This is a genomic window from Stackebrandtia sp. (genome assembly GCF_035643755.1).
Taxonomy (GTDB): Bacteria; Actinomycetota; Actinomycetes; order Mycobacteriales; family Micromonosporaceae; genus Stackebrandtia.
This window is the reverse complement of record NZ_DASQPW010000223.1, coordinates 1-56466: the sequence shown is the minus strand read 5'-3', so window position 1 is coordinate 56466 and position 56466 is coordinate 1. Positions and strand designations below refer to the sequence as shown.

Here is a 56466-nt window from a genome sequence, read left to right as displayed (position 1 = left end):
CGGGTCGATGCCGCGCATCGCCGCCCACGCCTGGCGGTAGGCCGCCAGCTGCACCGCCGCCGAGCGCGCCGCCGCGCCGCGCGGGGGGCGGCCGGTCTTCCAGTCCACCACCTCGAAGCCGTCGTCGGTGCCGAAGACCGCGTCCATCCGGCCGCGGATCACCACGCCATTGAGGACGGTGACGAAGGGGACCTCGATCGCCACGGGGGCCCGCTGAGCCCACGCGGAGGCGGCGAACGCCTCCTGGAGCTCGGCGAGGCGCTCGTCGGTTTCGGGGGTGTCGGCCGATCCGGGCAGCTCGTCCAGGTCGAACAGGGTGGCGCCGCCGAGCCGGTTTTCCACCCAGGCGTGGAACGCCGTGCCGCGGCGGGTGTGCGGCGCGGGGGCCTGCGGGACGGGTCGGCGCAGGCCGCGGGCGAACTCCTGGGCGTCGGCGTGCCAGGCCACCAGCTGCGACACCGACAGCTGGTTCGGCACGGGCACCGTGATGTCGGGGCGCTCGCGCTCGGCGCGCTCGGCCAGCAGCAGCTCGGCCTCCTCGGCCCAGCGTTTCGCCTCGTCGAAGTCGGCGAGCGCGCCGTCGCTGGCCCGCACCGCGCCGGCGGCCGCGGCGACCGTCATCTGGTTGGGGCCCAGGGGATCGGCGTCGGGCCAGCGGGCGGTCAGGTCGGTCTCCAACAACGGGTTGGACTCGCCGGGCTCGTCGCACCATCCATCCACATAGGCCCCGGCGGCGGTGGCCTCCTCGAGGAACACCGAGGGCCCACGCGGCTGCTCGGCCTCGTCCCACCAGTAGCCCGCGATCAGCAGTTGATGGCGGGCGCGGGTGAGAGCCACATAGGCCAGCCGGCGCTCCTCGATCTCGTGGTGCCGCTGGACGTCCTTTTTGAACTCGCCCTCGGCGGCGCTCAGCTCGGCCGCCTTGGTGACCCCGCGGATGTCGAGGCCGGGCAGCTGGTCGGCGTCGCCGCGCAGCGGATAGGGGAGCTTGCCGGTGTCGCTGAGCCAGGTGCCGCCCCGGGTCTTGCCGGGCAGCACCCCCTTGCACAGCCCCGGCACGGCGACCACGTCCCACTCCAGCCCCTTGGAGGCGTGGATGGTGAGGATCTGGACGGCGCCGTGCTGCTCGGTGGCCCCGGCGATGTCGAGGCCGCGCTCCCGCTCCGCGGCGGCATCCAGATAGGACAGGAAGCCGTCGAGGCCGGGCAGCGCCGCCGTGGCGGTGTAGCGGGCCGCCTCGTCGGCGAAGGCGTCCAGCATCTCGCTGTCACCCTTGTGGACCAGCACCTCCACCTCGAGCCCCGAGACCCGGCACACCTCGGCCACCAGGTCGCTGACGGGCTGGTCGATGCGGGTGCGCAGGATCGCCAGCTCCTGGCGCAGCGCGTCGAAGCGGTCGTGGCCCTCGGGGCTGTAGCGCTCGGCGGGCCCGAGGTCGTCCAGCGCCTCGGCGAGGGTGGCCTCCGACAGGCCCTCGGCCGACGGCTCGAAGCCGCGCCGCTCGGGGGCCAGCTGGCGGGCGCGGGCGTGCAGGGCGGCGAGGTCGCGCGGGCCGATCCGCCAGCGCGGCCCCGTCAGCAGCCGCAGCAGCGCGGGGCCCGACGACGGGCGGGCCAGGACGGTGAGGGTGGCGTGCAGCTCGCGCACCTCGGGGGTCTCCAGCAGTCCGCCCATGCCGATCACCTCGACGGGAAGCCCCTTGGCGCGCAGGGCCTCCTCGAGGCGGGTGATCTGCGAGCGGCGCCGCACCAGCACGGCGGTGGACGGCGGGGTGCGGTCGGGCTCGTAGGTGACGGCGTCGCGCGACCAGCCCGCGTCGGTCCACAGCGCCTCGACGCGGTCGGCGACCCAGGCCGCCTGGTCGTCGGCGGTCTCGGTCAGGCAGGCCACCACCTTGCCGGGCTCGTCGAAGCCCGACTCCAGTTCGGGCACTCGCAAACCGCTGGCGCGCAAGGGTTCGGAGATGGCGTTGGCTACCGACAGGATCTCGGGGCGGTTGCGCCACGACACGGTCAGCTCGTCGTGGCGGGCGTCGGCGCCCTCGGACGAGAGGAACTCGGTGCCGAAGCGCGCCAGGGTTCCCGTGCTGGCGCCGCGCCACGCGTAGATCGACTGGCAGGGGTCGCCCACGGCGGTGACGGGGTGCCCGCCGCCGTACAGCGCCTTGAGCAGCTCGATCTGCGCGTGCGAGGTGTCCTGGTACTCGTCCAGCAGCACCACCTTGTAGCGCTCGCGCTCGATGCGCCCCACCTCGGGCGCGGCGGACGCCACCGCCGCGGCGCCCGCCAGCTGGTCGGCGAAGTCGACCGCGCCGTCGAGGCGCTTGCGGCGCCGATACTCGTCCACCAGGGGCAGCAGCTGGAGGCGGCCCGCCAGGTCGGTGAGGATGCGCTCGGTCTTCTGGGTGCCGCGCCCCACCCGCTGCCGGATCTCCTCGCCGAGCTGCTGGGTGAACTCGCGGACGTCGTCGCCGTCGCGCAGATGCTCGGACATCTCGTCCGACAGCGACAACACCCGCCGCACCACCGACTCCACGGTGAGGCTGACGGCGTTCATCTCCCCGTCGTAGCCGCGCACCGCCGCGTACGCCAGCTGCCAGGCCCCTGCCGCCGACAGCACCTTGCCCCCGGGCTCCAGTCCCGCCCGCGGCCCGTGCTCGCCGACGATGTTGGACGCGTACGCGTGGTACGTCGACACCGTGGGCTCCCCGACGGGCGGCTCGATGTCGTCCACACCCGACAGCCGCGCCAGCTGGGTGCGGATCCGCGAGGCCAGCTCGGCGGCCGCCTTGCGGGTGAAGGTCAGCCCGAGCACCTCGCTCGGCATCACGAAACCGTTGGCGATCAACCACACCACGCGCGCGGCCATGGTCGCGGTCTTGCCCGAGCCCGCCCCGGCCACGACCAGCCCCGGCGCCAGCGGCGCCTCGATCGCGGCGGCCTGCTGCGCGGTCGGCGGGTGCGGGTCCCCCAGCAACGCCGACAGGTGCTTCGCCGAAAACCTCACCGTTGGCTCCTCCAGCTGGCGCTCGGGTGGTCGGTTCCGGGCGGCCGCGACCGCCCCGGCCGCGGGGAAGCCAACCGTTGGCTCCTCCGTCTGGCGCTCGGGCGGTCGGGTTCCAGCGGCCGGGACTCCCTCGGCCGCGGCGAAACCAAGGGGCGGTGGCGAAAGCCGAAGCGCGCCGTCATCGCGTCACCGACCTTCCCTGGCTGCTGATCGGGCAGCACTGCTTCACCGCGCAGGTGTCGCACTTCTTGGTGTGTACGGCGTCGAATGTGGACGAGGCCATGGTCTCGGCCACCGTCAGCACCTGCCTGCGGGCCCAGCCGGGGTCGTCGGCGTCGGGCAGGGCGGGTTGTTCGCGGACCGGCGCGGACTTGGAGGTGGTGCCCGGGTAGACCAGGGACGCGCCCGCCGGCGTGGTGCCGTGCTCGGCGAAGGCGCCCGATTCCACCGCGACCTGGTAGGAGGCCAGCTGGGGATGCTCCTGGGCGTCGGCGGCCGACACCGCGTTCTTTCCCGTCTTGATGTCCACGATGTGCAGCCCGCCGTTGAGGTCCCGCTCCAGGCGGTCGACCGCGCCGACCAGGTCGGTGGTGACCGCCCGGGGCCCGTCGGGGAGGGTGACGCTGAAGCGCTGCTCGGCCGCCAGCAGCTCGCGGGTGTTGGACTCCAGCCAGTCGGCGAGCTTGTTGACCATGGAGCCGACGCGCTCGGAATCCTGGCGGGCCTTCCACGGCGCCTCCGAGGGCAACCGGGTGAGGTGCTCGGATATGAAGCGCCGCATGGCCTCGCGCGGGTCGGGCTGGTAGGCGGCCTCCTCGGCGGCGGCGTGCACCAGGTTGCCGATCTCCTGGGAGATGCCCGAGGGTTCGGTGCCGCCGTGGCGTTCCAGCATCCAGCGCAGGCCGCACTGCTCGGCCAGCTCCACCGTGGACGGCGTGACGCGGACGCGCTCGCCGGGCAGCGCCAGCGGGCGGTCGTCGGACAGTGGACGCAGCCCCCACCACTCGGCGGGGTCGGCGCCGGGCACCCCCGCGGCGGCCAGCCGCGACAGCTGGGCGATCGCGGCGTCCTTGCGGCGCCCGCTGGGGCCGCAGGCGACGCGGCGCAGATCGGCCACCAGCCAGGGAAGCGTCAAGGGTCTGTCCAATTTGCCCGGTCGAGCCAGGGGGATGTCGAGATCCTCGATGAAGCGGCTGGGCTGGTTGTCCTCGGCGTCGGCCACGGCGGTGACGATCAGGCGGTCGGCCGCGCGGGTCAGCGCCACGTAGAACAGCCGCCGCTCCTCGTCCAGCAGCACGCTCATGGTGTCCAGATCGGACGCCACTCCGTTGCGCACCGCCTCCACCAGGTCCTCGGAGCCCATCAGGGAACCGCGCGGCCGCAGGTTGGGCCAGCGTCCCTCCTGGACGCCCGCCACCACGACCAGGTCCCACTGGCGCCCCTTCGCCGAGTGCGCGGTCAGCAGTCGGACCACCTCGCCGCGGCGGGCGTGGGCGGCGCGGGTGTCGGCGGGCAGCACCTGCTCCAGGACGTGGGCGGCGAAGGCGTCGGCGCCCGAGCCGGGCAGCCGGTCGGTGAAGTCGGCGGCCCACTCGAACAGCGTCATCATGGCGTCGAGGTCGGTGTCGGCGCCCGCCGCCCGCGAGTCGCGCGACACCGCGCGCCGCGCCAGGTGCCCCGACAGCCCCGACCTCTCCCACACCGCCCACACCACGTCCTCGACGGTGCCCTTGGCGTCGCGGGCGCACTCCATCAGCTCGGCGATGCGGCGCGGGGGATCGGCCCAGGGCGCCTCGGGCAGGGCCGTCAACTCGGCGGGGTCGCGCAGCGCCTCCACCAGGAGCTCGCCGGCGGGGCGGAACACGTCGGCGGCCACCGCCTGGGCCCGCAGTTCCTGGCGCAGCTTGCGTTCGGTGAGCGCGTCGGCGCCGCCGTAGGCCGACTGGAGCAGCGTCACCGCCGTCTCCTCGTCGAGCAGCTTCGGGTTCAGGCCGCATTGGATGATGGCGAGGAGATTGCGTACCACCGGTTGCGTCGACAGCGGCTGGTCGACCGCGTCGATGTGTACCGGTACGCCCGAGTGCCGCAGGGCGCGCTCGATGACGGGCAGCTGCTCGCCCGCCGACTTCACGATCACCGCCATGCGCGACCACGGGACCTCGTCGCGCACGTGCGCCGCCCGCAGCTGCCGGGCGATGTACGCCGCCTGCTGGGTGACCGAGCGCAGGATGGTCGCCTCCACGGCGCCCGCGCCCACCTCGGGTCGCGCGCCGCGGCGGCGGTGGCGGTCGGTGCCGCGCAGCCGCTTGGCCACCCGCGCGGCCACCTCCAGGGGCTCGCGGGCGCTGCGGTGACACACGTCCAGGTCGACGACGGGCGCGGTGTCGCCGGTGGCGGTGGCGAAGCGGTCGGCGAACTCCCGCATCACCGTCGCGTCGCCGCCGCGGAAGCCGAAGGTCGCCGAGTCGGCGTCGCCGAGGGCCACCAGGTTGGCGCCGTGGCCCGCCACCAGCGACAGCAGCTCGATGTGGGCGGGATCGGTGTCCTGCAGCTCGTCCACATAGACATATGTCGGACGGTCGATCAGTTCGGGGTCGTCCCTCAGCTCGCTGGCGGCCGCCCGCACGATCTCGGCGGAGTCGTAGGTGGCGCCGCCCGTCAGCGACCGCAGTGCCAGCACGTCCACGTACTTCGCCATGAAGTCGGCCGCCGAGATCCACTCGGGACGGTCGTGCATGCGGCCCAGCGCCGCCAGGCGCGGCGCCGAGATCCCGCGCTCGGTGGCGCGCAGCAGCAGGTCCCGCAGCTGCGCGGCGAACGCGTGGGTGCCCAGGGCGGGACGCACGGTCTCGGGCCACGCCACGGTGTCGGCGCCCAACAGCTCGCGGATGATGACGTCCTGCTCGGGGCCCTTCAACAGCTGCGGCGGCGGCTCGCCGCGGCGCGCGGCGGCCGCGCGCAGGACCGCGAACGCGTACGCGGGGAAGCTGAACACCGGCACCTCGGCGCCGGTGATCTCCAGCCGCGCCGTGATCCGCCGTCGCAGGGTCGCCGCGCCGCGGCGGCCGAAGGCCAGCACCAGCACATCGGACGGTGCCGCGCCCTCGGCCACCCGCGCCGCGATCGACTCGATGAGGACGGTGGTCTTGCCGGTCCCGGGGCCGCCGTGCACCAGCAGCGGCCCGCGGCGATGCCCGATCACCCGCGCCTGCGCGGCGTCGGGCACGAAGCCGCGCCCGCCCGGCTCCTCATACCCCGGACGTGCCACGAACCGATAGCCAGGCGCAGTCACGTCGGCCATCAAACCACGGAGGTGCGACGCGGCCGAGGGTCGGTCAGAAGACGGGCAGCACCGATCCGTCCTTGAAGTGGGACTTGATGTACGCGCGCACCTTGTCGGACGTCAGCAGCCTCTCCAGCTTCTTGACCTGCGCGTCCTTGGCGTGCTTCTTCGGCACCACCAGGTCGTTGGAGTACGGGTTGTGCCTGGCCTTCTCGATGGCCAGCGCCTTGGACGGCTTCAGCCCCGCCTCCACGGCGTAGTTGCCGTTGATGATGGCCAGCTCGCTGTCGTCGAGGGTCCGCGGGAGGTTGGCCGCGTCGGCGGGGTTGAACTTCAGGTGCCTCGGGTTGGAGGTGATGTCGTCCTCCGTGGGCAGGTCGCCGGCGTTCTTCGACAGCGCGATGATTCCGTTGGCGTCCAACAGTTCCAGCGCGCGGGCCTCGTTGGCGGCGTCGTTGGGCAGGCTCACCTGGGCTCCCGAGGGCACGTCGTCGAGCGAGGCGACCTTCTTGGAGTACACGGCCATCGGTTCGACGTGGACGGACGCCACGGAGACCAGGTCGCCGTGGTTCTTGGCGTTGAAGTCCTTGAGGTACTGCGGGGTCTGGAAGTAGTTGGCGTCCAGGTCGCCCGACTCGGTGGCGGGGTTGACCTGGGTGTATTCGGTGAACTCCTTCACCTCCAGCTTCAGCCCGGCGTCGTCGGCCAGATTGTCCTGGATGTACTCCAGGATCTTGGCGTGTGGCTCGGGCGTGGCGCCGACGACCAGGGTGTCGTCGTCGGAGGCGCAGGCGCTCAGGGTGGTGGCGGCGAGCACGGCGGCGGCGCCGGTGGTGGCGAGCAGGGCCTTGCGGTTCATTGTCGCTCCAATGTGATGAGAGTGTTACGGCGAGTGATTACAGTGGACATAGCGGTGGCGGTGTGCGGCGCGAAGCGCCCTCAGCGGTGGTCGAGGCGGCGGGCGGCGAGGTCTCCCGCGAACTGGAAGATCTGGACGATGACGAGCAGCAGCACGACGGTGGCGACCATGTACGCCGCGTCGTAGCGCTGGTAGCCGTAGCGGATCGCCAGGTCGCCCAGGCCGCCGCCCGCGATCGCGCCCGCCATGGCCGAGTACCCGGTGATCGCCACGATCGTGACGGTCAGCGCGCGCACCAGGCCGGGCAGCGACTCGGGGATCAGCACCCGCGCTACGATCCCGGTTCGCTTGGCGCCCATGGCCTGTGCGGCCTCGATGACACCGGGGTCGACCTCGATGAGCGCCGACTCCACGAGGCGGGCGAAGAACGGGATCGCCGCGACCGCCAGCGGCACCACCGAGGCGGTCGAGCCGATCGTGGTGCCCGCGACCACCCGCGTGAACGGGATGATCGCGACCATCAGGATCACGAACGGGACGCTGCGTCCGATGTTGACGATGACGCCGAGGACGCGGTTGAGTGGCGCGTTCGGGGAGACGCCGCGCTTGGCGGTGGCGTACAACAGGACGCCCAGCGGCCCGCCGAACACCACCGTCCACAGTGCGGACAGCCCCACCATCTGGAGGGTTTCGAGCGACGCGGTGACGAGCTTGTCGGTCATGCGCGCCCGACCCCGAGCACCTGCTGGCTGACGCGCCGCGCGCGCTGGGCCAGGATCGAATCGGGGTCGCCCAGGAGCGCGTCGACGGGGCCCTGCTCGACGATGCGCCCCTCCTCCATGATGGACGCGGAGTCGCAGATGCGGGTGACGACGTCCAGCTCGTGGGTGATGAGCAGGATCGTCAGCCCGAGCGTGTCGCGCAGGCGCACCAACAGCTCCAGGATCTCTCCCGTGGTGTCGGAGTCGAGCGCGCTGGTGGCCTCGTCGGACAGCAGCACCTCGGGGCGCGGCGCCAAGGCGCGGGCGATGGCCACCCGCTGCCGCTGGCCGCCCGACAGCTGGGACGGGTGCTTGGCGGCGTGGTCGCTCAGGCCCACCAGTTCGAGCAGCTCGGCGACGCGGGCGTCGCGCTCGGCGGCGGGCACGCCGTGCAGCCTCAGCGGCAGCGCCACGTTGGCCGCCACCGTGCGGTTGTGCAGCAGATGGAAGTGCTGGAACACCATGCCGATGCGGGTGCGCGCGGCGCGCAGCTCGGCGGCGCTGAGCGCGCCGAGGTCGCGGCCGCCCACCGACACCGACCCCGAATCGGGGCGCTCCAACAGGTTCACGGTGCGCAGCAGCGTGGACTTGCCCGCGCCCGAGCGGCCCAGCACGCCGTGGATGTGACCGTCGGGAACGTCCAGAGTGACGTTGTCGACGGCCACAGTGGAATCGAATATTTTCGATACTTCAGACAGGGTTATCACGATTGATCCCGTTCAACGCGGGTAGGACAGACTGCCGCTTCGGGGCGCGGCGGGGGATGGAAGGTCGGTGGCCCTCAGCTGGCACACATTCGCCGACACCCGCGCATGCCGAGCATCGCGACGCGCTGGGCGTCGCGGCGGCAGTCGTTGCGCGGATGGGCGTTCACGTCGGCCAACATAACGGCCCGCCCCGCTCGGCGGCAACGAACTGTGAGCAATGCCGCTGCGACACGCCGACGGGCGTCCGCTGAGCACGGATTCGAATTCGGACACGTCGAAGGCTTGGGGCGCAAGGAGTGTCGCGTTCGTTCCCGGTTTCGGTCTTTCGCGTGGTTGGATTACCACGTGACTGATTCGCCGAGGTGGGCCGCGGACACGCCTGCTCCCGCGCAGTTGCCCGACGACGTTGGTGGCTTCGTCGGACGAAACGCGGAGCTGGCGGAGCTCGACGCGCTGGGTGACACGGGCGCCGTCGTGGTGTGGGGAGACGACGGGGTGGGCAAGACCGCGCTGGCCCTGCACTGGGCGCGCGGCATCGCCGCGCGCTTCGAAGCGGGCCAACTCTTCGTCGACCTGCGCGGCGACTCGGCCCATCCCCGCGAGCCGTCGCGCGTCCTGGATCGGATGCTGCGCGCCCTCGGGGTCTCGCCCGACGACATCCCCGCCCCGCTCGAGGACCGCACCGCGCTGTTTCGCTCGCTGGCCAGCCAGTGCCATCTACTGGTGGTGCTCGACAACGCCGCCGACTCCTCACAGGTGCGCCCCCTGTTGCCGCCCAAGGAAACGGGCCTGACCGTCGTGACCAGCCGCGGTCGCCTGGACGACCTGATGCCCGACGCGCAGGAGCTGCGGCTGGGCCCGCTGTCGCTGGCCGACTCCCGCGCCCTGCTGGCCGCCGACCCCCGCACCAACCGCGCCGCCACCGAGATCTCCGACGAGGTGGTCGCGGCCTGCGGCGGGCGCCCGCTGGCGCTGCGGCTGGCCGCGGGGTACGTGGGACATCGGCGCCGCAACCACGACCTGATCAAGCACCTGCGCCGCATCGACACCGCCGCGCTCGGCCCACCCGCCGACGTCAGCCCGCGCCCGCGCCGCGGCGGGGCAGATCGGCCCGTGGCGGTGGAGGCGCCCGCCGCCCGCGACGCGGAGACGGCGGAGCAGGTCAGGCCCCGGGCCTACCGCGGCCGCGGCGACCATGCGGCGACCGACGACGACCTCGACCCGCCCGCCGACGGCGGCGAGCCGATCGCCGTCAAGCGCGTCAAGCCCCGCCCGTACCCGTCCCGCCGCGGCCAACCGCCCGCCGATGGGGCGACGCGAAACCCCGACCCGCCAGTGGTTCCCGACGGGGCTGAGCCGACGGGGTCGCCCGTCGACGCGGAGCGGGTCGGGCTCCGCCCGTACGCGTCTCGCCGCGATCGGGCGGCTGATGACGGCGCGGGGTGGGGCCCCGACGCGTCAGCGCGGAACCCTGACCCGCCAGTGGTTCCCGACGGGGCTGAGCCGACGGGGTCGCCCGTCGATGCGGAGCGGGTCGGGCTTCGTCCGTACGCGTCTCGCCGTGATCGGGCGGTCGATGACGGCGCGGGGTGGGCATCTGACGCGTCGTCGGGTGCCGATGCCCGTTCACGCCGCCGCGGGTCGAAGGCCGCTGCCGACGCCGACGGCCAGTCCGCGAGGGTGGGGGCGGCGGTGCTGGAGACGCTGTTCGCCGTGGCCCACCACCACCTGCCGCGGCGGGCCCGAAAACTGTTGTGGCTCATCGGACTTCACCCGTCCTGCGATCCCGAGACCCCGAGCCTGGCCGCCATGGCCGACCTGCCGCTGGATCGGACCGTCGAGGCGCTGGACCAGCTGACCGCCGCGCGGCTCATCGACCCCTCGCCCAGCGGCGGGTGGCTCGTCCACGACCTGGTGCGCGCCCAGGCCGCCGCGCTCGACCCGCCCGAGGACCCCGACGCGGCGTTCTCCCGCCTGCTGGAGTGGTACCTGGCGGCGACCGTGCGCGCCACCGAGGCCGCGTACGGCACCCATCCCGACACCACCGAGGTCGGCACCTCCACCCCGCTGCCGAGCTTCGACGACGGCGACGCCGCGATCGGCTGGCTGGAGACCCGCCAGGACTGCCTGTACGAGGCGGTGTTGTGCGCGCCCGAGCACGGCGCCCAGCGGCCCGCCGCCTACCTGGCCGCGGCGCTGTTTCGCTACTTCTCGGTGCGCGGCCACCTCGACGAGTGGACCGACATCTCCATCGTGGCGGTGGACGCCGCCCGCCTGGCCGAGGACCGCCGCGTCGAGGGGCGGCTGTGGCTCAACCTGGGCTACGCGTACTCCGACTCCTCGCGACACGCCGAGGCCGAGGACTGTTTCCAGAATTCGCTGACCATCTCGCAGGGGCTGCTCGACAAGCGGGCCCAGGCTACCGTCCTCAATGTCCTGGCGGGCTCCAACATGATCGCGGGACGCTTCCGACAGTCCTATGAGTACGCCAGCGTGGCGCTGCCGATGAGCCGCGAGATCGGCGACCCCGTCGGCGAGGCCATCGCCCTGGAACACCTGGGAATCGTCGACACGCTGCGCGGCGAGTACTCCCAGGCGATCTGGCTCATCGAGCGTTCGCTGGCCATCTACAACGAGCACGACGTCCACGCCATCATCCCCGACGCCCACTGTGAACTCGCGTTGCCGCACATGCGACAGTCCGAATACGACGTCGCCGAGCGCCACCTGGACGAGGCCCTGGACGGCTTCTCCTCGCTCGGCGACCACAGCGCCGCGGGCTGGTCGCGCAGCCGCCTCGGCCTGGTCAAGAGCCTGCGCGGCGAACACTCCGAGGCGATGGAGGAACAGCAGCGCGCGCTGCACGAGATGCGGCGCTCGCCCAAGCACAACTATCGGGCCGAGGCGCTCAACAACGCGGGCGTGACCTACCGCCTGGCGGGCCGCCCCGCCAAGGCGCTGGACCACCATCGCCTGGCCGCCGAGTCCGCCGAGCGCGCCGAATGTCCATACGAGAGCGCCCGCGCCGTGCAGGGCATGGGTCTGGTGCATCGCGACTCGGGCTCCGACCACCTGGCCGACCGCTACCTGTCGGACGCCCGCACCCGTTTCATGATGCTGGGGGCCGCCGAGGCGCACCCGCCGATGGCGACGTGACTCACCGCGCACCATGCGATTACGTCCAACGAGATATCGTTCCACCCGTGACTTCTCCCCAGCAGGTGGATATCCGCGCGACCACGTATCCCATAGAGCAGTATCGGCTGCCCAACGGTCTGCGGGTGGTGTTGAGTCCCGACACCGGCGTCCCGGTGGTGGCCGTCGCCGTCGTCTACGACGTGGGGATTCGCCTGGAACCCCAGGGCCGCACGGGTTTCGCGCACCTCTTCGAGCACCTGATGTTCCAGGGCTCGGCGAACGTCGCCAAGATGGAGCACATGAGCTACGTCCAGGGCTCGGGCGGGACCCTCAACGGCTCCACCCACCTGGACTACACCGACTACTTCGAGATGCTGCCGTCCAACGCCCTGGAGCGCGCGCTGTTCCTCGAGGCCGATCGGATGCGCGGCCCCGCGCTCACCGAGGAGAACCTGGCCAACCAGGTGGACGTGGTCAAGGAGGAGATCCGCGTCAACGTCCTCAACCGCCCCTACGGCGGTTTCCCGTGGCTGAAGCTGCCGCCGGTGATGTTCGATACCTTCCCCAACGCGCACGACGGGTACGGCTCCTTCGCCGACCTCGAGGCCGCCACCGTCGCCGACTGCCAGTCCTTCTTCGACACCTATTACTCGGCGGGCAACGCGGTGCTGACCGTGGCGGGCGACTTCGACCTTCAGACCGCCGCCGCCCTGGTGGATCGGCACTTCTCGGACGTGCCCGCGCGCCCCGCGCCGCCGCACCCGAGCATCGCCGAGCCCGACCTCACCGCCGAGCGCCGCTCGTCCTACACCGACCCGCGCGCGCCGCTGCCCGCGGTGGCCGCCGCGTGGCGGGTGCCCGATCCCGTGGCCGACCTCACGGGGTACCTCCCCTATGTGGTGCTGGCCGAGATCCTCACCGACGGCGACGCGTCCCGTCTCGTGGAGCGGCTGATCCAAAAGGACCGCACCGCCACGAGCCTGGGCGGGTACGTCGGCTTCATGGGCGAGCCCTTCGCGGTGCGCGAGCCCACGGCCATGCTGTTGCAGGCGCACCTACCGCCCGGCGGCGACTGCGACGCCGTCCTGAACACGGTGGACGAGGAGCTGCGGCGCATCGCCGAGGGCGGCCTGGCGCCGGGCGAGCTGGAGCGGGTCAAGGCCCGCATCGCCACTCACGTGTTGCGCGAGGACGACTCGGTGATGAACCGGGTGCTGCGCATGGGCACCGCGGCGGTGTTTCACGGCGACGCCGATGTGGCGCGGCAACTGCCGCGCCAGCTCGGCGAGGTGAGCGCCGACCAGATCATCACCGCCGCTTCGCTGCTGACACCGCAGCGCCGCGCCGTCGTCGAAGTCATTCCAGGAGGGGCTCAGTGACCACCCAGACCGCCCGCCGGGTCCCCGACCTGGCTCCGTCCACCGAATTCACCCTTCCCGCCTGCGACGAGCGAAAGCTCGACAACGGACTGACGATCCTGGCGATCCAGCGCTCGTCCGTTCCGCTGGTGGAGGTGCGGCTGCGCATCCCGTTCGTCGACGCGCCGGTGGCCGACTCCTCGGTGCTGGCCCAGACCCTGCTGTCCGGGACCGCGGAAAAGTCCATCGTGGACATCGCGGCGGAGCTGCAGTCCGTCGGCGGCGCCCTGGGCGCCTCCGTCGACCCCGACCGCCTCCTGGTGTCGGGCAACGCCCTGGTGGACGGCCTTCCCCGCCTGCTGGGCACCCTGTCGGAGGTGCTGCACGGCGCCGCCTACCCGACCGACCAGGTCACCGTGGAGCGCGAGCGGCTCGCCGACCACATCAACGTGGCGCGCCAGCAGCCAGGCCACCTCGTGCAGGTGGCGCTGCTGCGCCGCATGTACGGCACCCACCCGTACTCGATCCAGACCCCCGACCCCGAGGAGGTCGGCGCGGTCACCCCCGAGCAGCTGCTGACGCTGCACGGCGGGCGCATCCACCCCTCGGGCGCCACCCTGGTGATCGTCGGCGACCTGCCGACCGAGCGGGCCCTGGACTTCGGGGAGCGGGCGCTGGCGGACTGGAACGGCCACACCCCGCCCCGCGAGCCGGAGCCGGTGCCGCCGCTGCGCCCCGGGCCGGTGACCCTCGTGGACCGCCCCGAATCGGTGCAGTCCTCGCTGCGGATCGCGCTGACCGGGGTGTCGCGCACCCACCCCGACAACGCCGCGCAGCAGCTGGCCAACCTGATCTACGGCGGGTACTTCTCCTCGCGCATGGTGGCCAACGTCCGGGAGAACAAGGGCTACAGCTATTCCCCGCGCTCCGGCGTGGACCATGCACTGGCGGGCACCGCGGTCGTGATCTCCGCCGACGTCGCCACCGAGGTGACCGCGCCCGCGCTGTGGGAGATGTGGTACGACCTGGGGCGCATCGCCTCCACGGCGCCCACACAGGACGAACTCGACCAGGCCCGCCGCTACGCCCTGGGCACCCTGCGTCTGGGCACCGCCACCCAGTCCGGCCTGGCGTCGCTCACCTCGTCGTTCGCGGGCTGGGGCCTGCGCCCCGACTGGCTGCTGGGCCACGCCAACCGGCTCGCCACGGTCTCCATAGAGGACGTTCAGCGGGTGGCGGCGGAGATCTTCGCGCCCACCAAGGCGATCACCGTGGTCCTCGGCGACTCCACGCACGTCAAGGCACCCCTGGAAGCACTCACCACAGTGGACGGAGAGGAATGAGACCCCAACTGTCGCGGTCCGTCCTGGATCGCGCCGCGCACCACCGATCGGACCCGACCTGGCTGGAGGCCGCCTGGCAGCGCGCGCACGTGATCGTCGTCGATCCCGCCAGCGGAAACACCCCCGTGGACGGCGACCCCCCGCACCTGGCCTACCTCGACGCGGCCCACGCCCCCGACGGCGACCGGCTGTACCTCGGCGGCGAGGACGAGCCGTACTTCGCCGTGGCCGCACCGGTTTCGGGCGGCGGCGGCCTGCGGGAGCTCGGCCCCCGGCTGTCCGACTTCGACGCCGGGGTGTTCACCGAGGCGGTCGCCCTCATCCACTGGCACGCTGACCACCAGTACGACCCCCGCAACGGCCACCGCACCCAGATCGCCGAGGCCGGCTGGGAACGCCGCGACGGCGACCGCCCGTCCTGGCCGCGCACCGACCCCGCCATCATGGTGATCATCACCGACGGCGCCGACCAGGTCCTGCTGGCCCGCGGCGTCAACTGGGGACAGAACCGCTACTCCTGCATCGCGGGCTTCGTGGAACCCGGCGAGTCCGCCGAGGCCGCGTGCCACCGCGAGGTCGGCGAGGAGGTCGGCGTCCCCATCGCCGAGCTGTCCTACATCGCCAGCCAGCCCTGGCCCTACCCGCGTTCTCTGATGCTGGGCTACGAGGCCGTCGCCGACCCCGACCACCCCCTCACCCTGCAGGCCGACGAGATCGCCGCCGCCCGCTGGTTCACCCGCGACCACCTGAAGTCCGCCCTGGCGGGGGAGGAGGGGCCGCTGGTGCTGCCCCCGTCCATCTCGATCGCCCGGTATCTGATGGAGCGCTGGACGGGCTGAGCGGCGCGCGAATCCTTTCGCCGCCCGGGCGCCTCTTATATCCGTACCGCTCGACATCGCTACGGAACCTTGGAGGTCGTCATGCTCGTAGGAATCGGCATCGCCGTCGCACTGGTGCTGGTGTGCACCTGCCTGTACGTCCTGAAGCGCAAGCGAGACGCCCGTGACTGAGTCGGTGTGGCCGAGCGCGGGCGTGATCGTCGCCGCCCAGGGAGGCGACGCCGACTCGATCGCCGCGCTGGTGTCGGACTCCCATCCCAACGTGCGGCGCTTCGCCCGCTCGCTGTGCCCCACCCCGGAGGACGCCGAGGACGCGGCGCAGGAGGCCCTGATCATCCTGTACCGCAGGATCGGGATGCTGCGCGCCACGGGCGCCCTGGCGTCGTGGATGTTTCGCATCGTGCGCAACGAATGCCTGCGCCGCGCCCGCGCCGTGCTCCCCGGGCGCCCGGCGCTTCTGGACTCCGCGGTCGACTCCGCCGAGGACGAGGCCCTGCGCCGCCTCGACGCCGACGCCGTGGCGGCGGCCATCGCGGCCCTGCCGTCGGACCAGCGCCGCGTCCTCATCATGCGCGACCTTCAAGGACACAGTGGACGATCCGTGGCCACCCGCCTCGGACTCACCACCGCCGCCATGAAGTCCCGCCTCCACCGCGCCCGCGCCACGCTGCGCGAAACGCTGCGCGCCACCGACACCCTCGCACTGGGAGCCCGCCATGACCGCCACGAATGACGCACCCGACTTCTCCAGCCCCACCCTGACCCGCCACCTGGCGCGCGGCGCCCTCGGCCTCGGCGGCCTGATCGGCTCCGTCGCCCTGATTCCCCTGGCCGGCTACTACAGCCTGGCGCTGCTGCCGCTCGGCCTGCTCGCGCTGCGGGGCTGCCCGACGTGCTGGACGGTCGGGCTGATCCAGACCCTGTCGCGCGGCCGCCTGCGTCGCTCCTGTGAGGACGGACGCTGCGGACTGAGGGTCACCGACGACCCCCCGCCGCGCTAGTCGGCGGGCCGCTCGTACTCGTAGCGGACGAACCCCCGATACCGCCCCACCCTGTCGTACAGCGCGCGGGCGGTGGCGTTGTCCTCCTTGGTCGTCCAATACATCCGCTCGACGCCGCGCTCGCGCGCGACCTCGCCGACGCGATGGATCAGCGCCCGCGCCGCGCCCCGCCCCCGCGCGTTCGGATCGACGAACAGGTCCTGCAGGTAGCAGGTGTCGGCGCCCCACACGGTGACGTGATACAGGTAGTGCGCGATGCCGACCAACCGCCCGTCCGCGTACGCGCCGATCCCGTGCACATCGGTGCCGCGCGACAGCCGCCGCCAGGTCGCCTCGTACTGTTCGTCCGAAGTGGGCGTCTTGTAGAACTCCTTGTAGCCGCGCGCCAGGATCTCCCAGGCGTCGCGGTCTTCGGGCCTCAGCGAGTCAACGACGATCATGGGCCCCGATGCTGCCACGACACCCCCCGGTGCGAAACCGCACCAGGGGGTGTAATATGACACCGCCATGGGAGGTCACGAGAGGAAGAGTGATGCCGTCACAGACCATGAAGAACCACATGTTCACCGTCGTGCTGGATCACGAGCCCAACGATGAAGAGTTTGATGCTCTTTTCGAAGCTGGTTGCGATGACGGCGGTGTCGGAAGCGAATACAACCTCCCGACCATCCAGTTCGATCGCAAAGCCCACAGCATGTCGGCCGCGATCGCGTCAGCGATAAGGGACATCGAGTCCACGGGGATGCTGGTGTTGAACGTCCTGTCCGAGGACCTGTTTACCTTGCAGGACATAGCGGACAAGGTAGACACCAGCCGCGAGGCGGTTCGTCGGTACAGCACGGGTGACCGCGGTCCTGGAGGGTTTCCTCCACCGATCAACCCTGGTCGGGACGGCACCAAGTTCTACCGCTGGAACCAGGTCGCACCCTGGCTGAGGGAGCACATCGGTCTCGATGCCCCCGATATAGATGCTGACGTCGTGGTCGCCGACCTGATGTTGCAGGTGAGGAACCAACACCCCTCACCCGCCACCGTCAGGAACCTGTGTGAGGTCCTGAAGTTCTGACCTCGCCCACGCTGGCGAAGATCCACTCCAGATAGTCGCTGCTGCCGCCGACGATCTCGGTGGCGATGACCTCGGGGACGTCGTAGGGGTGGTGGGCGGTGACGTGCGCGGTGACGCGGTCGATCAGTGCGGAGCTGGTCTTGATGTCGAGGCGCCACTCGGGGTCGGTCGCCACCGCGCCCTCCCAGCGGTAGACGGACGTGAGAGGCCCGCTGGCCTGCGCGCAGGCGGCCAGGCGGGCCTCCACGAGTCCCCGCGCCAGCGATTCGGCGATGTCGAGGCTGGGGGCGGTGACGGTGATCTGGACGGGCTTGCTCACGACGGGTCCTCTCGACGCGGTAGGGGGAGATTTCTACCGCATGGAGGTGACGCGCGTCGGCGCGGGCGCCGTCGGTCAGGGGAGCTGTTTCAGGTGGGGCGCCACGGTGTTGGCGAAGCCGTAGCCGTTGGTGCCGTCCCAGTTGATCGACCAGGTCATGGCGCCGCGGATGTCGGGGTAGGTCTGGGAGGGTTTGAACGATCCGCAGTTGGCGCCCGTGGCCAGGCAGTCGAGGGCGTTGTTGACGACGCCGGGGTCGACGTGGCCGCCGCCCGCCGCCGATGGGGTGGCGGGGAGGCCGAGGCCGACCTGGGACGGGGACAGGCCCGCCTCCAGCTGGATGCAGGCCAGGCCGGTGAGGAAGTCGACCGTCCCTTGTGAGTAGACCTTGCCGTCGCAGCCGTTCATGGAGCCCGAGTTGTAGTACTGGGTGTTGACGACGGTGAGGATGTCCTTGATGCCCAGGGCTAGCTTGAAGTACCCCGAGGACGTGGACTGCATGTCCAGGGTCTGCGGCGCCATCGTGATCGTGAGCTTTCCGCCCGCCTGGTCCGACAGCGAGCGCAGCGCGGATTCCATATTGGTGGCGTCAATGCCGTTCTCCAGATCGATGTCGACCCCGTCGAAACCGAACTTGTCCATCATGGCGTGGACGCTGTCGGCGAAGTTGGCCGCCGCCGTGGGGTCGCCGACCGAGACGCTGCCCTTCTCACCGCCGACGGACAGCACGACCTGCTTTCCCTTGGCGTGCAGGGCGTCGACGTCCTTCTTGAAGTCGTCGTCGGTGTAGCCGCCGAGCTTGTTGGCCAGGTCGGGGTCGACGGCGAAGTTGACCGCGCCCGGCTTGGAGCCGTCGGCGTCGGCGAAGGCGACCGCCACGATGTCGTAGGTGTCGGGGACATCGGACAGCCGGATCGCGGTGGAGCCGTTGTCGAAGTTTTGCCAGTATCCGGTGAGCGCGTGCTTGGGCAGGTCGGAGGTGTGAGTGTCGGCCTGCGCCACCATGGTGAAGGAAATCGTCGCCAGGGCGGCGGCGGCGAGCGCGATTGCCGCTCGCCACACGCTTTTCCGTCGCATCGATTGCATAGGGGGCTGCCTCTATTCGAATATATAAGTAACTTTCCTGTGGCAGAGGCTAGCCACCCGCGATGCCTAAGTCAACACCCACAAGAGACGGACGCGGCTCCTCGGCCGCCACCCGGCGCCGGGACACCGCGATCACCGCCGCCAACCCCGCGGCCGTGACCAGCGTGACCGCGCCCAGACCCGCCCAGGTCGCGGCGTCGGGATGGATCAGCGACTGGCCGCGCACGGCCTGCCAGGTGATCACCGAGAGGAAACCCGCGTAGCCGACCGCGGCGACCGCCACGATCCACACGCGGGTACCCGTGTGGCGCAACCATTCCCGGCGCCGACCCAGCAGCGTCACCAGCAGCACGACGCCCAGCATGACGTGAATCCCATGCAGCCCAAAGAAATGCGGCACCCGAAGATCGCCGCCCACCGCGCTCCAGTGCGCCAGAGGAATGCCGTGCCCGTCCGGGCCGCCGATGGTGTGTCCCGCGAACAGCTCGACGCGATGCCCGTACGCGTCGGTCACCACGCGGTGCCGATGGTCGATGAGCGCGAAGCCCAGCGTCATGCCCACGGCGGACAGGACCAGTCCACAGCGGATCGCCCAGGACAGCGCGGGGTCGCCGACCCTCCTGAACAGCGCGATGATCGCGATGACCAGGTTGGCGGCGAACAACACCAGGACGCCGTAGAAGAACAGCGGCTGCGACACCTCGTTGATCGCGTCGTGTGAGGTGTTGAAGTGGCTGAACGTGCCGCGCGCCCCCGCCAGGGTGATGGCCGCGACCTCCACGGCCCCCACCAGGGCGAAGATCGTCCCCGCCCACCAGCCGAATCGCAGCGGCCTGACCACCTTCGACAGCAGCCACGCCAACGTGACACTGTAGACACCGAAGGCGAAGGCGAACTTCATCGGCTTCAGCCACACCGACTCTCCCATCACCGTGCGGTCGTCGACCAGGAGGCCGACGCCGCACACCACCACCAACGCCAGCATGACCGCGGTGTGAACGACGAGCGGGCGATGCCAGCCCCGCACGTGACGCAAGATGTCCATTTTGTCTCCAGGGGTTTGCGGATTCCATGTGCCCCTTGGAGTCTCACGGGATCGGCATCGGCGCGCCACGGGGCAAAGCCCCGATATCCGCGTGGGTGATGACCCCTACGCGTCGCCGCCGGGCTCGCCCAGCCTCAGCACGTATCGGTCGTCCATAAGCGACGACACGATCGAACCCGCGGAGTACCAGTCGATCTCCATGTCGCCCATGGTCATGTGGCTGCGGTCGCGTTGCAGGTGGGTGTTGTGCGCGAAGACCAGGGTGGGGCCGCGCGGGGATTCGAGGTCGCGAATCTCCAGCAGGTTCTCGGCCATCAACGCGTCGCGGGCGGCGCACATCCGCGTCCACCGCGGCTCGCGCTCCAGCGGCAGCGCGGCCAGCGCGTGATACCGCAGCAGGCCGATGCCCGCCCGCAGGTACGCCCGCGCCCGCACCCACGCCTCGCGGGAGGTGGCCGCGATCAGCTCGGGGGCGCCCGCGTACAGCGCGGTGACCATGTCGTCGGCGGCGACCCGGGCCCGCATCGCGCCCTCGGTGGCGCCCGGCGACGCGGCGGGGTCCATGAGCGCCTCACCGCGGCTCCACGTCGCGTCGTCGCCGAGCAGGGCGGCCAGATCGTCAGTGAGCCCCAGATAGTCGCGGGCGTGTTCGAGGTAGCGGCGCGGGCTGGGGGCGCTGAACAGCTCCATCGGCGCGTCGAAGCCGTAGAAGGCGAGCCGCTCGGCGGCGGGGCGGCCCTCGTTGTGCTCGCGCATCCAGGCCACCAGCCGCCGATTGACGTCGGAGGCCCCGAGCGTGAAGCCCTCCACCGATGATTGGTAGTTGTGCGAGAACCCCTGGGCCATGGCGGTTCCCAGGTCCCCTTGTCCCTTCCGGACGAAATCGTCCACGGTGAGGGCGGCGATCCGATCGGTCTCCAGCGCGATCGACCGGAAGCCGAGCGACGCCAGGTGGGGGAACAGGTCGTTGCGGGAGAGGGCGAAGGACGACTCCAGGTGGGTCGCCTCGCCCACGGCGAGAAGCTGGCAGGAGGCGGGAACGGGGTCGTGAATCTCGGTTGTCATGAGTCTTCATCGTATCTTTGAAAACTCGGTTGAGACTTTCAGCGACGTACCCACGTCGACATGCGATAAAGTCTCAAACTCGTGGAGACCCTGAGACCCGCCGATCTCGCGCGCGAACACGCCCTCTCGACCCAGGCGGTGCGCAACTACGAGCGCGACGGCTTCATCCCGCCCGCCGAACGCACCCGAAGCGGCTATCGCGTCTACACCGCCGTCCACGCCGCGGCGCTGCGGACCTTCCTGGCGCTGGTCGCGGCTCACGGCCGCGCGGGCGGCGGCGAGATCATGATCGCCATCCACGATGGACGCCTGGACGACGCGCTGGGCATCGTCGCCGTCGGCCACCGGCAACTGTTGCACGACCGCTCCACACTGGAATCCGTCCGCTCGGCCGCCGACCACCTGACGTCGGTGCCCGACACCTCCCGCCCCGAGACCCTCACCGTCGGCGAACTCGCCCACCGCCTCGGCGTCACCCCCGCCACCCTGCGCAACTGGGAGGACGTCGGCATCCTCACCCCCGCGAGGGATCCCGTCACCGACTACCGCGTCTACGTCGCCGACGACGTCCGCGACGCGGAACTGGCGCGCCTCCTGCGGCGCGGCGGCTACCCCCTCGATCACATCGCCACCGTCGTCGAACAGGTCCGCGGCGCGGGCGGCACCCGGGCCCTGGCCGCCGCGCTGGAGGACTGGCGGCGCCGACTGACCGCCCGGGGCCGCGCCCTGCTGCGCGCCGCCGCCCGACTCGACGACTACCTGGGGCTGCGCGAGACCCCGACCCCGTTAGGGCCTGTCGGGGAACCCCGTTTCCTGCTGCGCGCCGCCCGCGACGGAAGTGAGTTTCGCAGCAGGTCCTAGGCGTACGCGCTGACCTCGATCAGGTTGCCGTCCGGGTCGCGCAGGTACAGGCTGGTGATCGGCCCCAGGGCGCCGGTGCGCTCCACCGGCCCCTCCTCGATGGACACACCCCGCGACTCGATGTGGGCGCGCACCCTGTCCAGCGGCGTGGTGGTGACGAGGCACAGATCCGCGCTGCCCGCGGTGGCCCGGGCGGCGTTCGGCTTGATCTCGTGGCCCGAACGGTGCAGGTTGATCTTGCTTTGTCCAAACAGGAGCGCCCTGCGCCCCTGGCCGAATTCGACGGGGCGCATGCCCAAGACGTCCCGATAGAACCGCACCGTCGCGTCGATGTCGGCGACCGTGAGAACCAGGTGGTCCAGGCGCGCGATCTCCACCGGGACACCGAAACGCTCGGACACCGCCCGCCGCGCCGCCACGGGCAGCAACGCGCCCATCCGCTCGGTGAACTCGCCGAGCCACGGCCCGTGCCGCCCCGCCAGGTCGGCGTTGTGCGTGAACACGTCGTATTCGTTGGCGACGGTGATCATCGCGAAGGCGCCCAGCTCGGCGGCGGTCGGCCGCAGGGTCTGGCCGGTGAACCGGTCGACGACCTCGACGGGGTCGGCGCCGCCGAGCCGGGGGTACATCTCCTCGCGGCGGCAGCCCCCGTACAGGTACACGATCCGCTCCGCGGCCTCCCCGATCACCGCGCGCAACTCGCCTCGATCGCCCGGCGGGATCAGGTGCTCGGCGAAGCCGTCGGTGCCGTACGCGGCGTGGCACAGGCCCGCCAGCCGGGTGTCGCGGTCGGCGCCCCACTCGCCGAGCAGCGCCGCGACCCGCCGCAGGTGCTGTGCCAGGGTGCCGCCGGGATGGGCCAGGCGGTCCGCGCCGTGCTCGGAGAGGAAGGCTTCGGCCGAAGAGACGTCCATGCCACGATTCTGGCGGCCCACACTGTCCTGTGGGGAGTGGAGTTTCGCACAACCGCGGCGGGCGGGCCTATCTGCCGGGCGTCATCGGCGCCTGCGACTTCAGCTCGTGGCCCGACAGGTCCTCGATCGTCAACGGCCGGGCGGGCTCGGGGAAGGGGAACATCGACCGGGCCTTCAGGCCCTCGATGACCAGGAGCTCCCCGGGCGCCAGCAGCCGCCAGTCGGGGTCGTCGTCCATCCGCTCGCTGGCCACGACGTACGCCGGGACCGTCCGGTCGTCGCCGCCGATCTCGAGGCGGCCGGGTTCGCGGCGCGGCGTCAGCTCGCGGGTGCCCGCGAAGCCGCCCACCTCCGGGTTCAGCACCCACAGCTCGTGGGTGGCCGGGTAGCGCAGCGCCCAGATCCGGCGCGGCTCGGCCAACAGCAGGTTCAGCGAGTACACCGGCAGCTCGGCGGCGATCCGCCCCACCGCGCTGATCAGCCCCTCGGTGGTGTCGCCGAGGCGGGCGATCTCGGCGGTGATGTACGCGAAGACCAGCTCCGAGTCGGTGACGCCCTCGATGAGCGCCTTGTCTATGTCGCTGAGCCACTCCGACAGCCGCTTCGATTCGCGCACCACCCCGTTGTGCGCGAACAGCCGGTCCTTCATGTCGAAGGGGTGGGTGTTGTGGACGTCCAGGGCGGTGCCCGAGGAGTAGCGGACGTGGGCGATGAAGGTGTGGGACACGACGTTGCGTGCCAGGATGTCGAAGTCGTCGCTGTCGTGGGCGGCGACCGGCGCCCGGTCGCGCACCGGCTCGTCGCCCAGCGAGAACCAGCCGAGCCCCGCCCCGTCGGGCATTCGCCTGCTCTGCGAGACCAGGCTGTCGGGCGCGTCCAGCAGCCAAAACGCCGTCTCCACGCGCGGCCCACCCGTGGTCAGTCCAAACAGCCGGCACATAAATCCACTATGCACCCCGGAGGGCGCCGGTTCCGGTCAACCGCTCGCGCGTGTCACGGCGGGTATCCATACCGTGTCCATATTCGTCGACTTTGTCCGCTGCCGGGGCTTGGCCGCGCGGGCGCGGGTGTGAAAGTCTCAAGGCTCCCCCAAAGTGAACCCCATCGGAAAGATGACGATGCGAAAAATAAAGCTGTCGCGCCGCGGCGTTCTGGGTGGGCTGACCGGTCTGGCCGTGGTGTCGGCCGTCCCGCTGGTGGCCACCAACGCCTTCGCCGACTCAGCCACCAAAAAACACAAACGCGACGTCCCTAAGCCGGACATCTTCAGCTGTGACGACTGGGGCGCCCGCCCCGCCAACGGCACGCCCGTGAAGGTCAACAACGGAACGAACAAGATCATCGTTCACCACACGGCGTTCCCCAACACCACCGACCACTCCAAGGACTACGCGTTCCAGAACTCGCGTGACATCCAGGACCTCCACATGGACCAGAACGGCTGGATGGACACCGGGCAGCACTTCACCAACAGCCAGGGCGGCTTCATCACCGAGGGACGCCACGGCAGCCTCGACGCCCTGCTCGACGGCGGGTACCAGATCGAGGGCGCCCACTGTGTCGGCCAGAACGACCAGGCGATCGGCATCGAGAACGACGGCACCTTCCTCGACAGCGATCAGCCCAGCCAGGAGCAGTGGAACTCGCTGATCAACTTCTGCGCGTTCATCTGTCAGCAGTACAAGCTGGCGTCCAGCGAGATCTACGGCCACATGGACTTCAACAGCACCCAGTGCCCGGGCAACATCCACGATCGCCTGCCCGAGCTGCGCGACGCCGTCCAAAAGGTACTGGACGGTTCCAGGCACCATCACGGGTGAACCGACGCCCGTCGATTGTGGTTTAGATACATTTATGCATATCGAGTAGTGGGCCGGTCGAGGCACTATGCCCAGGTGCCTTGACCGGCCCATTGTCGTCAATGGGTCAAAAGTAGATAAATCATGGGAAGACGTCTTGTGCCCGCCCAACCCATCGGGCGAGGATGAGCGAACTCGGGCGTGCCCGCGTCCGAGACACCCCAGTAGATTCAAGAGCCCCAAAGGAGTCCTTCATGGACTTGAAACCAGAAACCCCCAAGGCCAAGAAATCTCGTCGCTGGCGCCTGCCGGTCATCATCGCGACCGTCGCGATGGCGATCGGCATCACGGCGGTGGCGGTGCCACTAGCCAACGCCGACGTGACGACAAAGGCGAACCCCGAGGGCATCGACGTGTCCAGCTACCAGGGTTCCATCAACTGGTCGTCGGTGAAGTCCGCGGGCATTTCGTTCGCCTGGATCAAGGCGACCGAGGGCACCACCTACCACGACTCGCGGTTCAACGCGAACTACACCAACGCCTACAACGCGGGCGTGATCCGCGGCGCCTACCACTTCGCGCGCCCCGGTAACTCCAGCGGCTCGGCGCAGGCCACCTACTTCGCCTCCCACGGCGGCGGATGGTCCAAGGACGGCAAGACCCTGCCGGGCGCCGTCGACCTGGAGGCCGGCTGCGCCGGTCTGTCCCAGTCGTCGATGCGCAACTGGATCCTGGCGTTCTACAACACCTACAAGTCCAAGACCGGCCGCGACGTGGTTATCTACACCACCCGCAGCTGGTGGTCCTCCTGCACCGGCGGCTGGACCGGCATGGGCGCCAAGTCCCCGATGTGGGTCGCCCACTGGGGCGTCTCCTCGCCGTCCATCCCGGCGGGCTTCCCGACCTGGACCGCCTGGCAGTTCAGCTCCACCGGCCGCGTGTCCGGCATCAGCGGCAACGTCGACCGTGACCACTTCAACGGTTCCGCCGCCCGCCTGCTGGCGCTGGCGAACAACACCTGATGACTCACCGGGTGGGATCGGTTGCTTTCCGATCCCACCCGCATTAGGTTGGCGTCAGACCCCCGGGCCCCCACCGTCAATCCGAAGGAGCGGCCCCACATGTTCCGTCTGTCCCGCCGTACGCTCGGCGTCGTGTTGACCGTCAGTCTCGGCGCATCACTGGCCGCCTGCGCCCCCTCCGACTCGGCCGATCACTCCTCCGACGCCTCCTCCACCCGCGAGGACGCCGCGACCGCCTGGGCCAACGCGACCCTGAAGAAGCTCAGCCTCTCCGACAAGGTCGGTCAGCTCTTCATCCACTACGCGTACGGCGAGTCCGCCGACACCACCGATCCCGCCGCCGTCAAGAAGAACCAGCAGCTGCACGGCGTGGACAACGCCTCCCAGCTCATCGACAAGTATCACCTCGGCGGCGTGATCTACTTCGGATGGTCGAACGGCCTGACCGACCCCAAGAAGATCGCCGGGTTGTCCAACGGCGTCCAGAAGGCCGCCGCCAAGCAGAAGTCCAAGATCCCGCTGCTGGTGTCCACCGACCAGGAGACCGGCACCGTGGTGCGGATGGGACCGCCCGCCACCGAGTGGCCCGGCGCCATGCCGCTGGGCGCCGGTCGCAGCCCCGACGACGCCGAGACCGCGGGCGCCATCGCGGGCGCGGAGCTGCGCGCCGTGGGCATCAACCAGGACTTCGCCCCCGACGCCGACGTCAACGTCAACCCCGCCAACCCCGTGATCGGGGTGCGCTCGTTCGGCGCCGACCCGACGCTGGCGGCGTCCATGGTGACGGCCCAGGTCAAGGGCTACCAGGGAAAGAACGGCGTGACGTCGACCGCCAAGCACTTCCCGGGCCACGGCGACACCGCCACCGACAGCCACACCGACCTGCCGATCATCAACCACACCAAGAAGCAGTGGGAGAAGCTGGACGCGCCGCCGTTCAAGGCCGCGATCAAGGCCGGCATCGACTCGATCATGTCGGCGCACATCCAGTTCCCCGCGCTCGACAAGTCCAAGGACCCGGCGACGCTGTCCAAGCCGATCCTCACCGGGCTGCTGCGCGAGAAGCTCGGCTTCGACGGCCTGATCGTCACCGACTCCCTGTCCATGGCGGGCGTGCGCAAGCTCTACTCCGACAAGGTGATCCCGGTGAAGGCCCTGCAGGCCGGCGCCGACATGCTCCTGATGCCGCCGGACCTCAAGCTGGCCATCAACTCCGTGCTGGCCGCCGTCAAGGACGGCAAGCTGACCGAAAAGCGCATCGACCAGTCGGTGCGGCGCATCCTCAAGGTCAAGTACATGCGCGGCGTCGTGAAGAACCCCTATGTGGACGTCGACAAGGTCGACTCCATCGTGGGCACCAAGAGCCACAAGGCGACCGCGAGCAAGATCACCGACAAGACCACCACATTGGTCAAGAACGACGCCAAGCTGCTTCCGTTGGCGGACTCCAAGAAGAAGATCCTGGTGGCCGGTGCCGGTGACGGCATGACCGCCGAGCTGTCCAAGAAGCTCACCGGCGACGGCCGGACGGCCACGGCGTACAACACCGGAACCGATCCGTCGTCGTCCACGATCGACAGCGCCGTGTCGAAGGCGAAGGACGCCGACGCCGTGGTGGTGGCGACCCAGACGGTCGGCGCGCACCCGGCCCAGGCCGCGCTTGTCAAGGCGCTGGCCAAGTCCTCCACGCCGGTGGCGGTGGTGTCGGTGAAGGAACCGTACGACATCAACCAGTTCCCGGACGTCGACACGTACGTGTCCACGTACTCCTACACCAATGTGGCCCTGGATTCGGCGGCCCGCGTGCTCACCGGCGCGGTGAACCCGTCCGGGAAGCTGCCGGTCACCATTCCCACCGCAGACGACCCCGACAAGGCGCTGTTCAAGTACGGCACCGGTCTTCGCTACTCCTAAAAGGAACGCCATCATGCGACGTCGCTCCGTCTTCGCCGCCTCGGCCGCCGTGGCCGCGGCCCCGCTGCTGACCTCCTCGGCCCCCGCCTTCGCCGAGGACGCATCCGGCCGGGTCCGCACCGGCTTCGACGCCCTGGCCGCGGCGGATTACCGGCAGCTCAAGGGAAAGCGGGTCGGGGTGATCTCGAACCCGACCGGCGTCACCGCGAAGCTCCGGCACGAGGTGGACGTGATGTTCGCGTCCAAGGCGGTCAACCTGATCGCGGTCTTCGGACCCGAGCACGGTTTCCGCGGCACCTCCCAGGCGGGCCAGGGCGAGGACTACTTCATCGACCCGAAGACCGGGCTGCCGGTGTACAACGCGTACAACGACGCCGACAAGATGAAGGACTACTTCAAGGAACTGAAGCTCGACACCATCGTGTTCGACATCCAGGACGTCGGCGCGCGCTTCTACACCTATATCTGGACGCTGTACCTGGCGATGGAGGCCGCCGCCGACAACGGCATCGAGTTCATGGTGCTGGACCGCCCCAATCCGTGCACCGCGCGCGACGCGTACGGCCCGATCCTGCACAAGGAGGTCGCCTCCTTCGTCGGCCTGAAGCCGATCTCGCAGCGCCACGGCCTGACCGTGGGCGAGCTGGCCGGGCTGTACAACGGCGAGTTCATTCCCGACTCGGTCGGCAAACCGGTGGACCTCAAGGTGATGCGGATGTCGGGCTGGAACCGCCGGATGGCCTACGCCGACACGGGGCTGCCGTGGATTCCGCCGTCGCCGAACATGCCCACGACCGACACCGCCCGGGTCTACTCGGGCATGTGCCTGTTCGAGGCGTCCGCGCTGTCGGAGGGACGCGGCACCACCACGCCGTTCCAGACCGTCGGCGCCCCCGACATCGACCACCACTGGGAGCAGGCGCTCACCAAACTGGACCTTCCCGGGGTTCGCTTCCGGGAGGCGTACTTCGTGCCGACCTTCTCCAAATGGGAGTCGAAGACCTGTGGGGGAGTAGAGGTCCACGTCACCGACTATCGGCGCTTCGACCCGATCCGCACCGCGCTGGCCATGATCATCGCCCAGCGGAAGGTGTACCCGAAGTACGGCTGGCGCACCGAGGCCAACCCCGGCGACACCCCGTGGATCGACAAGCTCACCGGCTCCGACCAGGTCCGCAAGGACATCGAGGCCGGCAAGGACGTCGATGAGGTGATGGACGGCTGGTCGAAGGAGCTGTCGGCCTTCCGCGACGTTCGTGACAAGTATCTGTTGTACAGGTGAGGCCATGAAACGCAGAGACATCCTGGGCGGCATCGTCATCGCCGGATCGGCACCCATACTGGGCGGCATGATCGCACCCGCCGCCGCGGCGGCCGAGGAAGGCAAGGCCGGGCCGCCCACCGTCACCCCCGACGATCTGCGTTTCCACCGCCGCCGCCTGCGCCCGGGCAGCCCGCGCGAGGCCGGGCTGCTGAAGCCCCATGTGGACAAGATCGTCGGCGACACGGCCGCGTTCATGAAGCCCGGCGAGGGGCGCCCCCGGCCCTCCCACCCCGGCTTCGTGGTGCTGGCCGCCCGCAGGGGCGTCATCGTGACCCACGAGTCCGGCGGGTACGCCCTGCGTTACGCCAGCTACGACTCCGACACCGACACCGCCGTCGACCTCCCCGAGGACCAGAAGATCGCGATGCGCACCGACACCAGGTTCGACCTGGCGTCGATGTCCAAGCTGTTCACCTCGATGGTCGCCACCCAGCTGCACGAGGACGGCGACATCGACCTGGACGCGCCGGTCGCCGACTACCTGCCCGACTTCGCCGCCAGCGACCCGGCCAAGGCCCCCATCACCCTGAAGTTCCTGCTGCGCCACGTCTCCGGCCTGAAGTCCTGGCTGCCGCTGTACACCGAGCCCGACAACGCCGCCCGGATGCGCGCCATCTACACCTCCGAGCTCCACCACGCGCCCGGCACCACCTACGAGTACTCCGACCTCAACCTCATCACCATGGGCGTCCTCATCGAGAAGGTGACGGGTTCCACACTGGACGCCGAGGTGAAGCGCCGGATCACCGACCCGCTCGGCCTGCGCGACACCGGCTACAACCCGCCGAAGTCGCAACTGGACCGCATCGCCGCCACCGAGTACCAGCTCGAGCTGCGCGGCGGCGTCGTCCACGGCGAGGTGCACGACGAGAACGCCTGGTCGTTCGGGGGAGTGGCCGGGCACGCCGGGATCTTCTCCACCGCCGCCGACGTCGCCGTCTTCGCCCAGACAATCCTTAATGGAGGAACCTACGGCGGCGAGCGGCTGCTGCGCCAGGACACCGTCCGCGCCCTGCTCACCAACTACAACGCCGACCTGCCGCCGGAGGCCGGCCGCGGGCTCGGCTGGCAGCTCGACCAGCGCTTCTACATGGACGCGCTGTCCACCCCGGTGTCGGCCGGGCACACCGGCTTCACCGGCACCTGCGTCGTCGTCGACCCGTCCGACGAGACCCTGTACGTCCTGCTGACCAACCGCGTCCACCCGACCCGCAACTGGGGCACCGACAGCGCCTATCGCCGCGCCGGCGCCCACGACCTGGCCCGCGCCGTCGCCGTCGACGCGCACACGCCGAGCGCCTGGTACACGGGCGCGCCCGACGCCACCGTCGCCACCCTGTCCCTGCCGCTGGAGACCCCGCCGAAGGACGGCCGCCTGTCCTTCCTCCTGTGGTACGACACCGAGGACACCGACGTCGGCGAGCTGCTGGCCGGCGGCGCTGACGGCACCTTCTCCCGCGTGCCCCTTCAGCTGCGGTCGGGCGCATACGAATGGAACACCGACGGCTCCTTCCACGGCTTCTCCGCCCGGCGCTGGATCCGCGCCAACGCCGACCTTCCCGCCGACACCGCGACCCTGCGCTGGCAATACACCACCGACCCCCAACAGCGGGGCCGCGGCGTGTACGTCGACAGGGTCGTTGTGCGCGACGGACACCGCGTCGTCTTCGACGGCGAACGCGGCGCCGATGCCAAGCGCTTCGAGGCCGACGGATGGCAACCGTCACGGGATTGACGAGCGGGCGGCACCAGTTTGTATCTGATATTGTATTGTGTAGGCGATACAGAAACTGATACATAAGGAGACCGACTCCTCGCTAGGAACGACACATTGATCATCACTATCGACAACACCTCCGCGGTGCCGCCCTTCGAGCAGGTCCGCGCCGAACTCGCCCGCCAGATCAACGATCACGAGCTGCCGGTGGGGACGCGGCTGCCCACCGTTCGCGGGTTCGCCGACGACCTCGGCCTGGCACCCAACACCGTCGCGCGCGCCTACCGCGAGCTGGAGGAGGCCGGGCTGATCGAGACCCGCGGCCGGGCCGGAAGCTATGTCAGCGCCGCCGGAAGCCACACCCGCCGCCGCGCCCAGGTCGCCGCGGCCACCTATGCCCACAAGGCGCGGGAATTGGGGCTCGGCCGCGAGGAGGCGATCAACATCGTCACCGCCGCGATCGACTCTGTGTGACCGAACGGGCGATGCCAGTCACCCGGCCCCACTCCGGTGCGGGCATCTCGCGACGACGGCTTAGACTCGTGCGGGGTGGCTACACATCAATGTCTCGCCGAATAGGGTTTTGAGGCCTGCACATCGCGCGGTCGTCACCGATGAAGCTTCAGAAAAGAATCACCAAGGAGAATGCCTGTGAAAAGCACCGTCGAAACCCTGAGCCCCACCAGGGTGCGGCTGTCCGTCGAGGTGCCTTTTGAGGAACTCGGCGAACACCTGACGCAGGCATACAAGAAGGTCGGCCAGCAGGTCAAGGTGCCGGGTTTCCGCCCCGGTAAGGCCCCCAAGGCCGTCATCGACCAGCGCGTCGGCAAGGACGCCGTCTACGCCGAGGCCACCGACGCGGCCCTGCCGCGCCAGCTGTTCGCCGCGATCCAGGAGAACAACGTCCGGGTGCTGGGCCGCCCCAGCGTCACCGACCTGGAGCCGATCGCCGAGGGCAAGCCGCTCACCTTCACCGCCGAGGTGGACGTGGCGCCGGAGTTCGACCTGCCCGAGCTGGGCGACCTCGAGGTCGAGGTCGAGTCCACCGACGTGACCGACGAGCAGATCGACACCGAGATCGAAAACCTCCGGCTGCGCTTCGGCACGCTGAAGACCGTCGAGCGCGAGGCCGCCAACGGCGACTTCGTGACCATCGACCTGAAGGCCACCATCGACGGCGACGAGGTCGAGGGCGGCAGCACCACCGGCATGTCCCACGAGGTCGGCGCCGGAGACCTGCTGGACGGGCTCGACGAGGCCCTGGTCGGCATGAGCGCCGGCGACACCAAGACCTTCTCCAGCGCCCTGGCCGGCGGCGACCGCGCCGGCGAGAACGCCGACGTCGAGGTCAAGGTCGGCAGCGTCAAGGAGCGTGAGCTCCCCGAGCTCGACGACGACTTCGCCCAGATGGCCTCGGAGTACGACACCCTGGAGGAGCTGCGCGACTCCACCCGCGACACCCTCGCGTCCCGGGCGTCCAACGCCCAGGGCCAGCAGGTGCGCGAGAACACCCTCAACGCCCTGGTCGACTCGCTCGACCTGCCGGTGCCCGACGGCGCCGTGGACGAAGAGGTGGAGAACCGCACCGAGCACCTGCGCAACCAGCTCACCCAGATGGGTCTGGACTTCGAGACCTACCTGTCGGCGCAGGGCCAGGACCCCGACGAGTTCGCCGAGTCGCAGAGGGAGACCGCCGCCGTCGGGCTGCGCCGCCAGCTGGTGCTGGACAAGGTCGCCGACGACTCCGAGATCCAGGTCACGGCCGAGCAGCTCACCGCCGAGATCCAGCGCCGCGCGCTGCAGCAGGGCGTCCCCGAAAGCCAGCACCAGCAGTTCGCCAACGTGCTGCGCGACCGGGGCCTGCTGCCGGGCCTCACCGCCGAGATCCGCCGCGCCCTTGCCCTCGACGAGGTCGTGCGGGCGGCCACCATCACCGACTCCAGCGGCAAGACCCTGGACGAGGAGACGCTGTTCCCGAAGCCGGTCGCCGGCGACGAGGCGGGCACCACCGACGCCGACGAAGCGTCCGAGTAAGACTCCACAAGCGAGATACCGGCCCGCCGCGTACCCGTGGCGGGCCGGTTCGCTATCAGCGAAGCCCTCCGCTGGAAGCGAACAAGGCCGAAACCTACCCGGTTTCGTCCTCGCGGCCGGTTAGGGTCGCATTGCATACGGATAAGGACCTGAAAGCAAGAGAGGCCGACATGACACATCTGGACAATCCGTTCGCCCCCACGGCACGTGGTGAGGACGCCGCGAACTACGGCTTCGACGACATGGTCTACAACCGGCTGCTCAAGGACCGGATCATCTTCCTGGGCACCGAGGTGACCAGCCAGGTCGCCAACCGGCTCAGCGCGCAGCTGCTGCTGTTGGCCGCCGAGGACCCGGAGCGCGACATCAGCTTGTACATCAACTCGCCCGGCGGCTCGGTGTACGACGGCATGGCGATCTACGACACCATGCAGTTCATCAGCAACGACGTCTCCACCATCGCGATGGGAATGGCCGCGTCGATGGGGCAGTTGCTGCTGTGTGCGGGCACCCCCGGGAAGCGTTACGCCCTGCCGCACGCGCGCATCATGATGCACCAGCCGTCCGGCGGCATCGGCGGCACCGCCTCCGATGTGGCCATCCTGGCCGAGCAGATGCTGTACACGAAGAAGATGTTCCAGGAGCGGGTGTCGTCCCACACTGGACGGACGCTGGAGGAGATCGAGTCCGACTCCGATCGTGACCGCTGGTTCACCGCCGAGGAGGCCAAGGACTACGGATTCATCGACCAGGTCATCACCGGTGCGACGCAGGTTCCCGGTGGCGCGGGAACCCGCAGCTTAGGTACAGAAGGGACGCAATAGACATGGACTACGACTTCAACGCCCGCTACATCATTCCGTCGTACACGGAGAAGACCTCGTACGGGGTCAAGGAGATGAACCCGTACAACAAGATGTTCGAGGACCGGATCATCTTCCTCGGGTCTCCTGTGGACGACACCTCCGCCAACGACATCATGTCGCAGCTGTTGGTGCTGGAGGGTAATGACCCCGAGCGCGACATCGAGATCTACATCAACTCGCCCGGCGGCTCGCTGACCGCGCTGATGGCCATCTACGACACCATGCAGTACATCCGCTGCGACATCCGCACGGTGTGCATGGGCCAGGCGGCCTCGGCGGCGGCGGTGCTGCTGGCGGCGGGCGCCCCGGGCAAGCGCCTGGCGCTGCCCAACTCCCGGGTGATCATCCACCAGCCGTCCACCGAGGGCTCCTACGGCCAGGCCTCCGACATGGAGATCCAGGCCCGCGAGATCCTGCGGATGCGCGAGCAGATGGAGGAGATCCTGGCCAAGCACTCCGGCCAGAGCATCGAGAAGGTCCGGCGTGACATCGAGCGCGACAAATTCCTCAATGCCGAGGAGGCCAAGGAATACGGCCTGGTCGACTCGGTCATGGCGTACCGCAAGAAGAACAAGCCCGCCGTCACCTCGGCGTGAACATCCCTCCGGTGGTCGAGGCGCACAAACAGTCTGGCGCCTCGGCCCCCGGACGGCTAAGGTCGGTTGTGGCATCGGTCTTCCGATGCACCGGTTGGCTTCGCGGTCGGCGCCCTGCTCAGGCGTCGGCGGGGGACTATTTTGGACTTCGTTTCGCTTCGCGACCTGGTCGCGGGGCATGACGGTAGCAGGGAGTGGGCAGGCGTGGCACCACGACTGGGCGAAAGCGACATGCTGAAGTGTTCGTTCTGTGGAAAGACGCAACGTCAGGTCAAGAAGCTCATCGCCGGACACGGCGTGTACATATGCGACGAATGCGTTGACCTGTGCAACGAGATCATCGAGGAAGAGCTCGCCGAGACGGCGGAGGCGTCGTGGGGCGACCTCCCCAAGCCCAAGGAGATCTGCGAGTTCCTCGATGAGTACGTGGTGGGGCAGGAGGACGCCAAGCGCTCGCTCGCGGTGGCCGTCTACAACCACTACAAGCGGGTGCGGCTCGAGGCGGGCGCCCAGCGCTCCCCCCACTCGACATCGGACGTGGAACTGTCCAAGTCGAACATCCTGATGATCGGCCCGACTGGTTCGGGCAAGACACATCTGGCCCAGACCCTGGCCAGGATGCTGAACGTCCCCTTCGCCATCGCCGACGCCACGGCGCTCACCGAGGCGGGCTACGTCGGCGAGGACGTCGAGAACATCCTGCTCAAGCTGATCGTGGCGGCCGACTACGACATCAAGCGCGCCGAGACGGGCATCATCTACATCGACGAGGTCGACAAGGCCGGACGCAAGTCCGAAAGCCCCTCGATCACCCGCGACGTCTCGGGCGAGGGCGTCCAGCAGGCCCTGCTGAAGATCCTGGAGGGCACGGTCGCCTCGGTACCCCCGCAGGGCGGGCGAAAACACCCCCACCAGGACTTCCTCCAGATCGACACCACCAACATCCTGTTCATCTGCGGCGGCTCCTTCCAGGGGCTGGAGTCCATAGTCGAACAGCGGCTCGGCAAGCGGGGCCTGGGTTTCACCGCCCAGCTGCGCAGCCGCTCGGAACGCAACTCCGACGACCTGCTGGCCGAGGTCATGCCCGACGACCTCCTCCAGTTCGGGCTGATCCCCGAGTTCGTCGGCAGGGTCCCCGTGCTGACGACGGTGCGCCACCTCGACGAGGACACCCTGATCAAGATCCTCACCGAGCCGCGCAACGCGCTCATCAAGCAGTACCAACGACTCCTGGAGCTGGACGGCGTCGAGCTGACCTTCGAACCCGACTCCTACCAACCGATCGCCGAGGCGGCCCTGCTGCGCGGCACGGGCGCCAGGGCGCTGCGGGCCATCCTCGAAGAGGTGCTGCAGCCCGTGATGTACGAGATCCCCAGCCACGCCGACAAGGTCGAGCGGGTGGTCATCACCGCCGACGTGGTCGGCAAGAACGTCAACCCCACCCTGGTTCCCCGGACCAGCCCGTATCGGCAGACGAGGACGTTGAAGCGGCGTAAGACGGCGTAGCCGTGTCGCGATAGTTCAGGGGCGGGGAGGTGCGGCTGCCTCTTCCACGGCGAACAGTTTCCACGGTTCTCGCCGTTGGGAAGCCGCGGGTTGGGTTGGGTGCTTGGTCTGCCGCCCCCGCGGGGTTGACCGCGTCGGGACGGCAGGCGGTCGTGAACCTGTCGCTCCCTCATTGGCTGCGCGATGGGGAGTTGCGTCTGCCGTCGCGTCATCTCCCCCAGCGTCGTCGTGGCCTGGCGCGATGTGAGATGGCTGTCGGGTTCCTCTTGGTCGCCTTGGTTCGGCGTCGCTTTGTGGACATGGCCTTGTATTTCGCTTGGAGGTCTCCTGCCCATCCGAGGGTGTGTCGGAAGTGGTCGGTGAGTGGTGTGCAGGGCCAGGGCTGCCCGCACTCCCCGCATTTCGGTAGCACCCACAACAGGGGGAACAAACCGAGTGCGATGACGGCCCTCAGTCGCCTTTTGGGCAGGTGTCGTTTCGGGATCTCGAATCGCTTGCCGACTTCGCGTGCCCTGTCGGCCAGTGGCCCATGGGGGTACATCAGACCGAACCTGAGTGTGGGTGCGGTGTCGGGGTCGAACACACGAACGTGCACGGGACCCCAAGGGCCCTCTTCGGTGTAGCTGTGGACAGTCATGGGTTTGTGGCTCCCCCTTGGCTTCTTACTGTTGTTCTCTTGCTTGGGTGATGAAGGTTTGGGCCTGTTCCAAATCAGCTGCTGCCGAAAACAGGACCCCGAGTGCGTTGGTGATGTGTTCGCTGGCGGCGATGATCAGCATCGGGTCGTTGCCGAAACCGATACCGTGTCCGAGCTGGGCGATGCGTTGTGCGAGTTCTTCGGCGTTGCCCGTGTGCATGTGCGCCTCATTCGCCATCGCCACGGCGTTGCCGACAGCTTCGGACAGTTCGTCCAACTCAGACATGAGGCAGCGCCCTCGAAAGCTTGCGATGCGTGCGCCACAGGTTCTGTGCCTGGCGAATCAGATGCCAGCGCACGGCAGGTTCACTGGCCCAGATGCCGTGTGGCAGGGACACTTTCAACACGGGGCGGGAGCTGTCGATGTCCTTGATCGACCCCAGGTGTGACGCGATACCCCTGTGCCCGATCACATCGAGATGCACCGTGAACGTGCCCTCAACAGTGACAGCCGAGACCTGACGCATCGACGCGTGGAACAACCCGAGCATGATCACCACAGCGGAATCACTCATCGCCCTCACCCTCACCGTTGGTGCTTGGTTCCTCGGCCGCGGCGGGTGTGGGGGTGTTGTCTGCCGTCCCGTTTTCGGGTTCGGTGTTGGCAGGGGCGTGGTCGCCGTGGTGGTACGGCTCGCGCAAGCAGCCTGGTTCGGGGCAGAACAGGGTGATGGGTTGCCCGCTTGCTTGCGCGTCGCACAACATCGCCATCTCACGGGTGAGTCCTGGCGTGGTTTCTTCGAACGCCGTGGCCAGTTCGATGGCACGGATACGAGCATCGTGGGGACCATGAGCACGGTAAGGCAGCAGGACGCACCAAATCGTCGTTTCGCCTTGGGCTGCTTCGAGGTTCGCGTTGGAGTGGTGGGGCGGATTAGAGGGTTCGGTCCACACCAGGTACATGCCGTCCCTGCCTCGATGCGCGAAGGCAGAGTCAACCGTGGTGTACCAGCCCACGGGACGACCGACGTCCAACAGGACGCAGGAGCCGTCGTTGGCTTGGATCCCCTGGAAAGCCACCCTCGCGCGTAGCCCATCCGAAGACTCGGTGATCTCGCAGAACGCGAAACGACGACCCCGCTGGGAACGCGCAGCAGTCGCCAACTTCGCGTGAAGACTCATGTCTTCACACACGGGCGCGGGCGGTGGCGGGTCCTCGTTGGGTTCGAGGAACTCGACGTCGCAGGTACGAAGAAGCATGACAATGTTTCCCTTCTGGACTATTGGATGTGGATGGGTGGGGCGGGCGCGCAGGCACACGAGGCTGGCGCCGTTTGGGTGCAGGACGAAGAGACCCCGAAACAGCAGCGACCTGTGTGTGGTGGAGGAAAACCCACGCAACCCGCCCCACTCGCGCGCAGCCCACCTCACGAGGGCATGCGCGACTTGTGGAGAAAGCTGTGGACTAAGCGTTGGGCGGGGATCGCCAACGGCGGGTCATCAGGACGATGACGATTGCCGTGGTGGACGCATCCCGAGACGCGGCAGTGCTGCCCAGGCACGCGACGGCGAAGCTGACGCGGGAACGTTGGATCGGCCGATGCCCTGCGGGCGGCGACCATCCACCACACCTCCACCTGGAGGCGGTGAATCGAGGCGACGACAATGTCCTCACCGTTCACTGCGCTGGGTAGCGAGTGGCACACTTGACGACGTTCGGTTATCTCCTCCACGAGGAGACCTCCGTTCATTAGGACTGGGGCGGGACGTAAGTCGCCAAACTTTGATGACCCGCCCCAGTCGTTTTCCTCCCGAAGTCGCTGAGCGACAACGGAAGCCTCTATTCAATTCGCAGCTCAGCCCTCGAAATCACCTTCAGTGACTAGAGCCACACGCGTAGGCTAGCATGGGTCGTAACTTTACGCAATCAGTGTCCTACGGGTTTTGGAGATCCTGTCGATGGCGAAGAACAAGGCCTTGTCGTTGAGGGTGCAGTGGCTGGGCGATCGGCTGCGACAAGCGCGAGACGCGGCGGGGTTCACTTTGGAGGATGCTGCCGAGTACCTGCAAATTCGCGGGGCAACCCTCAGTCGGTTCGAAAACGGGGTGTATAGGCCCAAGCCGTCCTATGTGCGTGATCTAGTGGACTTCTACGGGATATCGGATGAACCCGAGCGGGCAGTATTGTTGCAGCTCAACGAGGATGCCTGGCGTAAGGATGTCTGGATTGGCAACGCCAAGAACATTGACAAAGACTTCATCGACTACGCATGGCTGGAAGCCAGGGCTTCCAAGGTTTGTGTCTTTGAACCCCTACTTATCCACGGACTTCTACACACGCCCGCATACGCCGAAGCTCTAGCCACGGCTGGCCTCGGAGACAGCGCCCCACGTGAGGAGATCGAGCGCACAGCTACGGTGCGGGCGAAACGCCAGACGATTCTGGACGGCGACAAACCCTGTGAACTTTCTGTCGTACTTGAAGAAACGCCCTTGCGCCGAGCGATTGGCGACCCCACAACGCAAGCAGCACAACTGAAGCACCTGATCGATGCGGGAAGGAAGTCGAATATAGATATTCGTGTCCTCCCTCGCCGAGGCCGTTGGCACCCTGGCTTGGACGGACCATTCACGCTCATCGACATGCCTGACCCCTACCCCGATGTCGTTTACATCGAAACCCTTGTGGGGCGCACGTTTCTTGAAGATGAGGCGAAGGTCGATCAATACCGACAAGCGTACGATCGGCTTCATGAACAAGCTCTCGCCCCTCGAGAGTCGACGAAACTCATACGAGAAGTGATGAGGGAGATCGAGTGACCACGGTCCCACCCCAACAACCAGGTTCAGGCCGCCCAGGCATCACATGGCGCAAAAGCACCCGCAGTTCGAGCAACGCCAGCGCAAGCTGCGTGGAGGTCGGATTGTTGCGAGCTCGCGTTAAACCTCACTCAACCACTGAGCCGCAAGGGTTTCAGCATCAGTTAGGTACTGATCCAGGTTCGCCTGCATCGACTCAGACTGATCCACGATCTTCCTGATCGCCAGAAACTGATGGCGCAGTTGATCGGCGGGCGCGATCTCGTCCAACAAGTGGTCCTCGCCGAACAAGACCCGCAACAAGCCCTCCATCACCAACGGCTTGAACGGCGGATCCGCCCTCCGAAAATCGTCGCGCATCTCGTTGACAAACTTGGTGATCGCGGCATGGCTTTGATCGTGCTCGAACCTGTGCCCCGCAGCGCCCGCGAACATCGCCGCGACGTACACGGCATACGCCTCGCGATCGGCATCAGCGATCTGCTGATTGAGTTCGCGTACCTTTGGCCCGTCGCCCAGGGCCACGGCCTTGACAACTCCACGGAAAAGCTGATTACGTCCCATAAGCCCTTCTTCCTGACAAGTCGCGACAGTCCCTCAACAGCCACGGCGGTAAAAATAAGCGCTGTACCGACAACATCAGTCGCCTTGACATCAGAAGCGTGAGGGACAGGCGTGGGAGCCTGCACCAACGCCACCGTAGAGGCATGCGTGTCACCGTATGAGTGTGGATCGTAGTCATCGTCGATGGTATGCGAGACGCTGTCCGTCATGTCTTCAGCGACATCAGCGACATCGCTGGCGTTCCGAACGAAAGCTCGCCCAAACCGCTGCGCCTTCGACTTCCCGCTGTCACCCTCATCGGTGCTGGCCAGTTCCTGGTGCAAGGCATCAGGCTCATCAGGGCCACCCTTCGGTGGTTCAACGGGATTATCGACCTCGTTTCGCCACGACGACTCAGACGGCGAAGCGACACCCTGGTCTGTTAAACCGTTACCCCGTGCCGACTCGGCGGTCGACTGCATCTCCTTGAGCTTGTTGATCGCCTCCACCAAGATCCCGTCAGCCTCATTGCCCTGCTCCACCGACGACCTGATGGTCGCCCCCGTGGCCTCAGCACCCATTCCCTCGAACTGGCCAGCCAGATCCTCGCCATCCGACTTCGCCTGCCCCACAGACGTTTGCGCCTGCTCAACGGTCTGAATCGCCACACCAATCTGCGCGGAGTATTCGTCGATACTGGACACACCCATGCCTTCCGTCAACCCTCAACGACCCACATTGTCCCGTGGCCGCCACCACACGGTAACGCATCGAAATGCCTGGATCACTCCCGCGGCGGCGATGTCACCGTGTCGTGGGACTGGTGTACGAGAACACGTAATTGATGTGGTCGCCCACGGGCCGATACCCGATCCTGCGGTAGACGCCGTTGCTGGTCGGGTTGGCCAGGTCGGTGAACAGGACGCATCCCGAAACCTCGGGGCGCGAAAGGATCTCGGCGCTCACCTCCGCGACCAGCGCGCTGGCGTAACCTCGCCCGCGCTGCTCCCGTGGCGTGTAGACCCCCTGCACCCGCACCACGCCCGCGACGTTCAACGACTCCAGCGTCATCGACACGGGCTCGCCGTCGACCTCCCACAGCCACTGTGGCTGACTCTTGGCCAGCCGCCGATCGAACGACTTCGCCAGTTCGGCGGGCCCTTGGGCGTGCCCGCCCTCGGCCTCCAGCGAGAACCGATCCAGCCAGTCGATCACCACGCCGCGGTCTTCCGCCCCGACCGCCCGCCGTCGTCCCTCGACGCCCTGTGGGTGCCGCACCTCGTCGATGGAGAACAGCCGCGTGGCCATCCCCGCCCGCGCCGCGCATCCCGTGCGCACCGACCACAGCGCCACGAACCGTTCCACGGTCGCGGCGGGCCCGTTCACGGCGGTCAACTGCGGGCGCGCGTCCTCGACCGCGCCCACCAACGCCTCCAGGGCCGCGTCGGATATCGCGGTGACGTACAGCCCGTGCGGCGGGGTCTGAAACGACACCCCGCACACGCCCTCGTCGTCGACGAGGCGGATCCACAGGTCGTCGCCCTTGGCGTCCATGACGCCCTCGGTGCGCTGCGCGATCACCGTGCACGCCACGGTGTTGGCGATCGGGTCGCCGCCCAGCCAGGGCGCGACCTCGCGGTAGAAGGCATCGACATCGGTGTCTATCTCACAGCGCATCCGCTCATTCTGGTGGACGGGTGCCCAGGCGCCCAACGATTTTGGCGGGGGTATCGAAAATCCCGCGATTCTGGCACACTTCTTACCCATGAGTAAGGACGCGGAGCACTACGACGTGCTGGTCATCGGCTCGGGCTTCGGCGGCAGCGTGGCCGCGCTGCGGCTCACCGAGAAGGGGTATCGGGTCGGGGTGCTGGAGGCGGGCGCGCGCTTCGACGACCCGAGCCAGCCCGACCCCGTGAAGCGGCACGCCAGGCTCCCCAAGACCTCGTGGCGGTTTCGGCGGTTCCTGTGGGCGCCGAAGCTGGGGCTGCGGGGGATTCAGCGGGTGCATCTGCTGCGGGGCAAGCGGGGCAGCCGGGTGCTCGTGTTGGCCGGGGCCGGGGTGGGCGGGGGTTCGTTGGTGTACGCCAACACGCTGTACCGTCCGCCGCGGTCGTTCTTCGATGATCCACAGTGGGCGGGGATCGCGGACTGGTCGGCCGAGCTGTCGCCGTTCTACGATCAGGCGCGGCGGATGCTCGGGGTGGTCGACAATCCCGTCGACACCCCGGCCGACGCCGCGATGCGGCGGGTGGCGCAGCGGCTGGGGGTGGCCGATTCGTTCCGCTTCACGCCCGTGGGCGTGTACTTCAACGAGGGGCAGACCGAGGCCGCCGACCCGTTCTTCGGCGGCGCGGGGCCGAAGCGGCGGGGCTGCATCGCTTGCGGCGCCTGCATGACCGGGTGCCGCTCGGGTGCCAAGAACATGCTCACCGAGAACTACCTGTTCCTGGCCGAGCGGGCGGGCGTCACCGTGCACCCGCTGACCACCGTGGACGAGCTGCGGGCCGTGGACGGCGGCTACGCCGTGCGGGTGCACCGCACGGGGGCGCTGGGCCGCGGGCGGCGGACCCTGACCGCCGACCAGGTCGTGGTGGCGGCCGGAACCTATGGGACCCAACGCCTGCTGCATCGGATGCGGGACGCGGGACGGCTGCCCGGGCTGTCGGCGCGGCTGGGCAAGTTGACGCGCACCAATTCGGAGGCGATCCTCGGCGCGATGCGGTTCGGCAAGCGCGGCGACGATCACTCGAAGGGGCTGGCGATCACCTCGTCGATCCACCCCGACGAGCACACCCACATCGAGCCGGTGCGCTACGGCCCGGGGTCCAACGCGATGGGGGCCTTGTCGACCCTGCTGGTGGACGGGTCCACACCGGACGCCAAGGCGCATCGCTGGCGCACGCTGCTGAAGTTCGCGGTGTCGCACCCGTGGGATGCGGCGCGGCTGCCGTTCCTGCGGCACTGGTCGCGGCGCACCGTGGTGGCGCTGGTGATGCAGAACCGGGACAACTCGATCAACGTCCGCGCCAGGCGCGGCAAGCTGCGCGCCGAGCCGGGGCACGGCGAGCCGAACCCGACCTGGATCCCGGTGGGGCACAAGGCGACGCGGTATCTCGCCGAGGAGATCGGCGGGCTGGCGGGCGGCACCTGGCTGGACATGTTCAACGTGCCCACCACCGCGCACTTCCTGGGCGGCTGCGTGATCGGGGAGTCCGCCGAGCGCGGCGTGGTGGACGCCTATCACCGCGCCTTCGGCCAGCCGGGTCTGCACATCGTGGACGGTTCGACGGTGTCGGCGAATCTCGGCGTCAATCCGTCGCTGACGATCACGGCCCAGGCCGAGCGGGCGCTGTCGATGTGGCCCAACCGGGGCGACGACGATCCGCGCCCGGGGCTGGGGGAGGGGTACCGGCCGGTCGCGCCCGTGGCGCCGCGGCACCCGTCCGTACCATCGGAGGCGATCGGAGCGCTCCGCCTTAACAATAGAGAAACTTAACTCTTTGATTACACCCTTTCATCGGCTTGGCAACGAAAGGGACACGGCGCCGGTGTTACCCATGGGTCGGTGTGATGCTGAAGCGAAGCAGGGTTGGCCGGACGAGGGGCGGTGCGATATATGTCGATATTCCACGTGATCATGCGCGGAATACGCTTTCGCCCAGGTCGATCGGCCGTCGTGCTGCTGTTGGCCACCGTCGCCTTCACCACCGCCGTGCTCACCCCCGCCTACATCACCGCCGCCCACCAGTCCCTCATCACCGACCAACTGCGACAGACCCCCGTCACCCAGACCGAGACCCGCGTCCACGCCGACATCTCCGGCGCGGGCCGCGGAGCCGCGGTGTGGAAATCCGGCGCGCTGTTCGACCGGATCGGCGCCGCGGTCGGCTCCCGATCGGCGCTGTCGGTCTACCAGCACCCGATCCGCTACGCCGAGGCCCAGGTGGGAAGCCTCCACGCCAAGATCGACGTGTTCAGCTCCGTCGTCTACCGCGAGCACTTGTGCGGCCACCTGACCATGCTCAAGGGCGGCTGCGCCACCAAGCCCGGCGAGGTCCTGATGTCCAAGCGGGTCGCCAAGCTCGAGGGCCTCGGCGTCGGCGACCACTTCACCCTGTCGGACAAGAACCAGGAGGGCAGCTCGCCGCCGTCCACGGTGACCATCGCGGGCGTCTACCAGCCGCGCGACGCGGAGTCCGCCTACTGGGGAATGGACTCCCCCTTCACCCTGGCCGACATGGGCGACGTCACCTACGCCGACGGCCTCCTGGTCACCCACTTCCGGGACATGAGGGCGATGACCGTCGAGGTCACCGCCGGGCTCGAGTACTCACTGGACATTCCCGGCGTGCGGCTGGGCAACGCGGCGTCCATCACCGACGACCTGATCGGACTCGACCGCCGCTCCACGGTGAGCGCCCCCGGCGGCGACCCGCTCAAGATCAAGGTGTCCACCAACTTCACCAACATCATGAAGGAGGCCACCAAGAGCCGCGACGCGGTGTCCGCGTCGGTGCCGATGGTGACCGTCCCCCTGATGCTGCTGAGCTGGTTCGTGCTGTACCTGGTGGCCGCCCGCCTCACCGAGGAACGCGCCCCCCAGATCGCGCTGGCCAAGCTGCGCGGCCACCGCGGCGCCTCCGTCACCGGGTTCGGCATCGGCGAGGCCGTGACGCTGATCCTGGCCGCCACGCCCCTGGGCCTGGCCGTCGGCTGGGGCCTGGCCCAACTGCTGGCCTGGCTCGCCCTGGCGCCCGGCTCCGACGTCACGCCGAGCGCCGACATGCTGGTGTACGCCGGGATCTCCCTGGTCGGCAGCGTCGCCGCCGTCATGATCGCCGCCCGCCGCACCCTGCGGCGCCCGGTGCTGGGGCTGCTGCGGCGGGTGCCCCACCACCAGACCTGGCGGGTCGGCGCCGCCGAGGGCGCCCTGGCCGTGCTGTCCATCGTGGCCATCTGGCAGGTCCTGTCCGTGTCGGACTCCGGAATGCTGGGCCTGCTGGTCACCCCCGTGCTGGCCATGCTGGTGGGCCTGATCGTCGCCCGCGGCCTGGAATTCGGCGCCCGCCGCGCCCTGCCCCGGGCGCTGCGCCGCGGCAGGACCACCCGGCTTCTGGCCCTGGCGCAGGTCTCCCGCCGCCCCGAGACCCGGCGCATGGTGGTGCTGGTGACCCTGGCCTCGGCCATCGTCACCTTCGGCGCCTGCGCCTGGGACGTCGCCGCCAACAACCGCGACATGACCGCCGACGACGAGATCGGCGCCCACACCGTGTACGAGCTGTCCGGCGCCAACGGCAAGGACGTCACCGACGCCGTCGAATCCCTCGACCCGCACGGCAAGAGCCTGATGGCGGTGATGCGCCGCTTCGACAGCTACGACAACCGGAGCTTCACCACCATCGCGGTGCAGTCCGAGCGGCTGGCGGCCGTCGCCCAGTGGCGCGACCACTCCGGCGCCGACCTGGCCGACCTCGCCGCCGAGCTTCACCCCAAGGCGCTGAAACCGTTGACGGTGCACGATTCCATCGCCGCGAAGGTGACGGTCCACCACGCCAACGGCAGCTACCCCGTCGAGCTGGCCGCCCGCGTCGCCGCCGACGGGCACGACCCCGTCCTGGTGCGGATGGGCGAGCTGCGCCCCGGCACCCACACCTACCACGCCAAGGCGCCCGAATGCGGCCACGGTTGCCGACTGGTCGGCATCGGCGCCTCCCGCTATCCCGGCGACTTCGACAAGATCTCGGTGTCCATGCGCGTCAACGAGATCATCGACTCCCGGGGGACCGTCGAGGCCAAACTGGACGATTGCGACGCGTGGCGCCGCGCCCGCGACATTCCCGCGAAGGTGAACGTCACCACCGGCTGCCACGGCGGACTCGACTTCGCCGTCTCCAGCGCCAGCGCCCACGACTTCCTGGCCGAATACGCCTCGGTGCCGCAGGCGCTGCCGGTCGCGTTGGCCGGCCGGATACCGGCGCCGGAGTCCCATCACGGCGTGTTCATGGCCCAAAGCCCCCAGGACGAACTCGAGGCGTACCGGGTGGCCGAGCGCGTCTCCGCGGTGCCGCGCGGCGGCGCCGACGCCATGGCCGTCGACTTCGGATACACCAAGCAGGCCGCCGAAACCTATACCGCCCTTGACGACCGCGACACCCTGCACTACGAGGTGTGGGCGAACGCGTCGGCGCCGTCCGACGTGAAGGAGCGCCTCGTCGCCTCCGGCCTCGTGGTGAGCAAGGTGGACTCCCGCGACGCCTTCCTGGACCAGCTGGGACGCGGCGCCCCCGCGCTGTCCCTGCTGCTGTACCTCGTGGTGGCGGCGGTCGCGCTGCTGCTGGTGCTCGGTGCGGTGTGGCTGAGCTCCGTGGTCGGGGCCGCGGTGCGCGGCTACGACACCGCCTCCCTGGCCGTGGCCGGGGTGCCGCGGTCGACGCTGCGCCGATCGTCCATCAGGGAGTATCTCTACTGGATCGCGATGCCCGCGGTGGCGGGGATCGCCTCCGGGCTGGCCGGGCTGTGGCTGATCCTGCCGTCGATCCGGTTGGTGAGCATCGCGCCGTCCGACGTGGCCGCCGAATACCGGATCGGGCCCGGGTGGGCCGCGGCCGTCGTCGTCGCGTTGTGCGCGGGCTTCGTCGCGGTGGTCGCCGCCGCCGTGCGCGGTCACCTGAGACGGGCGTCGGCCTCCCGGGTGCGGGAGGGGGAGAGCTGACCGATGTCCTATAAGGCAACCGAACCGCTCAACGTGTCCGCCCGCGGGCTGGTCTACATCTACCGCCTGGAGGGCTACGACGTCGTGGCGCTGTCCGGTGTGGACCTGGACATCGCGGCGGGGGAGTCGGTGGGCCTGGTCGGCCCGTCCGGGTCCGGCAAGTCCACCCTGGTGTCGTTGATGGCCGGGCTGTTGCGGCCCTCGGCCGGGCGGCTGCACGTCGGCGACCACGACCTGGTCAAGGCCACGACCGAAGAGCTGCAACGCCTGCGGTCCCACCAGATCGGCATGGTGTTGCAGGGCACCGAACGCAACCTGGTGCCGTACCTGTCGGCGAGGGACAACCTGCGCTTCGCCCGGCGCGGCGTCCGCGGCTCCCGGCGCCGCGACCTGCCCGAGGTCACCGAGCTGTTGTCGTTGGTGGGGCTGGAATCCCACGCCGACTCCGCGCCCGCCGAGCTGTCGCCGGGGCAGCGCCAGAAGCTCGCGGTGGCCGTCGGCCTGTCCGGCGGCGCCGGGCTGCTGCTGGCCGACGAACCGACGTCCCAACTGGACGCCGACGCCCGCGACGAGGTGCTGGACGCCCTCCTGGCGGTGCACGGCGCCGGGCACACCGTCGTGATCGTGACCCACGACCCCGAGGTCGGGGCCCGGATGGGCCGCACCGTCACCATCCGGGGCGGCCGGGTGGGGGCCGAGGGCCGCCGCGGCGAGGACTTCCTCGTGGTGGGCACCGGCGGCACCGTCCACCTGCCGCCCGAGATCACCCAGCAGCTCCCCCCGGGCACCCTGTTGCGCGTGACCGCCGCCGACGACGGCTCCGTCACCCTGCACCGCGTCTCCGAAGACTCCGAAGAGGACGATCAATGAGTACCGCACTGACCTTCGACGACATCACCGTGAGATACCGCAAGACCGTGGCGCTGCGGGGCGTCAGCGCCAGCGTCGCCCCCGGCGAGCTGCTGGCCGTCACGGGCGCCTCCGGCGCGGGAAAGACCACGCTACTGTGGACGGCCCGCGGGCTCGTGGCACCCGACTCCGGAACCGTTACCGTGCAAGGAGAACCGCCCGACGACCTCGACGACGACAACCGCGTGGTCCTCATTCCGCAGGGCAACGGCCTCGCCTCGGTGCTCACCGCCCGGGAGAACGTGGCCGTGGCGCTGCTGGCGGCCGGCTGGAAACCCGCCGACGCCACCGCGCGCGCCGGCGAGCTGCTGGACGAGCTCGGCGTGGGCGGCCAGACCGAGCAGCTCGCCGAGGAGCTGTCCGGCGGCCAACGCCAGCGCGTGGCCATCGCCCGCGGCCTGGCCCTGCGCGGATCCATCGTGTTGGCCGACGAGGTGACCTCCGACCTCGACGTCGACAACCGCGACCACGTGTTGGACCTGCTGCGCGCCGAGGCCGAACGTGGGGCGGCCGTCGTGCTGGCCACCCACGACAGCGAGGCCGCCGAGGCCTGCGACTCCCGCCTCCACCTCAAGGACGGCCTGGTCGTCGACGCCTGAAATTATGGACCCCGCCAAACGCGCGGAGTTCCCATAACATCACGGGCATGAAGACATTGACGCGTGTCACCGCCGCGGCCTTCTGCCTGGCGTTGGCCGCCGCTGTGGCCTCCGCCGCCCCCGCCTCGGCCAAGGACGACGACGGACCGCTCGGCGAGGCCATCGACAAGATCCTCGCCGCCCAGAGCCTCCAGGGCTCCCAGGCCGACGTGGTGGTCAGCGACGCCAAGACCGGCGACGTCATCTACGACCACAATGGAGACGGGCGCGCGATCCCCGCCTCCCTCACCAAGACCCTCACATCCACCGCCGCGATGGACACCCTCGGGCCCGACTTCACGTTCACCACCGACGTGGCCAGCACCGGGACCGTCCGCCACCACACGCTCGCCGCCGACGCCTACCTGCGCGGCACCGGCGATCCCACCATGCTGGCCGCCGACTACGACAAGCTGGCCAAGTCCCTGGCGGACAAGGGAATCAAGCGCATCGACGGCGACCTGGTCGCCGACGACACCGCCTACGACGACACGCGCCTGGGCCTGGAGTGGGCCTGGGACGACGAGCCGTACTACTACGCCGCCCCGGTCTCGGCGCTCACCATCGCCGCCGACGACGATTACGACGCCGGAAGCGTCGTGGTGACCGTGAAACCAGGGGCCTCCGAAGGGGACAAACCCAAGGTCTCCTTCAGCACCCCCAGCGGCTACCTCAAGGTCGACAACCGCGCCACCACGGCCGCCAAGGGCGCCGACTCCACGCTCGGCGTCGACCGCACCCACGGCGGCAACACCTTCGTCATCTCCGGACAGATCCCGGTGGGCGCCGACCCCGACCAGGAGTGGATGGCGGTGTGGGAACCCACCGGCTACGCCACCGCCGTGTTCCGCTCGGCGCTGCGCGACCACGGCATCACCGTGTCGGGCCACACCCGCCTCGGCAAGCCCACCCCCTCGGGCGCCAAGAGCCTGGCCACCCACGACTCCATGCCACTGTCCAAACTGCTGGTTCCGTTCCTCAAGCTGTCCAACAACTCCCACGCCGAGACCCTCGCCAAGGCCATCGGGCGCAAGGTCTCCGGCAAGGGCACCTGGAGCGCGGGCCTGAAGCAGATCAGGTCCTACGCCTCGCAACACGGCGTCGACACCAAGACCCTGATCCAGGCCGACGGCTCCGGCGAGTCCCGCCGCAACTTCATACCCGCCAAGGCATTCAACGACCTGCTGGTCGGCGTGCGCTCCGAGCCCTGGTTCGACACCTGGTACAACGCGCTGCCCATCGCCTGCCACTCCGACCGCCTCGACGGCGGCACCCTGCGCAGTCGAATGTGCGACACCCCGGCGGAGGGCAACGTCCACGCCAAGACCGGCTCGATGACCGGGGTGAACTCGCTGGGCGGCTACGTCACCGACGCCGACGGCCGCCAACTCGTGTTCTCCATTGTGCTCAACGACCTGGTCGACGACGCCGTCACCGGCATTCAGGACTCCATCGCCGTCACCCTGGCGTCCTATAAGCGGGGCGACGCCGCCTCCGTCCGCGAGCTCGGGAAGATTCCGCAGCCCAAGCGCCACGCCCCGAACGGATTGGAGTGCTCCTGGGTGAAGCCGATCGTGTGCTGACACGGACGGTAGTCGTCCATTCCGCGCCGTTTTTTGGCTGCTCGTCGCCTCGTGTCCGCCGCCCGGGGCCGGATAGGCTGCCCACAGGGCGACTGGCACGGTCCGGATACGCTCGGCATGCCAGGGCCGATCGAAATGGAGTAAGGAGCGGTTATGGGATTGACTATTCTTCCGGTGGGGAAACCGTTGGGCGCGTGTTTTCCCCCGGCCGACCCCCCGGCCGAGGCGCCGGACTTTTACGAAGTGCACGTGGCCAACGAGGTCGAGCAACTAACCGAACTTCAGTGGCAGGTGTATTACGGCGCCTACGGCGATCCCGATCAGCACGCCGAACACCTGGTGGATCGGGACTGGTTGATCAAGAATCTCAGCAACGAGATCTCGGCGTCCAAGATCTCCGCCGAGCTGGACAGCCTGTTGCAGCGGGGACTGCTCGTGGAGAGCAACCTGCGGGGCAACTCCGCCATCGACGTGCTCAACGGATATCGCCTGATCCCCACCGGTGTCGGCATCAGCAACGCCCCCGACAACCCCGACCTGCGGTGGATCGGCCAGCACGGCGAGGGCCTGCTGGGCATCCCGCAGCTGTCGTTCCTGGTGTGGGCGTTCTCGTACCGCACGGCGTCGATGTGGGAGTGCTGCTCGATGTTCGCCGAGAACCCCGATTCGGTGGACGGCGCGTCCGCCGACGACATCGGGGCGCAGATCGCCGACTCTCTGCCGTCCATCGTGTCCATGGAACTGGGTTACCTGGAGCCCGTCGACAAGCAGTGAGCCTTCACCCCGGTGCCCGCCCGCGCGCGGCGCCGGGGTGCCATTGTTGGGGGCATGACCGGCGGCGACTGGAGGCCCCACGCGGCCCGGCTGGCGGAGAAGATGCGCCGCCAGGGGCTGGACGATCCCGCGTGGGTCGAGGCGTTCGCGACGGTGCCGCGCCACGTGTTCGTCGGCGGCGACTCGATCGACGACGACGGGCAGCCGGTGGACACCGCGGGCTGGGATCGCCGCCAACTGCTGCGGCAGTCCTACGCCGACCGCGTGATCGTCACCCGGTTTCGCGAGGTCGACGGCGTCCGGGTGGCCACGTCCTCGGTGTCACAGCCGGCCATCGTGGCGATCATGCTGCGGCTGCTGGACGTCGCCGACGGCTGCCGCGTCCTGGAGATCGGCACCGGCCCCGGGTACAACGCGGCCCTGCTGTGCGCCCGCCTCGGCGACGCCGACGTCACCACGATGGACCTCCAGGCCGACGTGGCCGCCGATGCCCGAAAAACCCTGGAGCGACTGGGTTTCCGGCCCCACATCGCCGTCGGCGACGGAGCGCTGGGCTGCCCGGCGCGGGCGCCCTTCGACCGCGTCATCGCCACCTGCGGGCTGGACGCCGTTCCGCCGTCCTGGTTGGACCAGCTGGCGCCGGGCGCGAAGGTGTTGGCGCCCATGAACTTCGGCGGCGCCCTGGCCACGCTCGAGCGCGTTGGCGCCGACACCCTGGTCGGCGGATTCGCCGCCGAGCGGGGCTACTTCATGGAACTGCGCCACGACGCCGGAGTACGGCACACGCCGCGCGTCAACCCGCTCGGCGACATGCCCGCCGACCTTCAACTGTGGACGGAGCTGTGCCGGGCCTCGGCGACGCCGGTCGCCGGCGACTGGCACGCCCACGGCGAGCCCGGCCGCGACCGCTTCGGTTACACGGTCACGCGGACCCGCCAGTGGGTGTGGCTCGACAGCCCCGATTCCGGCGTGCGCTGGGAGCTTCAGAGCCAGTAGTTGTCGTGCTCGATGAAGAACTCCTCGCGTTCGGACTCGCTGAGCTCCCCGATGGTGAGCAGGCCCTCGAAGTAGCCCTCGCGGGGCGCGCCGGGCGCGAACAGGATGAGCATCGAGGCCGGTTCCCCCGATTCGTTGCGGAAACCGTGGATGCCGCCCTCGGGCACGTACACGAAGTCGCCGGGCTTGGTGTCCACCCACTCGGTCCCGTTGTAGATCTTCACGGTTCCCGCGGTGACGTAGAACGACTCGGAGATGGTCTTGTGGAAGTGCGGGTCAGGGCCGCTGCGTCCGGGACCCATGTTCCACTGGTACAGCCCGAACTTTCCGTCCGTGCTGGCCCCGGTGGCCAGGTAGGCGGCGGAGCCGCCGTTGCGCATCGTCAGGTTCGGCGGGTCGGTCGCCGGCCGGTAGGTCGCGGTGACCTCGCCGTCGGCGCCGAAGTACTTGGGCTCGGGATAAGACATGGCTCACTCTCCTTTGCGGACCCAGGTTAGCGGTGTTTCGGCCCGGCCGCCGGGTACCGCACGCCACCATGGCCGCGATCGCGACCGGGCTCACCACGCCGCCCTAAGCTTCGTTAAGTCTCGCGGCCTAAGATGGCCACAGCAACGCCGATGCGAAGGGAAACCACGTGGACTCCAACCACATCGCCGAGGGACAAAAGCGCTGGCAGGAACGCTACGACGCCGCCCGCAAGCGCGACGCCGACTTCACCACCCTGTCGGGCATGGACCTCGCCCCGGCCTACGGGCCCGCCGAGGGGGTCGACGACCCGCGCATGGAGCAGATCGGCTGGCCCGGCGAGTTCCCCTTCACCCGCGGCCTCTACCCGACCGGGTACCGGGGCCGGACCTGGACGATCCGGCAGTTTTCGGGCTTCGGCAACGCCGTGCAGACCAACGAGCGCTACAAGCTCCTGCTGCGCTCCGGTGGCGGCGGGCTCTCGGTGGCCTTCGACATGCCCACCCTGATGGGCCGCGACTCCGACGACCCCCAGGCCCTGGGCGAGGTCGGCCACTGCGGCGTGGCCATCGATTCGGCGGCCGACATGGACATCCTCTTCGGCGGGATCCCGCTGGCCGACGTCACGACCTCCATGACCATCTCGGGGCCCGCGGTCCCGGTGTTCGTCATGTACCTGGTGGCCGCCGAGCGCCAGGGCGCCGACATCTCCAAACTGGACGGAACCCTCCAGACCGACATCTTCAAGGAGTACATCGCCCAGAAGGAGTGGCTGTTCCCGCCCGAGCCGCACCTGCGCCTGATCGGCGACCTGATGTCGTACTGCGCCAAGGAGATCCCGCGCTACAAGCCGCTGTCGGTGTCGGGCTACCACATCCGCGAGGCCGGGTCCACCGCCGCGCAGGAGCTCGCCTTCACCATCGCCGACGGCTTCGGCTACGTCGAGCTCGGGCTGTCGCGGGGCCTCGACATCAACACCTTCGCGCCCGGCCTGTCGTTCTTCTTCGACTCCCACATCGACTTCTTCGAGGAGATCGCCAAGTTCCGCGCGGCCCGCCGCATCTGGGCCCGTTGGCTGCGCGATGTCTACGGCGCCACCAGCGAGCGCGCCCAGTGGCTGCGCTTCCACACCCAGACCGCGGGCGTCTCCCTGACCGCCCAGCAGCCGTACAACAACGTGGTCCGCACCGCGGTGGAGGCGCTGGCGGCGGTGTTGGGCGGCACCAACTCCCTGCACACCAACGCCCTGGACGAGACCCTCGCCCTGCCCACCGACGAGACCGCCGAGATCGCGCTGCGCACCCAGGCCGTCCTGATGGAGGAGACCGGCATCACCAACGTCGCCGACCCGCTCGGCGGCTCCTGGTACGTCGAGGACCTCACCAACCGCATCGAGGCCGAGGCCGAGGAGATCTTCGCCCGCATCCTGTCCCTGGGCGGCGAGTCCGACGGCGACACCGCCGGCGACACGGCCCGCGAGGCCATGGCCGCGGGCCGCCACGCCATCGGCCCGGTCACCACGGGCATCCTGCGCGGCATCGAGGAGGGCTGGTTCACCGCCGGTATCGCCGAGGCGGCCTTCACCTACCAGCAGCAGCTCGAGCGCGGCGAGAAGCGGATCGTCGGCGTCAACACCCACACCGACACCGTCTCCAAGGACCTGGAGATCCTGCGGATCTCGGGCGAGGTGGAGAAGGAGCAGAACGTCCTGCTGTCGCAGCGCCGCACCGACCGCGACCAGGCGGCGGTGGACGCGGCGCTGGCCCGCATGGTCGACGCCGCCCGCACCGACACCAACCTGATCCCGTCCATGATGGACGCCGCCCGCGCCGAGGCCACCCTCGGCGAGATCTGCGACGCCCTGCGCGCCGAGTGGGGCGAGTATCGCGAGCCCGCGAGGTTCTGACCGGGCCGAAGGGCTAACGTTTCGACATCGAATACTTTGAGAGGTGGACGATGTCGAAACCCGGCGGCGCCGAACCGGCGCGCGACATGATGGACGAGGTCCAGCGGCTGTGGCGGCGGGCGCGGCCAGACGACGACGTGGGCCCGATGGGCGTGGTGGGCCGGATCCAGCGGGCGTCGCGGCTGCTGGAACAGGGCCACCGCGACTACTTTCGGCAGTTCGACATCGACGACGGCGAGTTCAACGTGCTCGCCACGATCCGCCGCTACGGCTCGCCGTACGTGGTGTCGCCGGGGATCCTGCTGAAGACCTCGTACATCAAGGCGGCGGCGATCACGAATCGGGTGGATCGCTTGGTGGCCAAGGGATACGTGACCCGGCAGACCGATCCGGACAACCGCCGCAAGGTCCGGGTGTCGCTCACCCCGGAGGGCCTGGAGCTCGTGGAGCGGGCCTTCGGCGGCCACGTCGCCAACGAGGACCGCATGCTGGAGGCGCTGGATTCCGGGGAGCGGGAGCAGCTGGCCGGGCTGATGCGCAAGCTGCTGGTGTCGCTGGGTGACGTGCCGGTGGACTGACCGCCCCACTCAAACATTTTGAGGTCAAAATATTTGACGTCACGGCTTTTGCTTGATACGCTTCCCTCGTACATTTCGATATCGAAATTTCCGATGTCGAACTCACGAGCGTAGGAGATCACCGTGAACACCCGCCACTTGGAGCCCCTGACCGCCGACAACGCCGCCGTCCTGCTGGTCGACCACCAGATCGGCCTCTTCACCGGCGTGCGCGACATGGGCACCGCCGAACTCGCCCACAACGTCGCCGCCCTCGCCAAGGCCGCGCTGCGGCTCGGCCTTCCGCTGGTCGTGACCACCACCGAGGCCGAGGGCATGTGGGGCCCGCTGGTCCCCGAACTGACCGGGGTGCTTCCCGACGACCTGACGGTGATCGACCGCGGCACCGTCAACGCCTGGCACGACGACCGGGTGCGCCGGGCGGTGGAGAGCACCGGCCGCCGCAAGCTCATCGTCGCCGGGGTGTCGGTGGAGGTGTGCGCGGCGCTGCCCGCGATCGCCGCGATCGCCGACGGCTTCGACACGTACGTCGCCGTCGACGCGTCCGGGACCTTCTCGGACACCAAGCGCGAAACCGGTCTGCTCCGGCTGTCCCAGGCCGGGGCGGTGGTCGCCGACTACGCGAGCCTGATGGTGGAGATACTCGCCGACAACACCGCCGCCGAGGCGGGCGACGTCTATGCCGCGCTTGACATGCCGTTCGCGTCCCTTGTGGGGCAACTGGTCGCGGCGTCCGGGCGGTTATGGCTATTTGAGCAGCCGGGACATCCGGCGGTCGGCGAGCTTCTTGCCGCCGGTCTGGCAGGTGGGGCAGTACTGCAACGCCGAGTCGGCGAAGGACACCTCCGCGATGGTGTCGCCGCACACGGGGCAGGGCTGGCCCGCCTTGCCGTGTACGCGCAAAGAGTCGTGCTTGTGGGCCTTGAGGTCCTTGGCGGCCAGGCCCGCGCTGGCGTCGACGGCGGCGTGCAGGGTGTCCATCATGGCCCGGTGCAGGACGTCGATGTCGTCGGCGCCCAGGGAATCGGCGATCTTGAACGGGGACATCCTGGCGGCGTGGAGGATCTCGTCGGAGTAGGCGTTGCCGATGCCCGCGATGAGCTTCTGGTCGCGCAGCACCCCCTTGATCTGGGTGCGGCGGCCCGACAGGATGCCCGCCAGGGTGTCGCGGGTGAAGTCGGCGTCCAGCGGGTCCGGCCCGAGGGTCGCTATGCCGTCGACGTCGGAGGCGTCGGCGACCACGTAGACGGCCAGGCGCTTCTTGGTTCCCGCCTCGGACAGGTCGAACCCGGAGCCGTCGTCGAAGGCGACGCGGGCCGCCAGCGGGTGCTTGCCGGGGCGCAGCCGGGCGGCGGGGAGGGCGTCGTTCCAGCGCAGCCAGCCCGCGCGGGCCAGGTGCGTGATGAGGTGGGTTCCCGTGTCGAAGCCGAGGTCGATGAACTTGCCGTGGCGGCTCACCGCGGCGACGCGGGCGCCGTGCAGGGCGGTGACGGGCGGGTCGAAGGTCTTCAGGACGGGGATGGACGCGATGTCGACGCGGGTGACGGTGCGCCCGGTGGCCCGGTGCCGCAGGAAGTCGGCGAGCGCCTCCACCTCGGGAAGTTCCGGCATGCCCACCAGTGTCGCAGCCATTTGGTGAACTGGACGAATGGACGCCCAACCCCGCCTGACGCTGACATCGGTGACCGTGACCGCCCCGGCCCCCCGGGAGCTGGCGCGCTTCTACGCGCGGCTGCTGGGGCGGGAGGTGACCGCCGAGGAGTTCGCGCGGGCGGGGGAGCCGCCCGAGGCGGGGTGGGCGCAGATCCGCGGCGGCGACGGGCCCACCCTCAACTTCGAGTACGAGGCACAGTGGACCGAACCGCGGTGGCCGAGCCGCCCCGGCGGGCAGCACGCCACGCAACATCTCGATATTTACGTGGACGAATTGGAAGCGGCGGTGCGGCACGCCGTCGACGCCGGTGCCCGCCTGGCGGAATTCCAGCCGCAGCACGACGTCCGGGTTCTGTTCGATCCCGCCGGGCATCCCTTCTGTCTGTTCACCTGAGCGGCGGGTGCTCCGGGCTACCGGGTATGTTTACGACGTATACCCCCGGGCAACAGGAGGACCCTTCGGATGAGCGGTGTCGGTGCGCGGTCGATCTGGACCAGTCGCTGGATGATCATCGGCGGCTACGTGCTGGCGACCTTCGTGTTCTCGGCCGCGATGCTGGCGCTGCAACCGGTCTCGGGCATCGACGCGGCGGCGCTGTCCATCGTGCAGTTCGCCCCGGCCCTGGGCGCGCTGGTCGCCTGGGCGCTGTGGCGCCGCGCCGCCGCCGACAGGCGACCGGGCGCGGTGCCCAGGCGCCAGGTCGTCGCCCACACCGGACTGATGGTGGCCGCCTGCGTCCTGTTCGCGCTGGTCGCGGCGGGCGGGGCGCTGTTCGCGGGGCGGCAGCTGGTGGGCGCCGCTCCGGCGGCGGGCGTGCCG

At 69.3% G+C, this 56466-nt stretch carries 48 protein-coding genes and 4 pseudogenes; 32 read left to right on the top strand and 20 right to left on the bottom strand.

What is annotated here, in order from left to right; genetic code table 11:
• The 5 genes and pseudogenes from VE172_RS17330 to VE172_RS17310 form a co-directional block, all read right to left on the bottom strand.
• On the bottom strand, positions 1 to 3006 hold a 3006-nt coding region (locus tag VE172_RS17330; RefSeq protein WP_324803199.1), incomplete at its 3' end, for an ATP-dependent helicase.
• Between the two features lie 178 nt (positions 3007 to 3184).
• Positions 3185 to 6274 carry an ATP-dependent helicase gene (locus tag VE172_RS17325; RefSeq protein ID WP_324803198.1) on the bottom strand — a complete coding sequence of 1030 codons (3090 nt, stop codon included), beginning with the start codon at positions 6272 to 6274 and terminating at the stop codon, positions 3185 to 3187.
• A gap of 67 nt (positions 6275 to 6341) precedes the next feature.
• Positions 6342 to 7148 carry a MetQ/NlpA family ABC transporter substrate-binding protein gene (locus tag VE172_RS17320; protein WP_324803197.1) on the bottom strand — a complete coding sequence of 269 codons (807 nt, stop codon included), beginning with the start codon at positions 7146 to 7148 and terminating at the stop codon, positions 6342 to 6344.
• An 80-nt stretch (positions 7149 to 7228) separates the two neighbouring features.
• Entirely contained in the window at positions 7229 to 7870 is a 642-nt protein-coding gene (locus tag VE172_RS17315) for a methionine ABC transporter permease (RefSeq protein WP_324803196.1), read from the bottom strand.
• Between the two features lie 44 nt (positions 7871 to 7914).
• Positions 7915 to 8616, bottom strand: a pseudogene (locus VE172_RS17310) (methionine ABC transporter ATP-binding protein); the annotation flags it as partial.
• A gap of 345 nt (positions 8617 to 8961) precedes the next feature.
• Here VE172_RS17310 and VE172_RS17305 point away from each other — a divergent pair.
• The 6 genes from VE172_RS17305 (at position 8962) to VE172_RS17280 (ending at position 16295) form a co-directional block, all read left to right on the top strand.
• Positions 8962 to 11772 carry a tetratricopeptide repeat protein gene (locus VE172_RS17305; protein WP_324803194.1) on the top strand — a complete coding sequence of 937 codons (2811 nt, stop codon included), beginning with the start codon at positions 8962 to 8964 and terminating at the stop codon, positions 11770 to 11772.
• A gap of 47 nt (positions 11773 to 11819) precedes the next feature.
• Positions 11820 to 13133, top strand: coding sequence for a M16 family metallopeptidase (locus tag VE172_RS17300; protein ID WP_324803193.1), 1314 nt, complete (start codon positions 11820 to 11822; stop codon positions 13131 to 13133).
• Positions 13130 to 14455, top strand: a complete 1326-nt coding sequence (locus tag VE172_RS17295) for a M16 family metallopeptidase (protein ID WP_324803192.1) — start codon at positions 13130 to 13132, stop codon at positions 14453 to 14455. Before VE172_RS17300 ends, VE172_RS17295 begins: the two co-directional genes overlap by 4 nt.
• Complete coding sequence (nudC, locus tag VE172_RS17290; protein ID WP_324803191.1) at positions 14452 to 15294, top strand: NAD(+) diphosphatase; 843 nt, start codon at positions 14452 to 14454, stop codon at positions 15292 to 15294. Before VE172_RS17295 ends, nudC begins: the two co-directional genes overlap by 4 nt.
• Positions 15295 to 15457: 163 nt before the next feature.
• A complete protein-coding gene (locus VE172_RS17285) occupies positions 15458 to 16027 on the top strand; it encodes an RNA polymerase sigma factor (RefSeq protein ID WP_324803190.1) in 570 nt (189 codons plus the stop codon).
• A complete protein-coding gene (locus VE172_RS17280; RefSeq protein ID WP_324803189.1) occupies positions 16011 to 16295 on the top strand; it encodes a hypothetical protein in 285 nt (94 codons plus the stop codon). The genes VE172_RS17285 and VE172_RS17280 overlap by 17 nt, the downstream gene beginning before the upstream one ends.
• Here VE172_RS17280 and VE172_RS17275 read toward each other — a convergent pair.
• The gene (locus VE172_RS17275) at positions 16292 to 16735 is read right to left on the bottom strand and encodes a GNAT family N-acetyltransferase (protein ID WP_324803188.1); all 444 of its coding nucleotides are present in this window, start codon (positions 16733 to 16735) and stop codon (positions 16292 to 16294) included. The genes VE172_RS17280 and VE172_RS17275 overlap by 4 nt on opposite strands.
• 92 nt (positions 16736 to 16827) lie before the next feature.
• On the opposite strand from VE172_RS17275, the gene VE172_RS17270 reads away from it, so the two are divergent.
• Positions 16828 to 17361 carry a hypothetical protein gene (locus VE172_RS17270; protein ID WP_324803187.1) on the top strand — a complete coding sequence of 178 codons (534 nt, stop codon included), beginning with the start codon at positions 16828 to 16830 and terminating at the stop codon, positions 17359 to 17361.
• Here the strand turns inward: VE172_RS17270 and cutA are convergent.
• The 4 genes from cutA to VE172_RS17250 all read right to left on the bottom strand — a co-directional run bounded on the left by cutA (position 17330) and on the right by VE172_RS17250 (position 20876).
• On the bottom strand, positions 17330 to 17680 hold the full coding sequence (gene cutA, locus VE172_RS17265; RefSeq protein WP_324803186.1) for a divalent-cation tolerance protein CutA: 351 nt from the start codon (positions 17678 to 17680) through the stop codon (positions 17330 to 17332). The two genes, VE172_RS17270 and cutA, sit on opposite strands and share 32 nt — an antisense overlap.
• 75 nt (positions 17681 to 17755) lie before the next feature.
• Entirely contained in the window at positions 17756 to 18742 is a 987-nt protein-coding gene (locus tag VE172_RS17260; protein WP_324803185.1) for a chitinase, read from the bottom strand.
• A 73-nt stretch (positions 18743 to 18815) separates the two neighbouring features.
• On the bottom strand, positions 18816 to 19811 hold the full coding sequence (locus VE172_RS17255; protein ID WP_324803184.1) for a hypothetical protein: 996 nt from the start codon (positions 19809 to 19811) through the stop codon (positions 18816 to 18818).
• A 105-nt stretch (positions 19812 to 19916) separates the two neighbouring features.
• Entirely contained in the window at positions 19917 to 20876 is a 960-nt protein-coding gene (locus tag VE172_RS17250; RefSeq protein ID WP_324803183.1) for an erythromycin esterase family protein, read from the bottom strand.
• A gap of 81 nt (positions 20877 to 20957) precedes the next feature.
• Between VE172_RS17250 and VE172_RS17245 the strand changes: the two genes are divergently transcribed.
• Positions 20958 to 21737, top strand: coding sequence for a TioE family transcriptional regulator (locus VE172_RS17245; protein WP_324803182.1), 780 nt, complete (start codon positions 20958 to 20960; stop codon positions 21735 to 21737).
• On the opposite strand, the gene VE172_RS25500 is transcribed toward VE172_RS17245, so the two are convergent.
• The 3 genes and pseudogenes from VE172_RS25500 to VE172_RS17235 form a co-directional block, all read right to left on the bottom strand.
• Entirely contained in the window at positions 21734 to 22114 is a 381-nt protein-coding gene (locus VE172_RS25500) for a VOC family protein (protein ID WP_349258433.1), read from the bottom strand. The two genes, VE172_RS17245 and VE172_RS25500, sit on opposite strands and share 4 nt — an antisense overlap.
• Before the next feature lie 270 nt (positions 22115 to 22384).
• A pseudogene (locus VE172_RS25495) lies at positions 22385 to 22651 on the bottom strand (DUF6817 domain-containing protein); the annotation flags it as partial.
• A 67-nt stretch (positions 22652 to 22718) separates the two neighbouring features.
• Complete coding sequence (locus VE172_RS17235; protein ID WP_324803180.1) at positions 22719 to 23591, bottom strand: class II glutamine amidotransferase; 873 nt, start codon at positions 23589 to 23591, stop codon at positions 22719 to 22721.
• A 178-nt stretch (positions 23592 to 23769) separates the two neighbouring features.
• Between VE172_RS17235 and VE172_RS17230 the strand changes: the two genes are divergently transcribed.
• The 10 genes from VE172_RS17230 (at position 23770) to clpX (ending at position 35429) form a co-directional block, all read left to right on the top strand.
• Positions 23770 to 24471: a peptidoglycan recognition protein family protein gene (locus VE172_RS17230; RefSeq protein WP_324803179.1), complete on the top strand. Its 702-nt coding sequence runs from the start codon at positions 23770 to 23772 to the stop codon at positions 24469 to 24471.
• A gap of 311 nt (positions 24472 to 24782) precedes the next feature.
• Positions 24783 to 25472, top strand: a complete 690-nt coding sequence (locus VE172_RS17225) for a GH25 family lysozyme (RefSeq protein ID WP_349258432.1) — start codon at positions 24783 to 24785, stop codon at positions 25470 to 25472.
• A 99-nt stretch (positions 25473 to 25571) separates the two neighbouring features.
• On the top strand, positions 25572 to 27386 hold the full coding sequence (locus VE172_RS17220) for a glycoside hydrolase family 3 protein (RefSeq protein WP_324803177.1): 1815 nt from the start codon (positions 25572 to 25574) through the stop codon (positions 27384 to 27386).
• A gap of 13 nt (positions 27387 to 27399) precedes the next feature.
• Positions 27400 to 28668 carry an exo-beta-N-acetylmuramidase NamZ family protein gene (locus tag VE172_RS17215; protein ID WP_324803176.1) on the top strand — a complete coding sequence of 423 codons (1269 nt, stop codon included), beginning with the start codon at positions 27400 to 27402 and terminating at the stop codon, positions 28666 to 28668.
• A 4-nt stretch (positions 28669 to 28672) separates the two neighbouring features.
• Complete coding sequence (locus VE172_RS17210; protein ID WP_324803175.1) at positions 28673 to 30445, top strand: serine hydrolase domain-containing protein; 1773 nt, start codon at positions 28673 to 28675, stop codon at positions 30443 to 30445.
• A 96-nt stretch (positions 30446 to 30541) separates the two neighbouring features.
• The gene (locus VE172_RS17205; RefSeq protein WP_324803174.1) at positions 30542 to 30901 is read left to right on the top strand and encodes a GntR family transcriptional regulator; all 360 of its coding nucleotides are present in this window, start codon (positions 30542 to 30544) and stop codon (positions 30899 to 30901) included.
• A gap of 177 nt (positions 30902 to 31078) precedes the next feature.
• On the top strand, positions 31079 to 32461 hold the full coding sequence (gene tig, locus VE172_RS17200; RefSeq protein WP_324803173.1) for a trigger factor: 1383 nt from the start codon (positions 31079 to 31081) through the stop codon (positions 32459 to 32461).
• Between the two features lie 170 nt (positions 32462 to 32631).
• Positions 32632 to 33285, top strand: coding sequence for an ATP-dependent Clp protease proteolytic subunit (locus VE172_RS17195; RefSeq protein ID WP_324803172.1), 654 nt, complete (start codon positions 32632 to 32634; stop codon positions 33283 to 33285).
• 2 nt (positions 33286 to 33287) lie between these two features.
• Positions 33288 to 33923, top strand: coding sequence for an ATP-dependent Clp protease proteolytic subunit (locus VE172_RS17190; RefSeq protein WP_324803171.1), 636 nt, complete (start codon positions 33288 to 33290; stop codon positions 33921 to 33923).
• 231 nt (positions 33924 to 34154) lie between these two features.
• Positions 34155 to 35429: an ATP-dependent Clp protease ATP-binding subunit ClpX gene (gene clpX / locus VE172_RS17185; protein WP_324803200.1), complete on the top strand. Its 1275-nt coding sequence runs from the start codon at positions 34155 to 34157 to the stop codon at positions 35427 to 35429.
• Between the two features lie 662 nt (positions 35430 to 36091).
• Here clpX and VE172_RS17180 read toward each other — a convergent pair.
• Genes VE172_RS17180 through VE172_RS17170 form a run of 3 tightly spaced genes read right to left on the bottom strand, consistent with a single transcriptional unit; the run spans position 36092 to position 37326 of the window.
• On the bottom strand, positions 36092 to 36352 hold the full coding sequence (locus tag VE172_RS17180) for a hypothetical protein (protein WP_324803170.1): 261 nt from the start codon (positions 36350 to 36352) through the stop codon (positions 36092 to 36094).
• On the bottom strand, positions 36345 to 36641 hold the full coding sequence (locus tag VE172_RS17175; protein ID WP_324803169.1) for a hypothetical protein: 297 nt from the start codon (positions 36639 to 36641) through the stop codon (positions 36345 to 36347). The genes VE172_RS17180 and VE172_RS17175 overlap by 8 nt, the downstream gene beginning before the upstream one ends.
• A complete protein-coding gene (locus tag VE172_RS17170) occupies positions 36634 to 37326 on the bottom strand; it encodes a hypothetical protein (RefSeq protein WP_324803168.1) in 693 nt (230 codons plus the stop codon). The genes VE172_RS17175 and VE172_RS17170 overlap by 8 nt, the downstream gene beginning before the upstream one ends.
• 699 nt (positions 37327 to 38025) lie before the next feature.
• Here VE172_RS17170 and VE172_RS17165 point away from each other — a divergent pair.
• Together VE172_RS17165 and VE172_RS25730 are read left to right on the top strand one after the other, a co-directional pair.
• Positions 38026 to 38886, top strand: a complete 861-nt coding sequence (locus tag VE172_RS17165) for a helix-turn-helix domain-containing protein (protein ID WP_324803167.1) — start codon at positions 38026 to 38028, stop codon at positions 38884 to 38886.
• Positions 38883 to 39107, top strand: coding sequence for a DUF397 domain-containing protein (locus tag VE172_RS25730; RefSeq protein WP_414715117.1), 225 nt, complete (start codon positions 38883 to 38885; stop codon positions 39105 to 39107). Before VE172_RS17165 ends, VE172_RS25730 begins: the two co-directional genes overlap by 4 nt.
• Here VE172_RS25730 and VE172_RS17160 read toward each other — a convergent pair.
• Entirely contained in the window at positions 39007 to 39450 is a 444-nt protein-coding gene (locus VE172_RS17160; protein ID WP_324803166.1) for a hypothetical protein, read from the bottom strand. The two genes, VE172_RS25730 and VE172_RS17160, sit on opposite strands and share 101 nt — an antisense overlap.
• A gap of 783 nt (positions 39451 to 40233) precedes the next feature.
• Positions 40234 to 41106 carry a GNAT family N-acetyltransferase gene (locus tag VE172_RS17155; protein WP_324803165.1) on the bottom strand — a complete coding sequence of 291 codons (873 nt, stop codon included), beginning with the start codon at positions 41104 to 41106 and terminating at the stop codon, positions 40234 to 40236.
• A gap of 88 nt (positions 41107 to 41194) precedes the next feature.
• Here VE172_RS17155 and VE172_RS17150 point away from each other — a divergent pair, with 88 nt between their 5' ends.
• The 7 genes from VE172_RS17150 to VE172_RS17120 all read left to right on the top strand — a co-directional run bounded on the left by VE172_RS17150 (position 41195) and on the right by VE172_RS17120 (position 51044).
• On the top strand, positions 41195 to 42928 hold the full coding sequence (locus VE172_RS17150) for a GMC family oxidoreductase (protein ID WP_324803164.1): 1734 nt from the start codon (positions 41195 to 41197) through the stop codon (positions 42926 to 42928).
• Positions 42929 to 43069: 141 nt separating this feature from the next.
• The gene (locus VE172_RS17145; RefSeq protein ID WP_324803163.1) at positions 43070 to 46144 is read left to right on the top strand and encodes an ABC transporter permease family protein; all 3075 of its coding nucleotides are present in this window, start codon (positions 43070 to 43072) and stop codon (positions 46142 to 46144) included.
• A 3-nt stretch (positions 46145 to 46147) separates the two neighbouring features.
• Complete coding sequence (locus tag VE172_RS17140) at positions 46148 to 47014, top strand: ABC transporter ATP-binding protein (RefSeq protein WP_324803162.1); 867 nt, start codon at positions 46148 to 46150, stop codon at positions 47012 to 47014.
• Positions 47011 to 47652, top strand: coding sequence for an ABC transporter ATP-binding protein (locus tag VE172_RS17135; RefSeq protein WP_324803161.1), 642 nt, complete (start codon positions 47011 to 47013; stop codon positions 47650 to 47652). The genes VE172_RS17140 and VE172_RS17135 overlap by 4 nt, the downstream gene beginning before the upstream one ends.
• A 47-nt stretch (positions 47653 to 47699) precedes the next feature.
• Positions 47700 to 49274, top strand: a complete 1575-nt coding sequence (gene dacB, locus VE172_RS17130; protein WP_324803160.1) for a D-alanyl-D-alanine carboxypeptidase/D-alanyl-D-alanine endopeptidase — start codon at positions 47700 to 47702, stop codon at positions 49272 to 49274.
• A gap of 249 nt (positions 49275 to 49523) precedes the next feature.
• Complete coding sequence (locus tag VE172_RS17125) at positions 49524 to 50048, top strand: hypothetical protein (protein ID WP_324803159.1); 525 nt, start codon at positions 49524 to 49526, stop codon at positions 50046 to 50048.
• A 54-nt stretch (positions 50049 to 50102) separates the two neighbouring features.
• Positions 50103 to 51044, top strand: a complete 942-nt coding sequence (locus VE172_RS17120; RefSeq protein ID WP_324803158.1) for a methyltransferase domain-containing protein — start codon at positions 50103 to 50105, stop codon at positions 51042 to 51044.
• On the opposite strand, the gene VE172_RS17115 is transcribed toward VE172_RS17120, so the two are convergent.
• The gene (locus VE172_RS17115; RefSeq protein ID WP_324803157.1) at positions 51032 to 51511 is read right to left on the bottom strand and encodes a cupin domain-containing protein; all 480 of its coding nucleotides are present in this window, start codon (positions 51509 to 51511) and stop codon (positions 51032 to 51034) included. The two genes, VE172_RS17120 and VE172_RS17115, sit on opposite strands and share 13 nt — an antisense overlap.
• A 167-nt stretch (positions 51512 to 51678) precedes the next feature.
• Here VE172_RS17115 and VE172_RS17110 point away from each other — a divergent pair, with 167 nt between their 5' ends.
• The 3 genes and pseudogenes from VE172_RS17110 to VE172_RS17100 all read left to right on the top strand — a co-directional run.
• On the top strand, positions 51679 to 53415 hold the full coding sequence (locus VE172_RS17110) for a coenzyme B12-dependent isobutyryl-CoA mutase large subunit (protein WP_324803156.1): 1737 nt from the start codon (positions 51679 to 51681) through the stop codon (positions 53413 to 53415).
• Between the two features lie 50 nt (positions 53416 to 53465).
• On the top strand, positions 53466 to 53993 hold the full coding sequence (locus tag VE172_RS17105; protein ID WP_324803155.1) for a MarR family winged helix-turn-helix transcriptional regulator: 528 nt from the start codon (positions 53466 to 53468) through the stop codon (positions 53991 to 53993).
• Positions 53994 to 54209: 216 nt separating this feature from the next.
• Positions 54210 to 54554: pseudogene (locus tag VE172_RS17100) on the top strand (isochorismatase family protein); the annotation flags it as partial.
• A 186-nt stretch (positions 54555 to 54740) separates the two neighbouring features.
• On the opposite strand, the gene VE172_RS17095 reads toward VE172_RS17100, so the two are convergent.
• Entirely contained in the window at positions 54741 to 55604 is an 864-nt protein-coding gene (locus VE172_RS17095) for an Fpg/Nei family DNA glycosylase (RefSeq protein ID WP_349258431.1), read from the bottom strand.
• A gap of 37 nt (positions 55605 to 55641) precedes the next feature.
• Here VE172_RS17095 and VE172_RS17090 point away from each other — a divergent pair, with 37 nt between their 5' ends.
• Complete coding sequence (locus VE172_RS17090; RefSeq protein WP_324803153.1) at positions 55642 to 56040, top strand: VOC family protein; 399 nt, start codon at positions 55642 to 55644, stop codon at positions 56038 to 56040.
• 69 nt (positions 56041 to 56109) lie between these two features.
• A pseudogene (locus VE172_RS17085) lies at positions 56110 to 56466 on the top strand (hypothetical protein); the annotation flags it as partial.

Coding starts and splice junctions, on each gene's coding strand:
- VE172_RS17320 (WP_324803197.1), bottom strand. CDS start 7,148: ATGAACCGCAAGGCCCTGCTCGCCACCACCGGCGCCGCCGCCGTGCTC.
- VE172_RS17315 (WP_324803196.1), bottom strand. CDS start 7,870: ATGACCGACAAGCTCGTCACCGCGTCGCTCGAAACCCTCCAGATGGTG.
- nudC (WP_324803191.1), top strand. CDS start 14,452: ATGAGACCCCAACTGTCGCGGTCCGTCCTGGATCGCGCCGCGCACCAC.
- VE172_RS17280 (WP_324803189.1), top strand. CDS start 16,011: ATGACCGCCACGAATGACGCACCCGACTTCTCCAGCCCCACCCTGACC.
- VE172_RS17275 (WP_324803188.1), bottom strand. CDS start 16,735: ATGATCGTCGTTGACTCGCTGAGGCCCGAAGACCGCGACGCCTGGGAG.
- VE172_RS17270 (WP_324803187.1), top strand. CDS start 16,828: ATGCCGTCACAGACCATGAAGAACCACATGTTCACCGTCGTGCTGGAT.
- VE172_RS17255 (WP_324803184.1), bottom strand. CDS start 19,811: ATGGACATCTTGCGTCACGTGCGGGGCTGGCATCGCCCGCTCGTCGTT.
- VE172_RS17250 (WP_324803183.1), bottom strand. CDS start 20,876: ATGACAACCGAGATTCACGACCCCGTTCCCGCCTCCTGCCAGCTTCTC.
- VE172_RS17235 (WP_324803180.1), bottom strand. CDS start 23,591: ATGTGCCGGCTGTTTGGACTGACCACGGGTGGGCCGCGCGTGGAGACG.
- VE172_RS17230 (WP_324803179.1), top strand. CDS start 23,770: ATGCGAAAAATAAAGCTGTCGCGCCGCGGCGTTCTGGGTGGGCTGACC.
- VE172_RS17225 (WP_349258432.1), top strand. CDS start 24,783: ATGGCGATCGGCATCACGGCGGTGGCGGTGCCACTAGCCAACGCCGAC.
- VE172_RS17220 (WP_324803177.1), top strand. CDS start 25,572: ATGTTCCGTCTGTCCCGCCGTACGCTCGGCGTCGTGTTGACCGTCAGT.
- VE172_RS17215 (WP_324803176.1), top strand. CDS start 27,400: ATGCGACGTCGCTCCGTCTTCGCCGCCTCGGCCGCCGTGGCCGCGGCC.
- VE172_RS17210 (WP_324803175.1), top strand. CDS start 28,673: ATGAAACGCAGAGACATCCTGGGCGGCATCGTCATCGCCGGATCGGCA.
- VE172_RS17195 (WP_324803172.1), top strand. CDS start 32,632: ATGACACATCTGGACAATCCGTTCGCCCCCACGGCACGTGGTGAGGAC.
- VE172_RS17190 (WP_324803171.1), top strand. CDS start 33,288: ATGGACTACGACTTCAACGCCCGCTACATCATTCCGTCGTACACGGAG.
- clpX (WP_324803200.1), top strand. CDS start 34,155: ATGCTGAAGTGTTCGTTCTGTGGAAAGACGCAACGTCAGGTCAAGAAG.
- VE172_RS17180 (WP_324803170.1), bottom strand. CDS start 36,352: ATGTCTGAGTTGGACGAACTGTCCGAAGCTGTCGGCAACGCCGTGGCG.
- VE172_RS17175 (WP_324803169.1), bottom strand. CDS start 36,641: ATGAGTGATTCCGCTGTGGTGATCATGCTCGGGTTGTTCCACGCGTCG.
- VE172_RS17170 (WP_324803168.1), bottom strand. CDS start 37,326: ATGCTTCTTCGTACCTGCGACGTCGAGTTCCTCGAACCCAACGAGGAC.
- VE172_RS17165 (WP_324803167.1), top strand. CDS start 38,026: ATGGCGAAGAACAAGGCCTTGTCGTTGAGGGTGCAGTGGCTGGGCGAT.
- VE172_RS17160 (WP_324803166.1), bottom strand. CDS start 39,450: ATGGGACGTAATCAGCTTTTCCGTGGAGTTGTCAAGGCCGTGGCCCTG.
- VE172_RS17155 (WP_324803165.1), bottom strand. CDS start 41,106: ATGCGCTGTGAGATAGACACCGATGTCGATGCCTTCTACCGCGAGGTC.
- VE172_RS17150 (WP_324803164.1), top strand. CDS start 41,195: ATGAGTAAGGACGCGGAGCACTACGACGTGCTGGTCATCGGCTCGGGC.
- VE172_RS17145 (WP_324803163.1), top strand. CDS start 43,070: ATGCGCGGAATACGCTTTCGCCCAGGTCGATCGGCCGTCGTGCTGCTG.
- VE172_RS17140 (WP_324803162.1), top strand. CDS start 46,148: ATGTCCTATAAGGCAACCGAACCGCTCAACGTGTCCGCCCGCGGGCTG.
- VE172_RS17135 (WP_324803161.1), top strand. CDS start 47,011: ATGAGTACCGCACTGACCTTCGACGACATCACCGTGAGATACCGCAAG.
- dacB (WP_324803160.1), top strand. CDS start 47,700: ATGAAGACATTGACGCGTGTCACCGCCGCGGCCTTCTGCCTGGCGTTG.
- VE172_RS17120 (WP_324803158.1), top strand. CDS start 50,103: ATGACCGGCGGCGACTGGAGGCCCCACGCGGCCCGGCTGGCGGAGAAG.
- VE172_RS17115 (WP_324803157.1), bottom strand. CDS start 51,511: ATGTCTTATCCCGAGCCCAAGTACTTCGGCGCCGACGGCGAGGTCACC.
- VE172_RS17105 (WP_324803155.1), top strand. CDS start 53,466: ATGTCGAAACCCGGCGGCGCCGAACCGGCGCGCGACATGATGGACGAG.
- VE172_RS17095 (WP_349258431.1), bottom strand. CDS start 55,604: ATGCCGGAACTTCCCGAGGTGGAGGCGCTCGCCGACTTCCTGCGGCAC.
- VE172_RS17090 (WP_324803153.1), top strand. CDS start 55,642: ATGGACGCCCAACCCCGCCTGACGCTGACATCGGTGACCGTGACCGCC.